Origin of the sequence: Nocardia tenerifensis NBRC 101015, from assembly GCF_000308715.1 — a bacterium.
GTDB lineage: Bacteria > Actinomycetota > Actinomycetes > Mycobacteriales > Mycobacteriaceae > Nocardia > Nocardia tenerifensis.
Window position 1 is genome coordinate 1 of the sequence record NZ_BAGH01000599.1, and the last position, 43,803, is coordinate 43,803.

The 43,803-nt window shown below is 68.6% G+C and carries 42 protein-coding genes and 1 pseudogene; 17 read left to right on the plus strand and 26 right to left on the minus strand.

All coding sequences use genetic code 11. The features are described 5' to 3' along the window. From ON39_RS40890 to ON39_RS46525, 8 genes and pseudogenes are all read right to left on the minus strand, one after another. A pseudogene (locus ON39_RS40890) lies at window positions 1-225 on the minus strand ((2Fe-2S)-binding protein); the annotation flags it as partial. Beyond that, window positions 222-647: a TIGR02611 family protein gene (locus tag ON39_RS40895; protein WP_040742300.1), complete on the minus strand. Its 426-nt coding sequence runs from the start codon at window positions 645-647 to the stop codon at window positions 222-224. The pseudogene ON39_RS40890 and the gene ON39_RS40895, both read right to left, overlap by 4 nt. Window positions 648-742: 95 nt before the next feature. Further along, on the minus strand, window positions 743-2,995 hold the full coding sequence (locus tag ON39_RS40900) for a SulP family inorganic anion transporter (RefSeq protein WP_040742301.1): 2,253 nt from the start codon (window positions 2,993-2,995) through the stop codon (window positions 743-745). 282 nt (window positions 2,996-3,277) lie between these two features. Next, on the minus strand, window positions 3,278-5,509 hold the full coding sequence (locus ON39_RS40905) for a solute carrier family 23 protein (protein ID WP_040742303.1): 2,232 nt from the start codon (window positions 5,507-5,509) through the stop codon (window positions 3,278-3,280). A 235-nt stretch (window positions 5,510-5,744) separates the two neighbouring features. Continuing rightward, complete coding sequence (locus ON39_RS40910) at window positions 5,745-6,821, minus strand: SDR family oxidoreductase (RefSeq protein ID WP_040742304.1); 1,077 nt, start codon at window positions 6,819-6,821, stop codon at window positions 5,745-5,747. After that, window positions 6,821-8,179 (minus strand): condensation domain-containing protein, encoded by a 1,359-nt coding sequence (locus ON39_RS40915; RefSeq protein ID WP_040742306.1) that lies wholly within the window; start codon window positions 8,177-8,179, stop codon window positions 6,821-6,823. Before ON39_RS40915 ends, ON39_RS40910 begins: the two co-directional genes overlap by 1 nt. Further along, window positions 8,179-9,405: a M20 family metallopeptidase gene (locus ON39_RS40920; RefSeq protein WP_255219339.1), complete on the minus strand. Its 1,227-nt coding sequence runs from the start codon at window positions 9,403-9,405 to the stop codon at window positions 8,179-8,181. The genes ON39_RS40915 and ON39_RS40920 overlap by 1 nt, the downstream gene beginning before the upstream one ends. Window position 9,406: 1 nt before the next feature. After that, the gene (locus tag ON39_RS46525; protein ID WP_051187754.1) at window positions 9,407-10,237 is read right to left on the minus strand and encodes a methyltransferase domain-containing protein; all 831 of its coding nucleotides are present in this window, start codon (window positions 10,235-10,237) and stop codon (window positions 9,407-9,409) included. Window positions 10,238-10,499: 262 nt separating this feature from the next. Between ON39_RS46525 and ON39_RS46530 the strand changes: the two genes are divergently transcribed. The 6 genes from ON39_RS46530 to ON39_RS40955 are packed head-to-tail and all read left to right on the plus strand — an operon-like array spanning window position 10,500 to window position 17,209. After that, window positions 10,500-11,651, plus strand: a complete 1,152-nt coding sequence (locus tag ON39_RS46530) for an iron-containing alcohol dehydrogenase (RefSeq protein WP_051187755.1) — start codon at window positions 10,500-10,502, stop codon at window positions 11,649-11,651. A gap of 33 nt (window positions 11,652-11,684) precedes the next feature. After that, the gene (locus ON39_RS40935; protein ID WP_040742310.1) at window positions 11,685-13,001 is read left to right on the plus strand and encodes a cupin domain-containing protein; all 1,317 of its coding nucleotides are present in this window, start codon (window positions 11,685-11,687) and stop codon (window positions 12,999-13,001) included. A 24-nt stretch (window positions 13,002-13,025) separates the two neighbouring features. Further along, window positions 13,026-14,036, plus strand: a complete 1,011-nt coding sequence (locus ON39_RS40940; RefSeq protein WP_040742311.1) for an NAD(P)-dependent oxidoreductase — start codon at window positions 13,026-13,028, stop codon at window positions 14,034-14,036. Window positions 14,037-14,052: 16 nt separating this feature from the next. Beyond that, a complete protein-coding gene (locus ON39_RS40945) occupies window positions 14,053-15,024 on the plus strand; it encodes an isocitrate lyase/phosphoenolpyruvate mutase family protein (RefSeq protein WP_246003195.1) in 972 nt (323 codons plus the stop codon). Beyond that, window positions 15,014-16,411, plus strand: coding sequence for an aldehyde dehydrogenase family protein (locus tag ON39_RS40950; protein WP_040742312.1), 1,398 nt, complete (start codon window positions 15,014-15,016; stop codon window positions 16,409-16,411). The genes ON39_RS40945 and ON39_RS40950 overlap by 11 nt, the downstream gene beginning before the upstream one ends. Before the next feature lie 9 nt (window positions 16,412-16,420). Beyond that, window positions 16,421-17,209 (plus strand): SDR family NAD(P)-dependent oxidoreductase, encoded by a 789-nt coding sequence (locus tag ON39_RS40955; RefSeq protein WP_040742313.1) that lies wholly within the window; start codon window positions 16,421-16,423, stop codon window positions 17,207-17,209. Here ON39_RS40955 and ON39_RS40960 read toward each other — a convergent pair. From ON39_RS40960 to ON39_RS41000, 9 genes are all read right to left on the minus strand, one after another. Then, on the minus strand, window positions 17,191-17,424 hold the full coding sequence (locus ON39_RS40960; RefSeq protein WP_083895005.1) for an acyl carrier protein: 234 nt from the start codon (window positions 17,422-17,424) through the stop codon (window positions 17,191-17,193). The genes ON39_RS40955 and ON39_RS40960 overlap by 19 nt on opposite strands. A gap of 3 nt (window positions 17,425-17,427) precedes the next feature. Further along, window positions 17,428-18,852 (minus strand): class I adenylate-forming enzyme family protein, encoded by a 1,425-nt coding sequence (locus tag ON39_RS40965; RefSeq protein WP_040742316.1) that lies wholly within the window; start codon window positions 18,850-18,852, stop codon window positions 17,428-17,430. Window positions 18,853-18,856: 4 nt separating this feature from the next. Continuing rightward, window positions 18,857-20,176: an aminotransferase class III-fold pyridoxal phosphate-dependent enzyme gene (locus ON39_RS40970; protein ID WP_040742318.1), complete on the minus strand. Its 1,320-nt coding sequence runs from the start codon at window positions 20,174-20,176 to the stop codon at window positions 18,857-18,859. A gap of 44 nt (window positions 20,177-20,220) precedes the next feature. Next, on the minus strand, window positions 20,221-20,973 hold the full coding sequence (locus ON39_RS40975; protein ID WP_040742319.1) for an ABC transporter permease: 753 nt from the start codon (window positions 20,971-20,973) through the stop codon (window positions 20,221-20,223). Continuing rightward, the gene (locus ON39_RS40980; RefSeq protein WP_063713469.1) at window positions 20,970-21,917 is read right to left on the minus strand and encodes an ABC transporter ATP-binding protein; all 948 of its coding nucleotides are present in this window, start codon (window positions 21,915-21,917) and stop codon (window positions 20,970-20,972) included. Before ON39_RS40980 ends, ON39_RS40975 begins: the two co-directional genes overlap by 4 nt. After that, on the minus strand, window positions 21,908-23,083 hold the full coding sequence (locus ON39_RS40985) for a serine hydrolase domain-containing protein (RefSeq protein WP_083895007.1): 1,176 nt from the start codon (window positions 23,081-23,083) through the stop codon (window positions 21,908-21,910). Before ON39_RS40985 ends, ON39_RS40980 begins: the two co-directional genes overlap by 10 nt. A 42-nt stretch (window positions 23,084-23,125) precedes the next feature. Further along, on the minus strand, window positions 23,126-23,965 hold the full coding sequence (gene panC, locus ON39_RS40990) for a pantoate--beta-alanine ligase (RefSeq protein WP_040742320.1): 840 nt from the start codon (window positions 23,963-23,965) through the stop codon (window positions 23,126-23,128). 136 nt (window positions 23,966-24,101) lie between these two features. Then, entirely contained in the window at window positions 24,102-25,106 is a 1,005-nt protein-coding gene (locus tag ON39_RS40995; protein WP_040742321.1) for a DUF6745 domain-containing protein, read from the minus strand. A 47-nt stretch (window positions 25,107-25,153) separates the two neighbouring features. Further along, entirely contained in the window at window positions 25,154-25,480 is a 327-nt protein-coding gene (locus ON39_RS41000) for a DUF8820 family protein (protein ID WP_040742323.1), read from the minus strand. 153 nt (window positions 25,481-25,633) lie between these two features. On the opposite strand from ON39_RS41000, the gene ON39_RS41005 reads away from it, so the two are divergent. Genes ON39_RS41005 through ON39_RS41025 form a run of 5 tightly spaced genes read left to right on the plus strand, consistent with a single transcriptional unit; the run spans window position 25,634 to window position 30,691 of the window. Beyond that, the gene (locus ON39_RS41005) at window positions 25,634-26,599 is read left to right on the plus strand and encodes an STM4015 family protein (RefSeq protein ID WP_040742325.1); all 966 of its coding nucleotides are present in this window, start codon (window positions 25,634-25,636) and stop codon (window positions 26,597-26,599) included. Next, window positions 26,592-27,698 (plus strand): STM4014 family protein, encoded by a 1,107-nt coding sequence (locus tag ON39_RS41010; protein ID WP_040742352.1) that lies wholly within the window; start codon window positions 26,592-26,594, stop codon window positions 27,696-27,698. Before ON39_RS41005 ends, ON39_RS41010 begins: the two co-directional genes overlap by 8 nt. After that, on the plus strand, window positions 27,685-28,506 hold the full coding sequence (locus ON39_RS41015) for an STM4013/SEN3800 family hydrolase (RefSeq protein ID WP_246003194.1): 822 nt from the start codon (window positions 27,685-27,687) through the stop codon (window positions 28,504-28,506). The genes ON39_RS41010 and ON39_RS41015 overlap by 14 nt, the downstream gene beginning before the upstream one ends. Continuing rightward, window positions 28,503-29,837: an STM4012 family radical SAM protein gene (locus tag ON39_RS41020; protein ID WP_040742328.1), complete on the plus strand. Its 1,335-nt coding sequence runs from the start codon at window positions 28,503-28,505 to the stop codon at window positions 29,835-29,837. The genes ON39_RS41015 and ON39_RS41020 overlap by 4 nt, the downstream gene beginning before the upstream one ends. Before the next feature lie 2 nt (window positions 29,838-29,839). Further along, the gene (locus tag ON39_RS41025) at window positions 29,840-30,691 is read left to right on the plus strand and encodes an STM4011 family radical SAM protein (RefSeq protein WP_040742329.1); all 852 of its coding nucleotides are present in this window, start codon (window positions 29,840-29,842) and stop codon (window positions 30,689-30,691) included. 63 nt (window positions 30,692-30,754) lie between these two features. Here the strand turns inward: ON39_RS41025 and ON39_RS41030 are convergent, their stop codons facing one another. From ON39_RS41030 to ON39_RS41055, 6 genes are all read right to left on the minus strand, one after another. Then, entirely contained in the window at window positions 30,755-31,630 is an 876-nt protein-coding gene (locus ON39_RS41030; protein ID WP_040742330.1) for a cyclopropane mycolic acid synthase family methyltransferase, read from the minus strand. Window positions 31,631-31,909: 279 nt separating this feature from the next. After that, the gene (locus tag ON39_RS41035) at window positions 31,910-32,650 is read right to left on the minus strand and encodes a class I SAM-dependent methyltransferase (RefSeq protein ID WP_040742331.1); all 741 of its coding nucleotides are present in this window, start codon (window positions 32,648-32,650) and stop codon (window positions 31,910-31,912) included. A 96-nt stretch (window positions 32,651-32,746) separates the two neighbouring features. Next, window positions 32,747-33,226, minus strand: a complete 480-nt coding sequence (locus tag ON39_RS41040; protein WP_040742333.1) for a DUF1772 domain-containing protein — start codon at window positions 33,224-33,226, stop codon at window positions 32,747-32,749. Between the two features lie 32 nt (window positions 33,227-33,258). Next, the gene (locus ON39_RS41045; protein ID WP_040742334.1) at window positions 33,259-33,663 is read right to left on the minus strand and encodes a hypothetical protein; all 405 of its coding nucleotides are present in this window, start codon (window positions 33,661-33,663) and stop codon (window positions 33,259-33,261) included. Between the two features lie 118 nt (window positions 33,664-33,781). Continuing rightward, the gene (locus ON39_RS41050) at window positions 33,782-34,594 is read right to left on the minus strand and encodes an AfsR/SARP family transcriptional regulator (protein WP_146251365.1); all 813 of its coding nucleotides are present in this window, start codon (window positions 34,592-34,594) and stop codon (window positions 33,782-33,784) included. 109 nt (window positions 34,595-34,703) lie between these two features. Beyond that, window positions 34,704-36,935, minus strand: coding sequence for an MMPL family transporter (locus ON39_RS41055; RefSeq protein WP_211336490.1), 2,232 nt, complete (start codon window positions 36,933-36,935; stop codon window positions 34,704-34,706). Window positions 36,936-37,078: 143 nt separating this feature from the next. On the opposite strand from ON39_RS41055, the gene ON39_RS46535 reads away from it, so the two are divergent. Continuing rightward, entirely contained in the window at window positions 37,079-37,780 is a 702-nt protein-coding gene (locus tag ON39_RS46535; protein WP_146251364.1) for a TetR/AcrR family transcriptional regulator, read from the plus strand. Here ON39_RS46535 and ON39_RS41065 read toward each other — a convergent pair. Then, window positions 37,777-38,253, minus strand: coding sequence for an allene oxide cyclase barrel-like domain-containing protein (locus tag ON39_RS41065; RefSeq protein ID WP_040742338.1), 477 nt, complete (start codon window positions 38,251-38,253; stop codon window positions 37,777-37,779). The two genes, ON39_RS46535 and ON39_RS41065, sit on opposite strands and share 4 nt — an antisense overlap. Before the next feature lie 177 nt (window positions 38,254-38,430). On the opposite strand from ON39_RS41065, the gene ON39_RS41070 reads away from it, so the two are divergent. The 3 genes from ON39_RS41070 to ON39_RS41080 are packed head-to-tail and all read left to right on the plus strand — an operon-like array spanning window position 38,431 to window position 40,340. Then, entirely contained in the window at window positions 38,431-38,868 is a 438-nt protein-coding gene (locus ON39_RS41070) for an ester cyclase (protein ID WP_051187760.1), read from the plus strand. Window positions 38,869-38,907: 39 nt separating this feature from the next. Then, window positions 38,908-39,426, plus strand: a complete 519-nt coding sequence (locus ON39_RS41075) for a DUF2505 domain-containing protein (protein WP_040742339.1) — start codon at window positions 38,908-38,910, stop codon at window positions 39,424-39,426. Beyond that, window positions 39,423-40,340, plus strand: a complete 918-nt coding sequence (locus ON39_RS41080) for an SDR family NAD(P)-dependent oxidoreductase (protein ID WP_040742340.1) — start codon at window positions 39,423-39,425, stop codon at window positions 40,338-40,340. The genes ON39_RS41075 and ON39_RS41080 overlap by 4 nt, the downstream gene beginning before the upstream one ends. A 99-nt stretch (window positions 40,341-40,439) precedes the next feature. On the opposite strand, the gene ubiG is transcribed toward ON39_RS41080, so the two are convergent. Together ubiG and ON39_RS41090 are read right to left on the minus strand one after the other, a co-directional pair. Beyond that, window positions 40,440-41,147 (minus strand): bifunctional 2-polyprenyl-6-hydroxyphenol methylase/3-demethylubiquinol 3-O-methyltransferase UbiG, encoded by a 708-nt coding sequence (gene ubiG / locus ON39_RS41085; protein ID WP_051187761.1) that lies wholly within the window; start codon window positions 41,145-41,147, stop codon window positions 40,440-40,442. A 28-nt stretch (window positions 41,148-41,175) separates the two neighbouring features. Continuing rightward, window positions 41,176-42,363 carry an FAD-dependent monooxygenase gene (locus ON39_RS41090; RefSeq protein WP_040742341.1) on the minus strand — a complete coding sequence of 396 codons (1,188 nt, stop codon included), beginning with the start codon at window positions 42,361-42,363 and terminating at the stop codon, window positions 41,176-41,178. 204 nt (window positions 42,364-42,567) lie between these two features. On the opposite strand from ON39_RS41090, the gene fabD reads away from it, so the two are divergent. Together fabD and ON39_RS41100 are read left to right on the plus strand one after the other, a co-directional pair. Next, a complete protein-coding gene (gene fabD, locus ON39_RS41095; RefSeq protein WP_083895009.1) occupies window positions 42,568-43,527 on the plus strand; it encodes an ACP S-malonyltransferase in 960 nt (319 codons plus the stop codon). A gap of 33 nt (window positions 43,528-43,560) precedes the next feature. Then, window positions 43,561-43,803 (plus strand): acyl carrier protein (locus tag ON39_RS41100; RefSeq protein ID WP_040742343.1); only part of this gene is annotated, 243 nt, incomplete at its 3' end.

Here is a 43,803-nt window from a genome sequence, read left to right on the forward strand (position 1 = left end):
GTCGGGCCGGACCTCGCAGTCGAAGCGATCCAGCACCGGCTCGGCGGCCCGCTCGCCGTGCGCGTAGGCCCGCGCGACCTGCTCGACCAGCGCGGAGGCGACCATGCACCACCACAGCGTGCCCGCGATGCGGGGCGAGGTCGTCCCCCACGAGCGACCCATCTCGGCAATGCGGGCCGCCAGCCAGTCCGGCCGCGTCAGCGTTCGCCCGGGAACCGTGTTCACCACTTCAGGGGACTGCGTAACCATTGCCACTCGACTCCGATCCAGCCGCCGACCATCCCGAACGTGCCCAATACCCACAGCGTCGCGACGACCAACGCGAACGTGATGGTCGCCGCGAACAAGCGCATGGCGGCGCCCCGAGCGGAGTACCACGCCATACCCTGCCGGTACTTGTCGCGCAGCCAGCCGAGTGCCCTTTTCGCCCAGGCGAATTCGGTGGCGAGGATGCCAAGTCCGGCGAATACGATCGCCCAGCCGGGTCCGGGGTAGGGAATCGCGAGGACTCCGACGGCCAGCACCGCGGTGCCCGCCAGCGCGACCCCGATCCGATAGGCGAGGTTCAGCGTAGGACGCGCGGCGACGCGGGCGCGGAAGGCGCGCCAACCCGTCTGCGTCGATCTTGTCTCCAGCTCGGCCGTCACCCTCTCCAGCGTACGAGACCGCCCGGTCGTCCTCCGGTCTCCGCCGCCGCGCCCGCCCGGGCCGGAGCGGCTCGGACGGGCGCGGCGCGGGGGGCTCAGACGAGCTCGGGTGTGACCCGGCGGCCCGTCTCGTCCTCGATGTCGGCCAGTCCGTCCTCGGTGATCTCGATGACGCGCGCGCTGGCGATGTCGAAGAACAGGCCCGACACCGTCACGCCGCGCTCGGCGACGGCCGCGCGCACCGCGGGGTGGCGCTGCAGGTTCTCCAGTTGCACGGCCACGTTCACCATGCTCAACTGGTCGACCTCGCCGAACCCGGCCCGCGCGGCGGCCACCGCGACCGGGTGCCCGCGCCGGACCCGGTCCACGCTCGGCCGGCCGTGCGCGAGCCACTTGTCGATCTCCGGACCCGCTTGGGCGCCTGAGTGCAAGGCCTTCATCGCGCCGCAGGACGAGTGGCCGCAGACCACGATGGAGCGGACGTTCAACTCCTCCAGCGCGAACACGAGCGCGGCGTCCACCGACGGGTCACCGACGGCGGGCACCAGGTTGCCCACATTGCGCACCGTGAACAGATCGCCCGGCCCGCTGTTGGTGATCATGTTCGGCACGATCCGGGAGTCCGCGCAGGTGAGGAAGAACGAGTCCGGATCCTGGCTGTCGCGCAGCCCGTCCAGGTGTGGCCGCACGACGTGCGCGTGGCTGCGGTGGTAGGCGGCGACGCCCGCCGCGATCGGGTCGTCGTGCTCGTCGCGGCGCCACGGGCCGAGGATGTCGGTCCACACCGCGCGCCCGAAGCTGCGCGATGGCGGGGCGTCCGTAGCGAAAGCCATGCGCGCGCTGCCGATCTCGACGAAATCGACGCTGCCGCCGCCGCTCTCCTGCTGACGCACCCAGTCCTCGATGGCCTCGAAGGCGGCGTGGTCGAGGAAGTCGACGGTCATCTCGACGGTGACGTCCGCGCCGGCGGGCACCTTCGCGAACTCCGCCGACAGCTTGGGCAGCGCGAGGAAGGTGCACGAGCCGTCGATGGTGATCATCCAGCGCTGCGAACCCGGGATCCGCTCGGCGCTGATGGCGACCCGCACGACCCGCCACAGCAGCAGCGCGAAGGCGAGCGCGAGGCCGATAAGCACGCCCTCCAGCAGATTCAGGAACACCACCGACGCCACGGTGACCGCGTACACCAGCAGATCACCGGTGCGCCGGGCCAGCCTGATGTGCGCGAGCTTCACCAGCTGCGTGCCGATCACGATCAGCAGACCTGCCAGCGCCGCCTTCGGAATCTGTTGCACCACACCGGCCAACGCCACCGAGAACACCAGGATCCAGACGCCGTGCAGCACCGCGGAGGCCCGGCTGCGCGCGCCCGCCTGCACATTGGTGGCACTGCGCACGATCACACCGGTGACCGGCAGGCCGCCCAACAGACCGGACAGCACGTTGGCCGAGCCCTGGCCGATCAGCTCGCGGTCGAAGTTGGTGCGCCGACCGGAGTGCATCTTGTCCACGGCCACCGCGGAGAGCAGGCTCTCCACGCTGGCGATCAAGGCGATGGTGAGGATCATGAGCACGACCGCCGACCAGTCGCCGCGCGGCAGCTCGGGCAGGCCGATCGCGTCGAACAGCGAGCCGTTCAACACGATTCGCTCGGCACCGGTCGGCAGCACCATGGCGAGCACGGTGGCCGCGAACACCGCGACCAGCGGACCCGGCACGGCACGCAGCCTGGCGGGCACGTACTTCCAGCCCAGCATGATGGCGATCACCACCGCGCCGAGAAATGCGTCGCCGCCGTGCAGCGACATCAGCTGCTCGGGGAGCTGGGTGATGTTCTTCCACGCGGAGCTGTGCGACGAACCGCCGAGCAGCACGTGCACCTGCTGCAGCGCGATGGTGATACCGATGCCGGCCAGCATCGCGTGCACGACCACCGGCGCGACGGCGAGCGCGGCCCGCGCGATCCGGCTGAGCCCGAACAGGATTTGCAGCACGCCGGCCGCGGCGGCGATGAAACAGGTTACCTTCCAACCGAATTGGTTGATGGACTCGGCGACGACGACGGTGAGGCCCGCGGCCGGGCCGCTGACCTGAAGAACGGAGCCGCCGAGCAGACCGGCGACGATACCGCCGACCACGGCGGCGATGAGACCGGCGGCGACGGGCGCGCCGGAGGCGAGGGCGATGCCGAGGGACAGCGGCAGCGCGACCAGGAAGACGACGATGGACGAGGGCACATCGTGCCGGAGGATCGATTGCAGACGATCGGACAGGGGTTCGGGACCAGGACCCCTGTCCGCCTGGACCGGCGGGGCAATCGGCGGGGCCAAATCGTTTTCGACAGCCATGACTATCTCCTTCGCCGAACTCGGCCGCGACGGCCGAGGTCGGTTGACGATCAACATGTCCAGCAAGGGGGCACACGACCGCGAACCGGCATCTCGCGGTGAAGCAGTTCTCGACGCATCAGTGGGCCGAGATGTAAACCGAAACAAGGCTATTAGTAAAGACTTAGCAAAGCCTGAGAATGATGCTAATAGCGCGTTAACTCCGCCGTACAGCCGCGATATGGCCTGCCTCACCACCAGCGCGACAGCACCGCGGCGCGGGCGCGCGGGCCGTCGCGGCGGTTAAACGGGCTCGGCGGCGACACGGCGGCCCTCGTCGTCGAACTCCGCGATGCCGTCCACGGTCACCTCGATCACCCGGGCGGTGGCGAGGTCGAAGAACAGCCCCGACACCGCGACGCCGCGCTCCTCGATCCCCTGCCGCACGGCCGGGTGCGCGTGCAGCCGCTCCAACTGCACCGCGACGTTCACCATGCCGAGCTGGTCGACCTCGCCGAAGCCGGCCAGCGCGGCGGCCTGGGCGACCGGGTGCCCGAGGCGGAAGCGGTCCAGGCTCGGGCGAGCGTGCGCCAGCCAGTCGCCCAAGCCGGAACCGGCGCGCACGTCGCGATGCAGCGCCTCCATCGCGCCGCAGCCGGAGTGTCCGCACACGACGACCGCGCGCACGTCCAGCCGCTCCAGCGCGTAGATCAGCGCGGCCTCGACCGAGACGTCGCTGCCCGCGGTGGGGACCAGATTGCCCACATTGCGCACGGTGAACAGGTCGCCGGGGCCGCTGTTGGTGATGACGTTGGGCACGATGCGGGCGTCCGCACAGGTGAGGAAGAACGAGTCGGCGTCCGGGCGGTGCCGCAGACCATCGAGGTGCGGGCGCATGAGGTGCGCGTGCCCGCGGTGGTAGGCGGCGATGCCCGCCGCGATCCGATCCTCGCGATTGCCGCTGCGCCGCCACGGTCCGATCGCCTGATCGATGACCTGCCTCGAGTGCCCGCGCTCGGGCGGGCCCGCCATCGCGCGGGCCATGCGCGCGCTGCCGATCTCCACGAATTCGACGGTGCCGCCGCAGGATTCGCGGTGCGCCGCCCACTCGGTGATGCGCTCGTAGGCGGCGTGGTCGAGGAAGTCGAGCGTCATCTCCACCGTCACGTCGACGCCGGCGGGCACCTTGGCCAGCTCCGCGGACAGCTTCGGCAGGGCGAGGAAGGTGCAGGTGCCGTCGATGGTCACCACCCAGCGGCGCGCGCTCGCCACCGGCTCGGCGACGATGGTCACCCGGACCACCCGCCACAGCAGCAGCGCGAAGGACAGCGCGAGCCCGATCACCATGCCCGCCAACAGATTCAGGAAAACCACGCTCAGCACCGTCGCCACGTACACGTAGAGGTCGCCGGTGCGCCGCGCGAGCCGGATGTGGGCCAGCTTCACCAGCTGCACGCCGATCAGGATGAGCAGCCCGGCCAGCGCCGCCTTCGGGATCTGCTGCACCAGCCCGGCCAGCGCCACCGCGAACAACAGCACCCAGACGCCGTGCAGCACGGTCGCCGCCCGGCTCTGCGCGCCGGCCTGCGCGTTGGTGATGCTGCGCACGATCACCGCCGCCACCGGCAGCCCGCCGAGCAGGCCCGACACCATGTTGGCCGAGCCCTGGCCGATCAGTTCACGGTCGAGCCCGGTCGAGTTGCCGGGGCGCAGCTTGTCCACGGCGACCGCGGAGAGCAGGGTCTCGACGCTGGCGATGAGCGCGATGGTCACCATGGTCATCGCGATCGCGGTCCAGCTGCCCGAGGGGACGGCGGGTAGCCCGATCGAGTCGAGCAGCGAGCCGTTGAGGACCAGCCGCTCCACGTGGGTCGGCAGCACCAGCGACAGCAGGGTGGCGACCACCACCGCGACCAGCGGCCCCGGCACGACCCGGATCTGGCGCGGCACGAACTTCCACGCGATCAGGATGACGATCACCACGACGCCGATGACCAGGTCACCGTGGTGCACCGAGCGCAGCTGGTGCGGCAGCTGGGTGAGGCTGTCGAACGACGAGCTCAGCGACGCGCCGCCGAGCAGCACGTGCACCTGCTGCAGTGCGATGATCACGCCGATGCCCGCCAGCAGCCCGTGCACGACCACCGGCGCGATGGCCAGCGCGCCGCGCGCGATGCGGCTGAGCCCGAACAGAATTTGCAGCACGCCGGCGCCGACGGTGATGAAACAGGTGGCGGCCCAGCCGAATTGGTGCACACTCTCGGCGACGACGACGGTGAGGCTGGCGGTCGGCCCGGTCACCTGCACCGCCGAGCCGCCGACCAGGCCGGCGACCACCCCGCCGACCACGGCCGCGATCAGACCGGCGGCGACCGGGGCGCCGGAGGCGACCGCGACTCCGAGGGAAAGCGGCAGTGCGACAAGGAAAACGACGATGGACGCGGGCAGATCATGACGGCCGATGGCGGCCAGGCGTTGCGATAGAGCGGGGTGGCGCGGCGACGTCCGTGGTGCGAGATCGGTGTCGGTGAGCATATTTCTCCTTCGCCGGGCGGCCCTGACCGCCTCGGTTCATCGGTGGAACATGTTCTGGCATCGAAGCGAGCGGCGGGCGTAGCTCAGCCGCTCCTAGAGCGGCGACCCGGGACGCGAAGGTCCGGCTAAATAGTAAAGACTTCGCAAAGTATATGGAAAGCTTTCAGGTGGAATCGGCCCGTCTGTCACCGAATTGTGATCCAGATCACCGAGTGGCGCAAGGCCTCGGGACTGCCTACTTCAGGTACCAGGCGACCAGCCGTTCCACCAGGCCGAGATCGCAGACCTCGTCGGGGACGCGCAGCGTCGCCTCCAGATTGCCGCGGTCGAACTCGATGCGGTCCAGCAGGTACTTTCCCGTGTACGCCATACGGGTCGCCACCGCACGATCCAGCGCGGTGAGCTGAGCGTCGTCCCAGTTCTCGGGGGTCACGGGGCGCAGCGTCATGCCGAGTCCAGCGCCGATCAGCCGGACGGTGTCGGGCGCGGGAACGCCTACTCGGTCGGTCAGATTGACGATGCGCGGCGGCTCGTCGACCTCGGCCAGCGCAAGCAGCCACTCCACGCAGGTGTCGATCGGCACGAGGTTGAGCGTGGCGCCCTCGGCGACCTGCACCGCCGCGTCGCCGCCGGGGAAGCGGTGCGCGACCCGCCGCATGTTCGTCATGAAGTTGTAGATGCCGAAATCCGAAGTGGTGTGGCCGGTTTTGGCCGAGCCGACCACCTGCCCGAGCCGGAACACCGAGCCGTCGACGCCGTGCTCGCGCACGAAGTCGCGGAAGACCAACTCGCCGCCGCGCTTGGTCGCCTCGTAGACCGTGCGGAAGCGGGTGTCGTCGGTGATGGGCAGCCAGGTCTCCGCGGTGGGCGCGTCCATGACGCCGCCGACATAGGCGGTGCTGATCAAGAAGAAGCGCGACCCGGGCCTGCTGTGTTCGACGAACAGTCGCAGCGCCCGCTCGGTCCCCCTGATGTTCACCTCCTCCAGCAGAGCGGGTCGGTTGGGTGAGAGATCGACCGCCGCGGCGAAGTGCCAGTAGTCGCAGGGCTCGGAGAAGATCGCGGCCGCCGTGAAATCGTCTATGCCCAAGCGCTCTTCGGTGAGTTCGCAGTCGAAGGTCTCGACGTCGGACATCGTCGCGGGCGGCTCCCCCTCGTTCAGCGTCGCCGCTTCGAGCGCCTCGAACACGCGGGTGCGCGCCCCTCTGGCCAGCGCTTTCACCCGGATGCCGCGCCTGCGCATCTCGCAGATGGTGTTGCTGGCGACGTATCCGTTGGCACCGTCCACGACCGCCACGCGCGCGTTGCCCATCAGATGCTCCACAGGTCGGCGGGCAGACGGCGGTCGACCAGCTTGCCGAGGGACAGGTCAGGGTCGCACGCGGCGTCGAGGCACAGCTGAACCACCGACGCGCACAGGGCGGCGGCCAGCTCGTCGTTCCATAGCCGTTGTGCCGCATTGAATGTCATGGCCATCGCCTCCCGCGTGCCCTTGATCGTGAGCAGGCCGTCGATCGGGAGCACGTTCCCCGTCGACGTCCGGTGCAGGGCGTAATCCGTTGCGACGCAGTCGGGTCCGAACAGCGTCGGGCCGGCGGACGCTTTGGGCACGTTCAGCATCTGCACCGGGAACAGGGCGCTGTGCGGATCGATCAGCGCGACAGACAGATCCGGGCAGACCTCGAGCACCTCGATGAACGGATACCACTGGAATCGGTAGGCGCTCAGGCAGCTCCGCTTGAACGCGGCGACGAGCTCCGCGAACGCCATTCGCGGCGTCCAGCGGAACCCGATCAGGAACGGGTTGAACAGCATCGCCACCGTCTGGTGATACCGCGGATCCCGGCGGCCGTGGCTGAAGGTCGGCATGAGATACGCCTCGCAGCCGCCGAGGTGACCGAGGAGGCAGCCGTATGCGGCGGCGAGCACCATGAACGGCGTCGCGCGCAGCTTGCCCGCCAAGCCTTGCACCGCAGCGCTTTCCGAGGACGTCAGGCCGCGATCGCTTCGAGAAGTCAGCGCCTGCCCGGCCTCCGCACCCGCTATCTGCAATACCTCGAGCGAGCCGATGTACTCCGGCCAGAAGGCGCGGGCCTCCTCCGCCGCCGGCGACTCCAGCGCGGCGAGTTCGTCGCGGACGATCTGCCGATAGTGCACGTCGAGCGGCGCGGGTTCGGGTTCGAGCCCGGCCGCCGCGCGATAGAACCGCCCCACATCGTGTTTGAGCACCTCGAGCGACCAGGCGTCGGCCACGCTGTGATGCACCGTCACCTGGAGCAGTCGCCGCTCGTCCGGCGCGTTCTCCAGCAGCAGCACGCGCACCAGCGGCGGGTGGGCGAGGTCGAAGGGTGCGTTGTTGTGCTCGACCAGCGTGTCCTCGGCCACATCCCAGGCTTCCGGCGCGACGGGCAGCACGGTCATCTCGGGTTCGCTCGCGGACCCGATGACCTGCTCGGCCATGCCGCGCCCGCGCACGACGCCGGTGCGCAGCGCCTCGTGCCGTTCGATGCCGCGCACCACGGCGTCGAACAGCCGACCCCGGTCGAGCGGGCCGTCGACGGCGAGCCGGAACGAGATGTTGAACGCCTCCGCCGCGCCGCCGGGGCGGATCGATTCCAGGAAATCCAGCATGTGCTGCCCGGGTGTCAACGGCAGCCGCGTCTCGGCCATCAGGATCTCGCGTGCAGAAACCGGTGTGCCGCAACGGCGTACGTGAGGGCGTAGCGCTTCAGGTCGTCCACCGCCACGAATTCGTCGGCCTTGTGCGCGATCCACTTCCCACCCGGCCCGTAGACCACGCTGGGGACCTCGCCGTAGTGGGTCAGGATGGTGCCGTCGGTGGTGCCGGGCACGCCGCCGAGGCTCGGCCGGGCGCCGTTGACGATTTCGTGCGCGTCGACCAGCGCGGTGACAAACGATGTGTCCGAGGCGGTTTCGACCCACGGGCGGTCGTCGATGACGGTGACGGACGAGCCGATGCCGCTCTCGCGCGTCGCGGTGTCGACGCACTGGCCGATGCGTTTGAGCAGCGTCTCGTGGTCGACGCCGGGCACGGTGCGGACATCCAGGTAGAGCGCGCTCGTGCCGGTGATGGTGTTCATCTGGTCCGGGGTGCCCGCGCGCACCACGGTCGGCGTGATCGAGGGAGCGCCGAGCGGCGGCCGGTCGCCGACCTCCCGGATCAGCGTGTGCTCGAGCGCCTCCAGCGCGAGCACCGTACGGGCCATGGCGGGCAACGTGTTCCGGCCCTGGAACGGCATCGCGCCGTGACTCATCACCCCGGTGAAGTCGACCCTGAGCCGGATCGCGCCCTTCGAGATCGGGCAGACCTCGTCGCCCTCCGGCTCGCAGCAGATGACGCCGTCGACGTCGCGGACGAACCCGTTGGCGACCGCGGCCTTGGCGCCCGTCATCATGCCCTCCTCGTCGGAGAGCAGCAACAGTCGGACGCGCCCGGGGAAGGGGCCGGACAGCTGCAAAGCCCTTGTCCCGTACAGCATTGCCGCCACTCCGGACTTCATGTCGGCGGCGCCGCGGCCGTAGAGCTTGCCGTCCCGGATCTCGCCGCCGAACGGGTCGACCGTCCACTGCTCGGGGTCGCCCTCGGCCACCACGTCCATGTGGCCCTCGAAGGCCAGCGTCGGGCCCGGCGCGCCGCCGCTCAGGGTGACCACGAGGTTCGGGCGGCCGTCGGCCTCGAAATACTCTGCCTCCCAGTCCCATTCCGCGAACTTCGCGCGGAGCAGGTCCGCGACGGCGCGCTCGCCTCGGCCCTCTTCGTGCGGGGTGTGGGTGCGCACGAGTTCGCGCGTGAACTCGATGAGTTCCTGCTCATCGATTCCGGCATCCAGCGAAGCGATGTCCACGGTGACCCCCATGGCGTCAAGTCTGTCCATGCTACGACGGCGTCGGTGTCCCCGTGCCGGATCCGGTGTCCCCGTGCGGGATCTGGCCGCTCCGGCGCGCCCTGATCCACGACATGGCTTGCCGCAGACCGGTGATCTCGCCGTCCTCCACGACGACGTTGGTGCCGAAGCCGTCGTCGTCGACGCGCCCGAGGGCCGCGAACCGCCGCCGCACCTCGGCCGCCTCCGCCGGCCCCGCGCCGCCGTCGTCGAGCCACTGATCCAGCGGCCGGAAACTGGTGGTCCGGCGGCACTCGACCATGTCGAGCCCGTTGCCCCGCAGCAGTTCGACGATCTGGTTCTCGCGAAGTGTTGTGGCGTGCCCGGGATCCCGGACGCGCTGGATCCGCTCGAACTCCTCGTGCGCCGCGCCGGACAGGCCCGTCACGTTGTCCGCGACGATGACGTGACCGAAAGGCCCGAGCACGCGCGCCATTTCGGCGACGACGAGGCCGGGGTGTTCGACCTGGTGCAGCGCGCGCGTGCACAGGACGAGATCGAATGCGCCGTCGGCGAACGGCAACTCCTCGGCCAGACCGACGACCAGCCGCACTCCGCTCACCTCGGCGCGGGCCTGCCGGAGCATGTCGATCGAGGAGTCGACGCCGACGATCGTCGCGCCGGCACCCGCTTTCGCCACCACCGCCGCCGCAGCCCCGGTGCCAGTCGCCATATCGAGGGCGCGCTCGAAATCCAGCGACCGGATCAGCTCGGCCAGCAGATCCGCCTGCAGCCGACGCGCCTGCCCGCCGGCGTACGACTGGGCAATCGCCCCGAATCTCACCTGGTTTCGGGAAACTTGCTCGCGGTAACCATCGGCCATCTGTCACACCTCGGCGCCGTGGGTGTTCGTGCGACCCCGGGAACCCAAGGGGTACGGCAAATCTGATATTCGCCGATATGCAACGGCCCTACGGTACCGTGGATTCACGCAAAAAGCCGCGTCCGTACACCGGGGGGACATCATCGGGATCGCCCGCTTCCCGGTCGACACATCGGCCGGTGACCGGTGCCCGGATGTTGCCGGCGTCCGTATCGAGGCCCCCTGCGGTAGTCACTGGTCTTTCGAGGGAGGCAGGTGGTCGATGGACGCCGCCGATGTTCCCGGCAGCTCCGTGCTGATGGACTCGCCTCGCACGATCGTCGGTGTGCGCGCGGCCGAGCTCGCGGCCGAGGTGGTGACCGGCGCGGCGGGCACGACGGCCCCGCGCGTACTCGTCACGGCCGGTAGCGGTTTCGCGCTGCGTAGCTGGTCCGCGCCGCTGCTGGCCGCGCTTGGCTCGTTTCCGCTGCACACCGTGGTCCAATCCGGCCTGCCCACACCGGAATCCGTGGCGCTGCTCGCCCACCAGGTGCGCGCGCACCGCGCCGACGTGGTCGTCACGATCGGCGGCGGCAGCGTCATGGACGCGGGCAAGGCCGCCGCGGCGCTGTCGGTCACGTCCGATCCCACCCCCGAATCGGTGGTGCGGATGTGCCGCGAAGGCGCGGGCGCACAGGGTGTTCCGCCGATCATCGCCCTGCCGACGACGCCGGGCACCGGCGCCGAGGCCACGCCGTTCGCCACGATCTGGCATCGGGATCGGGGGCGCAAGCTCTCCCTGCGCGGGTCCGCCCTGCTGCCCGCGACGGCCGTCCTCGACCCGGACCTGCTCGTCGGGCTGCCGGCGCCCCACCTCGTCAGCTGCCTGCTCGACACGCTCGCCCAGGGGTTGGAGGGCGCGTGGTCCATCCGCGCCGACGAGCGGTCCGAGTGGCTCGGCGCGACCGCGCTGGCGCTGCTCGCCGATCTGCTCGACCGGCCACACGACAACCTGGACGCGACGCAACGCCATGCCGCGCTGCTCGCCGGCCACCTCGCCGGGCGCGCCATCGCCATCGCGGGAACCACTGTGTGCCATGCGATGTCGTACTCGCTGACGCTGCGCCACGGCCTCAGCCACGGTCATGCCTGCGGGGTCACGCTGGCGGCCGTGCTGCGCTACAACGCGCTGGTAGACGACGACTGCACCGACCCGCGCGGCGCGCTGCGCGTGCGCGGCGCGATCGACAAAGCGGTACAGGCCACGGGCCTGGACGGCGTCGAGACCCTGGCGCGCAAGATCGAGGGGCTCGCGCGGTCGCCCGCGCTGCCGCCCGTCCCCGACATTCGCCGCGACGCGACCCGGATCGCCACCGAAGCACTCGCTTACGACCGCGCGGGCAACAACCCCGCCGCGTGGATGTGGCGGCCCTGACGCGGCTGCTGGCCCGGACCGCGGAGAGGGATTATGCGCGTTGACAATTACAAGGTCATGCACTGGCTCAACGCCAGAAAGCTGACGACCGGACAGGCCGCCGAGGCCGCAGGCCTGGACCACGCGCAGCTCGACAAGCTCATGGCGGGCGAGGACGAGTGGCCGGACGAGATCGCCCTCGCGGTCGCGCGGGCGCTGCTCCTCTCGCCCGAACAGCTTGTGGCGAGCGGTCGTTCGGAGCTGACCGCGCTCGTCCGCACCGCCCGGGAACTGCGCGACACCCGCCGCCCCATCCAGCGCGACGGCATCCACTTCTACAACTACTACACAATGGCCGCCCCGCAGGGCGCCGTCGCGCCGGTCATCCTGGACATCCTGTGTCCCGCGGATCGCCTGCCCGCCTTGAACAATGGGCATCTGGAGCCCGCGATCACCATCAATCTCGGCCCCGGCGACATCCACGGCCGCTGGGGCGCCGAGCTGAGCGAGGCGACCTGGCAGGTGATCGCGGCCAACTCCGGCGCGGACTCCTGGATCGTCGGCGACTCCTACGTCGAGCCGTCCTACTGCCCGCACACCTACTCGCTGGCCGGCGACGCCCCGGCCCGAATCGTCTCCTACACAGGGCAATCCTCGCTCGCCGGGCTCATGGAGGACGCCAACGACTGGTCCGATCCCGCGGCCGCGGCCATGCTCGACCGGCTCGACGACCACCTGACCCCGGACCGGGTGGCCGCACTGCTGCTCGCCCGCCGCGGGCACACGATCGAGTCGGCCGCGTCGGGAATGGGCGTGCCCGCAACGGATCTCGTCGCCGCGCTCGACCGGGGCGAGGTCGAACTCCTGCGCGCACTGGGGACGACGCTCGGCTTCGACTACCGGCTGCTGCTGCGGCCCGCGACCCGGCACGACGCGGTCGGCAAGACGTTCCAGGATGTCGACGGATGCCGCAGGGAGACAAGGGTTTTCCAGGGTTACCGGGTCGCCTCCATGGCCTCCGCCCCACACCTGCCCGACCTCACCGGCCTGTTCATGCGGGTAACCGGGGACGACGGCGCGAGCCTGTGCGAGCCCGCCGAGTCGCACTACCTCGTGACCTCGGGCACGCCGAGGCTGCACTGGACCGCCGCCGACGGCCGGGAGGAACACGCGGACCTCGAAGTCGACGCGTCGGCCTGGGTCGCACCCTTCGTGGCGCATCGGTGGTCCGGCGACGCCGCGCTGATCAAGCTCGGCTCCGGACGACACCTGGGCTACCTCGACCTGTACGAGCTGACCAATACCTACGCCGCGGCGTCCACCCTGCGGCGCGGCCGCCGGGACAGCCGCGGCTGGGGTTACGACTCCTGAGAACCGCGGGCAAGGGAGAACAGAGTGCGCGTCGTCTACACCGATCCCGCCTGGGCGTTGAACGAGCAGGGCCGACCGGATCCGGCCAGGGCCGATATCGAACGCACCGTCTTCGGCGACGGGATCGACCTGCGCCTCGGGCTGTTCGACGGCCGATATGTGGTGCAGGGCCCGGAGTTCCACGATCATGTGCGCGGCGCGGACGCCCTGGTGATCTATCGCTGCCAGGTCACCCCCGAACTGCTCGACGCCGTCGGGCCGAACTGCCGGGTGATCGCGCGCAGCGGGGTCGGCATCGACAATCTGAACGCGCCGCTGCTGGCCGGGACGGGCATCGTGGCGTTCAACGTGCCCGATTACTGCGTCGACGAGGTCAGCACGCACACCCTCGCCCTCCTGCTCGCGCTGGAGCGCAAGGTCTGCACCCAAAACCGGCTCGTCAAGATCGGCCGGTGGAACATCCACGCGGGCGGGGTGCCGCGGCGGGTGGCGACGTGCACCGCGGGCATCATCGGATTCGGCCGCATCGGCCGGGCGACCGCCCGGAAACTTCAGGCGTTCTACCGGAACATCATCGCCTACGACCCCTACGTGTCCGCCGATCTCATGGCCGGCTACGGCGTCACCGCCGTCGGCGACCTGACCGAGTTGTTCGCCGCGGCGGACTCGGTGGTGATCCACGCGGCACTCACCGAAGAGACCGACCGCCTCGTGGACGCCACCGCCCTGGCCGCGGTCCGGCCGGGCGCCCTGCTCGTCAACACCGCGCGGGGTCGGCTGGTCGATCCGGCCGCCGCGCTCGAGGCGCTGGAGGCGGGCCGGCTGGGCGGTTTCGCCTCGGACGTCTTCACGCCGGAGGACCCCAACGACGATCCGACGGCGCGAAAGCTGCTGCCCCGCGACGACGTGGTGGTGTCCGCGCACCGCGCGTTCCTGTCGGCGGAGTCCGAGCGCAGCTGCCGCCGCCGGATCGCCGAGGGCGTGGCGACCGTGCTGGCCGGCGGGCCGCCGCCCGCCGAGGGCCGAGTGACCTGATCGAGAGGCGATGCGCGTGAGCGAGAACTTCCCTGGGCGAACCGGCGCCACGGCCGGTCTGCGGCTGCGCGGGCTGCTCGCCGATCCGCAGCCGTCCTACCTGATGGGCGCCCACGACGGCCTCAGCGCCCGCATCGCGGCCGAGGCCGGATTCACCGGTGTGTGGGCGTCCGGCCTGTGCATGTCGACCGTGCTCGGCGCGCGGGACAGCGACGAGATCTCCTGGGCCGAACTGCTCGATCTCGTGGCGCGGATCGTCGAGGGCGGCGGCCTGCCGGTGCTCGTCGACGCCGACACCGGCTACGGCAACTTCAACACCGCGCGCCGGTTCGCCGCGCGCGCCGAGCGGATCGGCGCGGCGGGAATGTGCCTGGAGGACAAGGTCTTTCCCAAGATGAACTCCTACTTCGGCGACAGTCACCCGCTGGCGCCGGTCGGCGACATGTGCGCCAAGCTCGCGGCCTGCCGCGACCAGGTCGACGCCGAGTTCGTGCTGGTGGCCCGAACCGAGGCCCTGATCGCCGGAGCCGGTCTCGCCGAGGCGCTGCGCCGCGCCGAGGCGTACCGGCAGGCCGGGGCGGACGCCATCTTCATCCACTCGCGGCGTCGCACCGTCGACGAGATCGCCGAGTTCACCGCGGAGTGGGGCGCGCGGCTGCCGCTGGTGATCGCGCCGACGACCTACCACACGGTGCCGAGGGCGACCTTCGCCGAACTCGGTATCGCCGCGGTGATCTGGGCCAACCAGTCCATGCGCGCCGCGGTCGCCGCCATGCGGCAGGTCTGCCGGTCGCTACTGGCCGACGGCGCGGCCGCGGTCGAGCCCGGCATCGCCTCGCTGCGAGAACTGTTCGACCTAATGGGGTATCCGGAACTGGAGGCCGACGAGGCGCACTACACCGCGTTGGCGCAGAAGTGGTCCGACGCGAAACCCGTACGAGTGCAGTCACATTCGATGAGCGACGAGGACGTGAAACATGTTTCGTGACGGCGCGTTACAGCCCTCCTCCGACGACATCGCGGTGCGCAGCCCCTGGACCGGCGAGACCGTCGGCCGGGTCGCGCGCGACACCGCCGCGCAGTTGGACGAGGCCGTGCGGGGCGTCCGAGCCGCCTGGCGACCGCCACGGCCGGACCGGCGGGCGGCGATCCTGCACGCGGCCGCGCGCCTGATCCGCGAAAGATCGGACGCCCTGGCCGAATTGATCTCCCGCGAATCCGGCGTGTGCCTCGCCGAGACCCGCAAGGAGACCGAGCGGGCCGCCACCAACCTGGTCGTCGCGGCGGGCGAGGCCGAGCGCCTGCGCGGCGAGAACATCCCGGTGCCGGGCCATGATCGCCTGGCGCTCACCGTGTTCGAGCCGATCGGGATCGTCGCCGCGATCACGCCGTTCAACCGGCCGCTCAACCAGGTGGTCGTGAAGATCGCGCCCGCCGTCGCCGCGGGCTGCGCGGTCGTGCTCAAACCGTCGGAGAAGACGCCGCTCACCGCGCTCGCCTTCGCCGAGATCCTGCTCGAGGCCGGGCTGCCGCCGGAGCACCTGGTCGTCACCACCGGCGAACCCGGCGTCATCGGCGCCGCAATCGCCGGGCATCCGGAGATCGACATGGTCACCTTCACCGGCTCGGCGAGCACGGGACGCGCGGTGGCCAGGGCCGCCGCGGGCAAGAAGGTGCTGCTGGAGCTGGGCGGGAACGATCCGCTCATCGTGCTGCCCGACGCCGATCTCGCACTCGCGATGCAGCTGGTCGGGCAGGGCGCCTTCGCCACCGCGGGGCAGTCCTGCCGGGGGATCAAGCGCGTGATCGTCGTCGGCGACGTCGCCGACGAGCTGGTCGCCGGGGTGGTGGAGGCGGCGCGGGGCAAACGGGCCGGGGATCCGCTCGATCCGGCGACCGATGTCGGCCCGCTCATCAGCGAGGACGCCGCGGTCGTGGTGGAGCGGCGGATCGCAGGCGCGGTCGCCGCGAACGCGAAACTGCTGCACGGCGGCGATCGGCGCGGTCCGCTCATCACCCCCGCGGTGCTGGACCACGTCCCGGCGGACGCCGAGTTGGTGGTCGAGGAGACCTTCGGGCCCGTAGCGCCGGTCATCCGAGTGGCCGACACCGCGGAGGCGATCCGGGTCGCCAACGGGACGCGGTACGGGTTGCAGGCGGGCGTGGTCACCTCGAATGTGGCCGCCTTCACCAGTATTGCCGAGGCGCTGCGGGTCGGTGCCGTAAACCTCAATGCCGGACCGCATTTCGACTCACCGCACATTCCCTTCGGCGGCGTGAAGTCCAGCGGCTTAGGCCGCGAGGGCATCTCCTACTCGATCAGGGAGATGAGCACCGTCAAGACGGTCACGCTGCCGTACCCCTTCGCAGGTTAGGACGAACGAATGACCGTGTCGGACTCTGTCGACTATCGAGCCATGTTCCGGCTCGACGGGAAACGCGCCCTCGTGATCGGCGCGGGCAGCGGCATCGGCCGCGAATCGGCGCTCGCGCTCGGCGCGCTCGGGGCGCGGGTGACGTGCGCGGATATCGACCTCGCGAAGGCGGAGGAGACTGCGGGAGGATCCGGATCCGATTCCGCCGCAACGCTGTTGGATGTCCGGGATGCCGACGCCGTCGCCGCGGCCGCCGCGGCGCTGCCCGATCTCGACGTGCTCGTCTTCACCACCGGTCGCAACGTCCGCAAGCGTCTGTTCGACTACACCACCGCCGAGTTCGACGACGTGCTCGACCTGAACCTGCGCGGCGCCTTCCACATCATTCGCGCGTTCGGCGCCGGGATGGTCGCCCGGGGCGGCGGTTCGATCGTGGGCATGTCCTCGATCCGGTCGATCACCGTCGAGCCCGGGCAGGCCGTGTACGCGGCGTCGAAGGCGGCGCTGGTACAGCTGATCCGCGGCGCCGCGGCGGAATTCGGGCCCGCCGGGGTGCGGGTGAACGCGGTCGCGCCCGGCGTGGTGCGCACGCCGCTGACCGACCCGATCTTCGCGGTGCCGGAGTGGCAGGCCGCCTACGCGGCCAAGAGCGCGCTCGGCCGGTGGGCCCGGCCGAGCGAGATCGCCGGGGCGGTCGCGTTTTTGGCCTCCGACGCGTCCAGTTTCATCACCGGGTCGCTGCTGTGCGTCGACGGCGGCTGGACCGCCGTCGACGGCCGCTACGATCCGCCGCGCTGAGTCACCTCCCCCGCCGCGTCGTCGACGAAGGCGCCCATGTCGGGCGCCTCGAAGACGAGAGTCATCGGCAGCTCGACGCCGAACTCCGTGCGTAGCCCGGTCATCAGCTCGCCGGCGAGCAGCGAGTCACCGCCCAGCTCATAGAAGTTCGCGGTCGGTTCGGTGAAATCGGGGCCGCACACGCGCCCGACCACCGTCCAAATCCGTTCTCGCACGGATCAATCCCTTCGCCGCAGTTTGCCGGAGGCGGTCCGGCGCACGTCGGCCACGATGTCGATGATCCGCGGCGTCTGGGCCCGGGACAGCTCGGCCCGGCAGCCGCGCATCAGCTCGGCACGGACCTGCTCCGGATCCCCGTCGTACAGGCTGACCTCGGCATACACCACCTCTCCGAGCGCGGGGTCCGGCAGGGCGCGAATGCGGACGTCACGTACCGCACTGTGGCGCTCCAGAACCCGCTCGACGTCGCGCGGAAAGACCTTGACTCCACCGACGTTGATGGCGTCGTCCTTGCGTCCGATCAGGGACACGTAGCCTTCGGCGTCCATCCACGCGAGGTCGCCGACGCTGAAATGCCCTGCGGCCTCGGCCAATTCGGGCCCGACTCCGAGATACGCGGGCTGCGCGGCGTTTTCGTCGGTCATGAACAGCTCCCCCGCCGTCCCGGCCGGGACCTCACGCCGGCACTCGTCCAGGATGCGAGCCGAACAGTGGATCGGCCGACCCACCGAACCCGGGTGCTCGAGCCACTCGTCGCCGCGGATGCTCAGGGTGCCGATCCGTTCGACGCTGCCATACTCCTCATAGACCCTGGCCGGTTCGATCAGCTCCAGCCAACCGCGTTTCACCGGCTCCGGGCACCGCGAAGCGGTGTGCACGACCAGCTCCAGCGAGGAGAACCGGCGCCGGTCCATGCCGCTCGCGGTGAGGAGCGTGCCCATCTGCGCGGGCACGGTCCGCATGACCTGCACCCGCTCGGACTCGAGCAGCTCCAGGAACAGTTTCGGCGAGGCATTGCCCGGAATGACGATGCGGTGTCCGAGCGCCAGGCCGTGGTACAGCGCGCCGAAACCCGCGTGGTACAGGGGAAGTCCGACGATCTGCGTCTGGCCGTAGCCCAGGCCCCGCTCTTGTTCCGCGGGGCTCAACGGCCCGGATTCGGTGTAGGCCCACGGCCGGTTCCTGATGACGAGCTTGGAGATGCCGGTGGTGCCGCCGGACAGCGAGACCGATCTCGGAAGTCCGTCCGCCGGAATCGGAGTCGGGACCTCGCGCCGGTGCGCGGCGCTGAGCCCCAGGTCGTCCCCTTCGACGACCCACCCTCGCGAGTATCGGCCGGTGATATTGGACCGCACCGCGGCCGGCCACCGATGATCCACGGGAAGGACGGTGGCCCCGACCTCCCACAGCGCCAGCGTCGCCACCACGTGGCCGACGCCGGACGGGAGGGCGACCGCGACGACGTCGCCCGCGCGTAATCCGTTGCGCCGATAAACTTTCGCCCGCTCGCCCGACTCGGCCACCAGTGCGCTCCAGGTGATCTCGTCCGCGGCGGTGAAGCCGCGGACGGTGACGGCGGGTTCCTGCGGCCGGTCCGCGGCCGTCTTCGCGACGAGCTCGCAGACCGAAATGCTGTGCTTCATCTGTTTATCCGCTGCCGACCACGTATTCGTCGGCGACGCACAGTGTCTCGTCGAGCAGGGCCATTCCCTCGCGGATCTCCGCCTCATCGATGATCAGCGGCGGGGACACCACGATCATGTTCCAGTGGGTGAGCAGGTACAGGCCTTTCTGGAACGCCGCCGCGGTCAGCTTCGTCATCGGCTCGGCGGCCGCGCTGCCGGGGTTGAACGGGACCAGCGGTTGCTTGGTCGCGCGGTCGGTGACGAGTTCGATGCCCCAGAAGCATCCGCTGCCGCGGATATCGCCGATCGAGGGATGTCGTTCGGCCAGTTCGCGTAACGCGGCCTCGATCACGGCGCCGAGACGGTCGGCGCGTTCGACCAGTCGCTCCTTCTGATAGACCTGCAACGCGGCGACGGCGGCCGCGCAGGCCACCGGGTGTGCACTGTAGGTCAAGCCGTAGGGGAAGACCGAGTCCTGCAGCCACCCGGAGAGCCGGTCGCTCACGGCGACGGCGGCCAGCGGCAGGTAGCCGGCGGTCAAACCCTTTGCGCACGTGATGATGTCGGGCACCACGCCCCACCGGTCGCAGGCGAACCAGCTGCCGGTGCGGCCGAACCCGGTCATCACCTCGTCGCAGATCAGCATGATCCCGTGCTCGGTGCACACGTCGCGGATGGCCCGCAGATACCCGTCGGGCGGGACGATCACGCCGTTGATGCCGGTGATCGGCTCGACGATCACCGCCGCCACGTTCTCCGCGCCCTCGTACTGGAGCAGTTCGCGCAGGTGCGGCGCGCCCGAGCACACCGGGCACGGCGTGGGATGACCGGCGGGGCAGCGGTAGGTGTACGGGTCGAGCATGCGGACCACGCCCGGCACCCCCGGCTCCCCGACCCACCGGCGCGGCTCGCCGGTCAGCGTGAGCGCACCCGCCGAACTGCCGTGATACGAGCGGTAGCGGGCGATGACCTTGTCGCGGCCGGTGTACGCGCGCGCCAGACGGATCGCGGCCTCGTTCGCCTCGGTGCCGCTGCACGCGAAGAAGAACGAGTTGAGGTCGCCCGGGGTGATCTCGGCCAGCCGGTCGGCCAGCTCGTCGACGATCTCTACGTCCCATGGCCGCCCGAGGGTCGCCATGGTGGCCACCTGCTTCTGCACCGCCTCCTGGATCTCCGTGCGGCTGTGACCCAGGTTGGCGTTGACCAGTTGCGAACTGAAATCGAGATAGGACCGGCCCGCCGCGTCGAAGAAGCGGCAGCCCTCGCCGCCGACTATGCGCGGCGGCGGCTGGGTTCCCTGTCTCGACCAGGCCTGGATCACCCGGCCTCTAGCTTCTCCCATATGAGACACCTCCCGATTCCCTTGGCGCTGAGACGTTTACGTTCTCAGCGGATGGCGACGCGACGCCGGCTTCCCGGATCGAAGGTGAACGTCGCGACGATCGACAGAGCGCACGCCCATCCGGTGAGCACCGCGAGGTTCGGCGCGACGCTCGCCAATCCCCCGTGTTCGGCGAGCACGCGTTTCATGCCGTCCACTGCCCAGTACTGCGGGGTGAGCGGCGCGAGCGGGCGGTTCCACGCGGGCAGCAGCCGGACCGGCACCACCGCGCCGCCGACCGCGCCCATGCCGAGAACCACCAACTGGCAAAGGTTTTGCATCGCCGAGACGTTGCGGGTGAGCGCGATCAGCACGAGGCCGAGGGCGATGGCGGTCCACGCGATGATCAGGATGAGCACGGTGAGGGCGAGCAGCGATCCGTTGATCGTTCCGCCGAACAGCACCCGTCCGGTGCCGATCAACAGCGCCATCTGTGCCGCGGACAGCAGGAAGTACGGGATCGCGAGCTGGATCGCCATCACCCCCTTGGACAGGCCGCTGGTCTTCACGAGATTCCATGCGCCCGAAGCGTGTTCGCGGTAGTGCGCGGTGCCCATGAACATCATCACGTAGAAGCCGAACATGATCGTGAAGCCCGGCACGGTCTGGTTCGCGCCCGCGCCGCCGGTGAGGCCGGAGAACGCCTCGCTGAGCAAACCCTGCATCAGCAGCGGCGCGGCGAAGAGGAAGACGAACAGGGTGGGGTCCTGACGCCAGGTCGACAGCTCTTTCCGGACGAAGGCGCAGGTGATCGTCATCGCGCCGCCACGCGGGGCTCGATGACCTGGAGAAAGGCGTTCTCCAGGGAGATCGGGACCACTCGCACATCCTTGACAGGCAGCCGGCTCTCGTCGAGCAGCTCGAGGATCGTCGACAGGATCTCGGCCTTCTCCGCGCTCACCTGAATGCGTCTGCCGCGCAACGTGATTCCGCTGTCGGGCAGCGCCTCCGACAACAGGGTCGTGACGGCCGCAACCTCGTCGCTGACGATCTCGCAGTACGGGCTGGCGTATTGCGCCACAAAGCTTTTCACGTCGGACGTGACGATGAGCCGGCCCGTGTCGAGCACACCCACTCTGTCGCAGAGGATCTCGGCTTCCTCCAGGTGGTGGGTGGTGTAGAGGATGGTCGCGCCCTCGCCGCGCAGCTCGCGCAAGATGTGGTGGATGGCGTGCCTGGAGTCGATGTCGACGCCGGTGCTCGGCTCGTCGAGGACCATGAGCGGCGGGGCGTGCACAATGCCCATGCCGATCGAGAGCCTGCGGCGTTCACCGCCGGACAGGTTGGCGCCGCCCCGGTCGGCCACCGCGCTGAGCCCGAGCAGCTCCATCACCTCGCCCGCTCTGCGCCGGGCGGACGCACTCGACATGCCGCGCACGATCGCCGCGAAGCTCAGGTTCTGCCACACCGTCATCGCCAAGTAGACCGTATTGTCCTGCGGGACATAGCCGATGCGCTTGCGCACCCGCCGGCCGTGGCGTCGCACGTCGCTGCCGAACACCCGGATGCGGCCCGCGGTGGGCTTGACGAGTCCGCAGACGATATCGAGGGTCGTGGACTTGCCCGCGCCGTTGCGGCCGAGCAGTCCGAAGATCTCGCCGCGGCCGATGGACAGGTCGACGTCGTCCAGGGCCAGGACCTGGCCGTACTTCTTTCGCAAGCCTTCTACCTGGACGACCGGTTCGTCGGGTGTCACGTCCATGGAGCGGCCTGCTCCACGATCGAGCGGACGAGGTCGCGGTAGTGGACGGCGCGGCCATAGCACTGCGTCATCATGACCGCGCCGATTCCGCTGGGGATGTGGTAGAGGAAGCAGGTCGCGCCGCGGCCGAGCCAGCCGACGGTTCGCGCGTGCGGATCCAGGGCGGACCAGGCCGGATCGGTGCTCGGCACGTGCAGCCCGTATGAGAAGCCGTAGCCCTTGCCAGGGAGATAGTCGGGGCCGCTGCCGGCTAGCGGGCCGATTTGATCTATGAAGAGCGCGCGGCTGTTCGAGCCCAGGGCCGGTATCGACAACTGGCCGTCGCGGTCGGGGGTGATCGCGCACAGCAGAGTGGCGAAGTCGGCGGCGGTCGAGTAGCCGCCCGAGCCCGCCGACAGCCAGGCCGGCCGTTCCTGATGTGTCACAAGGTCTTTGGGCGTCGCGGGCGGGTCCATGGACGGCTGTGCGACGCGGTGCAGGTCCGCCGGACGAACGCTGAAACCGGTGTCGCGCAGGCCGAGTGGGCGGCAGACGCGCTGGTCGACGATCTCGTCGAGGGGGCGGCCGTCGGCCAGTTCCAGGATGCGACCGAGGACATCCAGGGCCATGCCGTACTCCCACACCGTTCCGGGATCGGCCGCGAGGGGCTGCTTCGCGAGGTTCCGCACGGCGTCGTCCAGGGTGTATGTCCCGGCGCGGTGTTCGTACTTCCGGATGCCGGCCTTTTCGTAGTACGGCTTGATGTTCGGCGAGGTGTGGTAGCCGCCGCCGATGCCCGCAGTCTGCCGCAGCAGGTCCTCGATCAGGAGCGGGCGTTTCGGCGGTCGCAGCGCGCCGTCCGATTCGACGCGGAGGCCGGCGAAGTACGGCAGCCACTCGGCGACCGGGTCATCCAGTCGCAGCTTGTCCTCCGCCATCATGCGCAAGGCCGCCAGCGCGACGAAGACCTTCGTCATGGAGTAGATGCGGAAGATCGCGTCATCCGGCATGGGCCGCGCGCCGTACGGGTCGAGCTTGCCGACGGCCTGCAGATCGATCAGCGATCCGTCCGCCGTGACCGCGATGACCGCTCCGGGCAGCCTGCGCGCCTCCACCTCGGCCGAAATGGCCGACAGCAGCTGCGTCATCATGTCCATCGTCGTCTCCCGCGCCCCCCGACGCCCCATTTGCGTATTCGTACTTCAGCGCCTGGTCGACGACGCCGAGGGTCAAACCTCCACGTTGTCGATCAGGCGGGTGGTACCCACCCGGACGGCCGCCACGAGCCGGTTGCCGCTCGTGGCCTCGGGCACCGGGTCGAGGGTTTCGCTGTCGACCAGTTCGAGGTATTCGACCCGGTGCACGCCCGCCTCGATCAATTGTCGGCGTCCGGCGGCGAGCACGGCGGCGACTTCGCCCGATTCGGTCCGTAGCTGTGTGGTGAGGTCCGTCAGGATGCGGAACAGGGACGCGGCGATGGGGCGTTCGGCGAGGGAGAGATAGGTGTTCCTGGACGAGAGGGCCAGGCCGTCGGCCTCGCGGACCGTCGGAACCGCCCGGACCTCCACCGGCAGCCCCAGGTCACGAACCATGGCCCGCATGACCACGAGCTGTTGGAAGTCCTTCTCCCCCAGGTAAACCGCGGTGGGGGCGAGCAGGATCAAGATCTTCGACATCTCGGTGGTGACGCCCGCGAAGTGGGTCGGGCGTCCCTGCCCGCACAGCACCGACGACAGGCGCGGCACCGCGACCGTGAGACCGAATCCGGGCGGGAACAGTTCCTCCGCCGTCGGCAGCCAGGCGATGTCGGCGCCCACCTTCTCGCACAGGCCTAAGTCTGTTTCCTCGTCGCGCGGGTAGGACTCGAAGTCCTCATTCGGCCCGAACTGCAGCGGATTGACGAATATGGACGCCACCACCACGTCGTCGCGCCTCTTCGCCTCCTGAATGAGCGCGAGGTGCCCATCGTGCAGCGCCCCCATGGTGGGCACATAGCCGATGCTCTTACCCAGCTCGCGAGATCGGGCCAGGGCTCGGCCCAGCTCCGCCGTACTCCGGACAATGATCATCGGCGTTGCTTCCCTCAGCGCTTCACGGTGCTCGGCGCGTCGGACGTGTGACACTCCGCGCTCGATTCCCACGGCGATCCTAACAAGCAGGGTGGCGCCGTGTTCTCGAATCCGGGCTACCGCGAAGGGCTTTCGGTCAGGTCTGCTGCACCGGCTCGTAGGTGTCCGCGCCGAGCCCGAAGGTCCACGCCACGCCCTCGCGAGCGGTCTGTGTCGTCGGTGGCACCCGTAGCCAGTAGGTGCGGTGGGTGCCGTCGGGTTCCGGCGTGGAGTTGACGACCTCGACCATCACCACGTCCTCGTCGCCGTCGAGCTCGATCCGCCACAGCACGCCGGTCTCGTCGCGATGGATCGGTTTCGCGCCGGATTCGTCGAGGTAGCGGTCGTAGCCGTAGTACTCGAGCATGACGCGGCGCAGTTCGGCGTTCTCCTCCTCGCGGATCCGCTCGGGCGTCAGCGACCGCAGGCTGTCGAGGAATTCCGCGCTGACGGACATGCCGCGCCACGCGTGCAGCGCGAAACCGTCGGTATACGCCAGGGCTGGGCCGTCGCCGCGGTCGAGACGGCCCGCCTCGTCGCGGTGCAGCTCGGTGGGGCGCTCGCTGAGGACGGCGACGTTCTCGTACGGCCACCACCAGCCCGCTTCCCGTGCCGCGGCGGCCAATCCGGCCAGCGGCGAGCCCGCGGCGGTGTCGAAGGCGCACAGCCACGCGGCGTCGTGCTGGCCGAGTACCGCGTCCAGCAGCAGAAGGCGAATCTGGGTGCGCTGTGCGGGTTCCTGGGCCTCGATGACGCCGTCGCGGATGCGCTCCACCACGGTCCGGGTCAGTTCCCATAGATCCGCGCCGGTGGACTGCCAGTGTTCGCTGAAGGCTCTCGACCCCAATTCGGCGTGGACACGGGCGCGTTCGGCCGCCCACGGACCGCTGCGCAGCGCTTCGCGCACACTGCCGCCGCGGTCTTCGAGGCTGCCGTCCGACAGCATCCGCACCGCCGTCAGCGGCGAACCGGCCCACACGATTCGCTCGGGCTCGCGAAGGCCCGCCGATCGGTAGGCCGAGCGCACTCCAGCCTCCGCCGCCGTTCGGTCGCCGGGGCCGATCTGCGCCGAAATCGCCCGCCACACATCACGTTCCGTCACGTTTTGCTCTCTCTGTGCTCGTTGGAGGTTTGCTGACACCGGGGCGCTCAGTCGGCGACGATCCGGACCGAACCCGGCACGTACTCCCGCTGGCGCACCACGCGGTACCAGCCCTTCGGCAGCGTGATGGCCGCGTGCTCCTCGTGGACGACGCGACCGCCCTCGGGCAGGTGCAGCAGCATCGGCCCGAACGCGCTCGTCTCGCGAATCAGCCTGCCGGGGCTCGGAACAGCGTGCGCGTGGCCGGTGACCTCGCCGAGCGCCAGGACCAACCGTCCGCGCGCGTCGCGGGGTTCCGAGGCCGCGTGCACGGCCGTCTCGGGCACCGCGCTCCGCGCCAACGGAACGATCAGGACGTCGCCTTGCCGATACATGATTTCTCCTCCCACCGCGGCCCCACATCGGTGCCGTGGCGAGGACGGTAGCGGTGGGCACCGACAAGTCCCGCCCGGTTCCCGGGTTGTCGGTGGGGCTTGGTAGAACTCACCTGATCATCATCGAGAACAGGCCGGAAGGTGCAGTGACGCATGACCGTTGGAGACCACTTGGCGGAGTTCGGCGGCTTGCCCGCGTTCGACTTCCCGGCCGATGACCCGGAGTTCTCGGGCAAGCTACCCGAGGCGGACTCGGTCGCCTGGCGCATCGGTGTCGACACCTACGAGACAGAGAAAACCTGGGCCGAGGCGTTCGAGCAGTTCCTCGAAGCCGTCGACAGCACCGCCGTGCGGGCGCTGATCGTGGGTAGCTGGGCCGAGATATACGAAACGGGGCCGGAGGAGATCTTCGACGCCTTGATCGCCGCCAAGGATCGGCTGCCCGCGATGCGCGCGCTGTTCGTCGGCGATGTCGTCGGGGAGCAGTGCGAGATCTCCTGGATCCATCAGGGCGAGGCGACGCTGCTGCTCGACGCCTTCCCCGAGCTGACCGAGTTCGGCGTGCGCGGCGGCGAGGAGCTGCGTTTTCCTGCGGTGCGACACGAGCGCCTGCGGAAGCTGACGGTGGAGACCGGCGGCATGCCCGCCGAGGTCGTGCGCGGCATCGCCGCCAGCGACCTGCCCGCGCTCACCCACCTCGACCTGTGGCTCGGCACGGCGGAGTACGGCGGCGACGCCGACATCGACGATCTCGCGCCCATCCTCGCCGGCACCCGGCTGCCGAGCCTGAAGCATCTGGGCTTGCGCAACAGCGAGATTCAGGACGACATCTGCGCCGCGCTGGCGTCGGCCCCGGTGGTGGTGCGCCTCGAGGTCCTCGACGTCTCCATGGGTGTGCTCACCGACGACGGCGTGGCGGCCCTGCTCACCGGCCAGCCGCTCAGCCATCTGACCTTTCTCGACCTGCATCACAACTACCTGTCCGACGCCATGCGTACTCGGCTGGCCGAAGCGCTCGAACCCGCCGGGGTGCGGCTGGACATGGATCCGGGCGACGCCGAGTCCGACGAGGATGAGGACGACGGCACCGTATGGCGTTTCGTCGCCGTCGGTGAGTGATTCTCGGCCGTCCACGCGTTGGGCGGTGGTCGGCAACGGCGAGAATCGCCGGGTCGGGTTGTTCGTCGCGGCGGCGCTGGCATCGGGCGCCGCCGCCCCGCGGGTCGTCGAGTGGCGCGACGTTCTCCGCGACGGTGGGCACGAGTTCGCCGGGGACGAGATCGTTCGACTCGACTCGCCCGGTGAGAACGCGGACGTGGACGAGTTGCTGCGCGGCGTGAAAGACCCGACCCGCGTGGAGGGTTCGGCGCGGTGGTACGTGCGGTTCCTCGACGCGGTCGGATCGCTGCGGGGCGGTATCCGGCTCGACGATCCGGCGGAGCTGGCCGTGCTGTTCGACAAGCGGCTGTGTCATGCCCGCCTCGATGCCGCGGCCGTGCCGGTGCCGCCCTCCCCCACCTCGGGTGCCGCCGTGCCGATAGCGGGCTGGTCCGATGTGCGAGAACGCTTGCGCGACATGCCGCGCGTCTTCGTGAAGCCCGCGCATGGGTCGTCCGCGTCCGGCATCTTGGCGCTCGAGTCGACCCGGTCCGGGCGATGGCGGGCGACCACTTCCGTGGAGGTCGCGCCCGGCGGCGGGCTGCACAACTCGCTCAGAATCCGTTGCTATACCAGCGAATCCGAGATCGCCGCGATCATAGATCGGCTCGCACCCGACGGGCTGCACATCGAGCAGTGGGTGCCCAAGGCGTCGCTGGCGGGCCGAACCGCCGACCTGCGGGTCCTCGTCGTCGCGGGGCGCGCCACCCACGCCGTGGTTCGCACCAGCCGCGCGCCGATGACCAACCTGCACCTAGGCGGCGCGCGTGGTGACCTCGCCGCCGTGCGCGCGGCGGCGGGTCGTCGCTGGCGCGAGGCGTTGGCCGTCTGTGAGCGGGCCGCCGCGTGCTTTCCCGGAACGCTGTGCGTCGGTGTGGATCTGCTGCCGTCCATCGGCTGGCGCCGGTTCACGGTCGGCGAGGTCAACGCGTTCGGCGATCTGCTCCCGCGCCTCACCGGGTTGGCGGAGGGGCCTGCGGCGGGCGTCGACACCTACACCGAGCAGATTCTCGCTACACCCGCATTCGTTTCACCGGAGGGAAGATATGCACCGGCCTGATATGAACGAGGTCGTCGGCCGCGATGATCTGTTGCTGCTCACCCTCGACACCCTCCGCTACGACGTCGCGGCCGAGCTCGCCGCCGCCGGCGAGCTGCCCAACCTGTCCGCCTGTCTTCCCGACGGCGAGTGGGAAAAGCGGCACGCCCCCGGCAATTTCACCTACGCCGCCCATCAGGCCATCTTCGCCGGATTCCTGCCGACGCCCGCGACGCCTGGGCCGCATCCGCGCCTGTTCGCCGCGCGCTTCGCCGGTAGCGAGACGACCGCGGACGGCACCTTCGTCTTCGACTCGCCGGATCTCGTTGGGGCACTGGCCGATCGCGGCTATCACACGGTATGCATCGGCGGCGTCGGCTTCTTCAACAAGCAGGGCGCGCTCGGCAACGTATTGCCCGGTCTGTTCGCGGAGAGTCACTGGGAGCCGGATTTCTCTGTGGCGTCGCCGCATTCGTTCGAGGCACAGGTCTCGCGTGCCGAGAAAGTGGTCGCCGAGCTGCCCGTCGAGCAACGACTCTTCCTGTTCCTCAACGCTTCCGCGCTCCACCAGCCCAACTGGTTCCATCTGCCCGGCGCCACCCGCGAAACCGGCGATAACCGCGAAACCCACGCCGCCGCATTGCGTTACATCGACCGACACGTAGGCCGCCTGTTCGACGCGATGCGCTCCCGTCGGCGCTGCTTCGCCATCGTCTGCTCCGACCACGGCACCGCCTACGGCGACGACGGCTACACCGGCCATCGACTCGGCCACGAATCCGTGTGGACCGTCCCCTACGGCCATTTCTTCTTGGAGTCCTCCGCATGATCGACACCGTCGCGCTACCCAGGCCGTACCAGAACTATGTCTACGCGTATCCGCACAAGACCGCCTACCGGCCGTTGGAACCCCGCCCCGCCCTCGCCGATCTGTGGGCAGGTCAAAGCCGCGAGGCCCTCTCGCTGTATCTGCACATCCCGTTCTGCGAAATACGGTGCGGCTTCTGCAATCTGTTCACCCGTGTCGGCGTGCCGGACGGGCTGACCGGTCGCTACCTCGACGCGCTCACCCGGCAGGCGCGCGACGTGCGCGCGGCGGTAGGCGAGTCTCTGCACTTCGCGAACGCGGCTTTCGGCGGCGGCACCCCCACGTATCTCGAGGCCGCCGAGCTGTCCCGGCTGTGCGACATCGCCGAGGTCCTCATGGGCGCCGACCTGCGGTCCATTCCCCTCTCGGTCGAGGCTTCGCCGAGCACCGCCACCGTCGATCGCCTCGCGGTGCTCGCCGAGCGCGGGACGACCCGGCTGAGCCTGGGCGTGCAGAGTTTTATCGATGAGGAGGCCCGCGCCGCCGTTCGGCCCCAGCGGCGCGCGGACGTCGAGGCGGCCCTCGCGCGCATCCGCGACACGAATATCCCCGTTCTCAATATCGACCTCATCTACGGCATCGACGGCCAGACCGAGTCGAGTTGGCGTTCATCGCTGGACGCCGCGCTCGCCTGGCGGCCGGAGGAGATCTACCTTTATCCCCTCTATGTGCGCCCGCTGACCGGGCTCGGCCGCCACGCCGATCCCGCCGTCGCCGACCTCGACTGGGACGAACAGCGGTTGCGGCGGTACACCGAGGGACGCGATCATTTGCTCGCCGAGGGCTATCGGCAGGTCTCCATGCGTATGTTCCGACGGCTCGACGCCCCGCCTCAGGGGCCGGACGATTACGCGTGCCAGACCGACGGCATGATCGGACTCGGCTGCGGCGCCCGTTCTTACACCTCTGGGCTGCACTACTCGTTCGACTATGCGGTCTCCCCGCGTGAAGTGCGCGCCATCATCGACAGCTTCACCGCCACAACCAATTTCAGCACCGCGGCGTATGGGCGAGTGATCGATGAGGACGAATCAAAACGCAGATACCTGCTCCAATCACTGTTGCAGGCAGAGGGTTTCGCGATCGCTGACTACCACCGCCAATTCCACACCGATCCCTGGCACGACTTTCCGATCCAGTTGCGCACCCTCGGCGACCGCGGCTGGCTGTCGGACACCGAACCCGACCACCTCCGTCTCACCCCCGCCGGGCTCGCCTACTCCGACGCGATCGGCCCCGAATTCTTCTCCCCCGCAGTGCACGCCGCGATGGCCGCCTACGAGCTGCGGTAACCATGGACCTCACCATCCTCTACCGCGGCCCGCTCGCCTCCTGCGACTACGACTGCCCCTACTGCCCTTTCGCGAAACGCAGAGACAGCACTGAGCAACTGCGCGCCGATCGCACTGCCCTGGAACGATTCACCGACTGGGCGCGGAAGCAGACCGATGACCGCCTGTCCATCCTCTTCACGCCATGGGGCGAAGGCCTCACCCGATCCTGGTACCGACGAGCCATGGTCGAGCTGTCCCACCTACCCCACGTCGACCGTGTAGCCATCCAAACCAACCTCAGCTGCCGCACCGACTGGCTATCCGAAGCCGACCCCGACACCCTCGCCCTCTGGTGCACCTACCACCCCGGCCAAACCCCCTACCAACGCTTTCTCGACAAGACCCACCGGCTGGCCGACTCCGGCATCCGCTTCAGCGTCGGAATAGTCGGCCTCCCAGAACATCTCGCCTCCGCCCAACGCCTCCGCACCGACCTCCCCCACCACATCTACCTCTGGGTCAACGCCGCCGAAGGCCACACCTACACCGACCACCAAGCCGCCGCCTGGACCGCCCTGGACCCCCTCTTCCCCTACAGCCGCCACCCCCACACCTCCGCCGGCCGACCCTGCCGAACCGGCTCCTCCGTCATCTCCGTAGACGGCGAAGGCACCGTCCGCCGCTGCCACTTCGTCCCCACCCCACTAGGCAACCTCTACGACAACACCTACCGCCCCGCCCTGATCCCCCGCCCGTGCCCCCTCACCCACTGCGACTGCCATATCGGCTACGTCCATCTCGAAACCCTCCCCCTCTACGACGTCTTCGCCGGCGGAGTCCTCGAACGCATCCCCGCGGATATGCCGTCCTAGCCGTTGGGCCCGAACCACCGAGGTTTTGGGGGCGCAACGCGTCGAATTAACGCTGGGCTCAGGCTATTTCACGCAGGTGAACTGCATCACGTCGATCAGTCCGGAGCGGAAGCGGTCGGCGCACCCGGTGAGGTAGCGAATGTAGGTGTCATACGTCGCTTCTCCGCACAGCTCGATCGCTTCGGGTCGCCGCTGCCGAAGCGCTTGCGCCCAATGATCGAGAGTTCGCGCATAGTGGGGCTGCAACGCGTGCACGCGTGTCACGTCGAACCCGGCCGCCTGCGCGAATTGGGTGACCCCGCCGAAAGCATCACTGTCGGGGAAGGGCAGACACCCGCCGGGAAAGATCACCTTCCGGATGAACTTCAAGAACTCGACGTCGTCCCGAGTGTAGGAGATACCACGGTCGTGCAGCTGACCCTGGGTGTACATCACGATGGTGTGCAACAACATTCGTCCGTCTTCGGGAAGCGCCGCGTAGGCGAAGTCGAAGAATTCCGCATAGCGTTCTTTGCGGAAGTGTTCGAACGCGCCGATGCTGACGATGCGGTCGACTCGACCATCGAACTCTTCCCAGCCCTGCAACCGAACCTCGGCGTGCCGTGGGCCCGGCTGCCGCTCCAGCAGCGTACTGGCGTACTCGTGCTGATTGCGGCTCAAGGTCAGCCCGATGACGTCGACGTCATGGCGCTGCCGCGCGCGCATCATCGTCGCGCCCCATCCGCAGCCGATATCGAGCAAGGTCATCCCCGGCAACAGATCCAATTTGCCCAGTGCCAGATCGATCTTGGCGAGCTGAGCCTGTTCGAGGTCGTAATCGTCCCGCTCGAAATACGCACAGCTATACGTTCGCGTCGGGTCCAGGAACAGTGCGAAGAAATCGTCGGATAAATCGTAGTGCGACTGGACATCTGAATAAAAGGGCGTGTGCCGACTCATCTGCTACCTTCCGTGGCGCTGTGGTGGATGGAACCGACCTACCCGGCCATCTGCACGGGGCATAACACGACACTGAAAACCAGAAGAACGAGCTGGTGACTCATCGAACCGGAGATGTCCGGCGACGCAGTATAAACACACCTCCCACCTCACCGACGCCGCCACGTCGCAACGACCCGCGCCTCCCCACCCAGTGCGACTACCACGCCTGAAAACCCGCTACGGCGTCTTCGCAGGACGCATCCGCTCAGGCACCGCTGTGCCCTGATCGCGCGATACTCAGTCGAGCCGGGCTTCGACAAGCAGAAACAGCGGCCGCTGAAACCGAACACCCCACTGCGGATCGTCCCGCAACTGCTCCGGACTCGGCCGCGGCTCCCGAATCCCCGTGATCACAAACCCTGCCGCAGTGATCATCCCGATGTACTCCTCCAGCGAGTACAACTTCTGCACCGAAGCAGCGGGCGACACCTTGCCCGCCACCTCGAAGTGCTGCTCCACAATCCGCCCCGCGAAATACTCCGCCACCGCGACTTGTCCGGACGATCGTTCGGCTCGCGCACCGTAGAAGCAGGGATGCTGCCCGAGAACGACCAGTCGCCCCCGAGGCCGCAACAGCCGCGCGAACTCGCGATAACGCTGCCCCGCATTCCGCAACCCGTGCGGAAGCCGGTTCACCACAACAAGATCCACGCTGCCCGCCGGCAACGGTATCTCCGCGACATCAGCATGAATGAAGCGGCACCGCGGTGAGCCCGCCCTCGAGGCGGAATCAACGAACGCCCGGCACGTATCCACCCCGACAACACTTCCCGCCCCGAGCTCGGTCAACCTACGAGCCAGATACCCCTCCCCACACCCTGCATCCAGCACATCCAACCCGGTGACCGACCCGATAGCATCCAACAGCGCAGGATCAGTGATCTGTGTCTGATACGGATCTACTCCCGCCCGAACCATCGAAATCCAATACTCGGCATTGATCTCGTATGCCCGCGTGATCGGCTCATCACCAAGCATGTCGACCCTCTTCCTCGCGACAGGACAACCTCCGAACCGGTACGACGCGCGCTGAGTATGCGCCCTGAGACCGAGGGGGCGCACGGACTGCGAGATTCAGTGGGCGTCGGCCAAGGCGAGGCACAGGGTGAGCAGGGCGACGGTTTGCAGGCCCGCTCGGGCGGTGATCACGCTGTCCCAGCGCTGCTGCAATGCGCGGGGGTCGATGCCGGCGGAGGCCCCAGCACCGACCGCGGCGGTCAACCGCTTGTTGATCGGCGCACTGACCCGAACATAGATCACCATCCAAATAGCCAGCGCGGCAAAGGCGATCGCGGACAGCAGGGCGACGCGCTGCTGCCCGTCGATGAGGGCGGCGACGGTGGCGAGTGCCGAGGCGACCCACCCGATCGCGCCCGGAACGGGCATTCGCTTGTCCGCGATGCCATGCATGGTGCCCATCACCTCCAGCACAGTCTCGTCACTGACCTTGCTCAGCGTCGGCCGTAATACCATGGCGCAGAACACATCTGTGCCATACACCACGGCGCTGCCGAGGATGGAGAGGGTCAGCAATCCCTCGGTGGCGTTGCCCATAGCCGGCTCCCTTCTTTGTCGCGAATCAGGTTTCACTCGTCGAGCAGCGCACCGACCAGAATTCCGCCGAGCAATCCCGACGCGGTGAGCAGCTCCCACGTATCCAGCGGCCCGGCTCTGCCGGTGATACGCCTTTTGTTCACGGTCACGGACGAGTCGATGAGTTCGAGACCGACCGCCAGGATGAACCAGTGCCGGACGGGGTGGCCTCGATGCAGCGACCACAGTGTTCCGGCGCCGAGCACCAGATCGCGCATCCCGAAGGCGCGCGACGGCAACGACGATGCTTTCTCGTCGTACTCGCCGGACCACGAGCGCACCGCCTGTGCGGGATTCAGCAGCATCCCGGCGCCGATCGCGACGCGGGCACACCCCTGCATCCACGCCACCGCGCGGACGGCGGACTGCCGTCGTCGTCCGAAGTACTGATTCTTCATGAATCCGCCTATCTGCCAAAGTTTTACGCGTATATTTCCGTCGAACGAGCTCGCGCGAAAAGGATCTCGCGCCACACCGGTCAGGAACCTTGACGCGAACTCGAGCGCGGCGGCGTGCTCATAGTTCGTCCGCCAGGAGGGCTCGGTGGATCTCGCGGAGTCGCGGCCCCGGCTCCGCGCCCATGGTCTCGACGATGCGCCCACGAGCCGTTGCGTAGAGTTCGAGTGCCTCGATGGTGCGCCCCGTCTGCATGAGGGCGTGCAACAATTTCTCGATCAACAGTTCCGCGTGTGGGTTGTTGGCCATCTCCCTGCGCAGTTCGGTGATCACGATCGCCGAGTTGTTCAGCATGATCTCCGTCTCGGCCCACTCCGCCATGGTGTCGAGCCGTTCGCGATCCAGCCATTCACGGATGCGTCCCGCCCAGCCTCCGGTGATGTTCGCGATAGGCGTGCTGTCCCAGAGATCGAGCGCCGACCGTTGCAGGCGCGCACACTCCCAGGGATCGACGCTCGCCCGTGCGCTGTTCCTGAGTTGGTAGAACCGGTGGAGATCGATACATTCCGGCGCGATATCCAACAGATAGCCGCCGTTGCGCCGGTCGATCCTCGGAATGGCGTGTTGACGGCGGCCCGCATCGACACTCTCGAGAATCCGACGGAGCCGGGTGATGTAGGTATACACGACATTTCGGACATCGGTCGGCGGTGTCTCGTCCCACACTCGCTCCACGAGGGTGTCGAAACCTATTGCGGTATTCGGCTCCAGGAGCAGCGGTAGCAGGATGGCCCGCTGCTTCGGTGGACCGAGATTGATTGGTGCGTCAGCAACATAAAGCTCCAACGATCCGAGGATCTGAAATTTCACGCTAGCCCCCGTAGAGATATGGCCCCCCGGCCTCCCCGATGCCGCCGGCTGCGGCACGACCACGGCCGCTAGCGATTTTAACACTGATAGACACCGGAGGCGAGGAGAAATCCTCGCCTACCGGCGCAGAGCATATCTGAGATCCGTTGTCCAGCTAAAGATTTCACGGGCATTACGAGCGGTGCAGCGGCTGGGCGACCGCGTCCTCGGCCACGGAATCCGCATCGGCGCGGTCGTCCGGCGGACTGGAGACCGACTCCCTGATTCCGATCCGCGCATGCAGACGGCGGAGGAAACGCGGTGCGTACCAGGCGTGATCACCGAGCCACCGGAAGGTCACGGGCACGAGTAGCCCACGCATGATGGTCGCGTCCACCACGACGGCCAGCCCGGCGGCGATACCGAAGAACTTGGCGAAACTGACCGGGCTCAGCGCGAAGGCGAAGAAGCTGATGGCGATCAAAGCCGCAGCGGCACTGATGATCCGGCCGGTCCGTCCGAGCCCCTCGACGACTGCCTCGTCGGTCGGCGTGCCCGCGTCGTGCAGTTCCTTGATTCGGCTGATCAGGAAGACTTCGTAGTCCATCGACAGGCCGAAGGCGATGCAGAGCAGCAGCACCGGCATGGACAGGTCCAGCGGCCGCGGGGTGAACGAGAGCAGGCCGGCGCCGTGGCCCTCCTGGAAGACGAGGATCATCACGCCGAAGATCGCGGACAACCCGATCGCGTTGAGCAGCAGGGCACGCAGCGGCTGGATGACGCTGCCGGTGAAGAGGAACAGCACCACGAAACTGGTGATGATCACCAGCGCGAGCGCCCAGGGTATGCGTGAGCTGATCGCGTCCTTGGTGTCGATGAGGGTGGCGGTGGGGCCGCCGACCAGGAACGCGGCGCCCTCCGGCGTCGGCACGGCGCGCACCGCGTGGACGAGGTCCTGCGCCGCGGTCGACTCGGCTCGGATCTCCGGGACGGGTGAGATCACGACCTGCTGAACTCCCGGCGCGTCCAGCCGCCGCGGGCTCGGCCCCGCGGCCTGACCGTTGACGTACAGCCCGGCCGGGCTCGCCACCCGGCTGACATCGGGCAGCGTGGACAGCTTTTGCGCGTACGCGCCGAGCGCCTCGGCCCGCACCGGGGCGGCGGTGACCGCGTTGATCGTCGCGGTGCTGTCGCCGTCGAAATCGGTGCGCAGGATCTCGTGTGCCACTCGGCTGTTCGCCGAAGCAGGCAGGGATCGATCATCGACGGTGGCGAACTCGATGCGCAGCAGCGGTATGGCCGCGACGAACAGCACGATCAGCACCGGCAGCGCCGTACGCAGCGGATGCCGCATCACCGCGGCGGCGAGCCTTCCCCAGGTGCGGGATTCCTGGGTCCGGCTTCGGCCGAGGAACGGCAGTCGGACGGCGTCGATCCGTGGCCCGAGCACGGCCAGCAGCGCGGGCAGGAGAACGACGCCGGTCGCCGCGGTGATGACGGTGACGCCGATGCCGGCCATCGCGAGCGACCGTAGGAACGTGGAGGGGAATACGAGGACCGCGGCCAGCGCGGCGGCGACCGTACCGGCACTGAACACGATGGTCCGGCCCGCCGTCTCGACCGTCTTGACAACGGCTTCGGCCGTACCGAGACCATGCGCCAGCTCCTCGCGGAAGCGGCTGACCGTCAGCAGCGCGTAATCGATGGCCAACCCGAGGGCCATCGCGGTGGTCAGGTTCGTGGCGAACAGGCTCACCGGCGTCAGGTTCGCGAGCAGTGATAGTTCGGCGAAGGTTCCCGCGATCGCCAGGATCGCGATGAGCAGGGGCAGAACGGCCGAGACCAGGCTCCCGAAAATCACCACCAGGAGCACCAAAGTCACTGGGAGGGCGATGGATTCGGCGAGTACCAGCCCTTTCATCACACTCGTGTTGATGTCGTTGTTGACCGCGAGCGGTCCCGCGGCACGCAGGCCGACCGCGTCCCCGGCTTTGCCGAAGTCCTGATCGATGATGGCCGCCGCGGTCTTACCGCTCTCGGTCTCCGTTCCGCTCACGTGGGCGGAGATCAGGGCGAACCGACCGTCGTGCGATTTCATCGCCGGCGCCCCGCTGGCCCAGTACGACGCCACATTGCCGACGTCGGATCGCGCGGTCATGGCCTCGGTGACGCGTGCGGCGGCCGCGCCCACGGCCGGGTCGTCGACACTGCCCGACACGGCCTCGACGAGCACGAGCAGATTCGGATTGCCGTCCAGCTTCTGGTCGATGAGCTGCTGTGCGTGCGTGGATTCGGCGTTGTCCGGCGCGAACCCGCCGCTCTCCAGCTTGCCGAACGCGCCGCCGGCCAGCGCCATGGCCGCGATCGCGAGCACCGCCGAGATCGTCAGCACGAGGCGTGTGCGCCGGACGATGAATGTAGCCAACTGAGTGAACATCTTCAGACCCTTGCCATGTCGCCGCTCATTGCACCCGGACGGACTGAGAAGTATTTAACAATGACCGAACTTCTATCACTGGTAAATAGTAAACCGCCGTCAGTATCCTGTTGTCAACGGAAGGAGTGGCCTTGAAGCGGGACGACGACGTCGACACCAGCCCGAGTGCCCGGCGACGGGAACGGGAACGAGAGGAGATGCGGGACCGATTGCTGCGGACCGCACGGAGCATCGCGGCCGAGCAAGGCTGGTCCGCGGTGACGATCCGGCGCATCGCGGATCGCATCGAATACACGTCCCCGGTCATCTACCACTACTTTTCCAGTAAGGACGCGCTGGTGGCCGAGGTGATGTGCGCGGGCTTCCGGGAGATCGCCGACCGTATCGCCGACGCCGCGCAGGGTTCGGCCGACACCAGACTGATCGCGGTCGGCGCGGCGTTCTGGGACTTCGCCTTCGCCGCGCCCGAGCTCTATCAGGCGATGAACGGGCAGGCGGGGGTGTCGTTCGCCGCGGACGACATGCCCGAGGAGGTCGAACACAGCTTCCGCATCTTCCTCGGCGTGCTGGAATCCATTGCGGCCGAGCGTGGATCGCGATTGGCCGATCCGGTCGGGGCGGTGAATACGGTGTGGGCCTATCTCCATGGTTTCGTCTCACTGACCATGAGCGGACGCGCGGTGGGCGACGTCGAGCAGGGGAAGCAGCTGATGCTCGCGTCGCTGGCCCCGCTGTTCGACGCCCAGCTACGCCCGGCCGCCGCGTCCGCGCGCACGTCGAGGGCCGGCGCCCGACGGCGTGCCGCGGCGGCCGAGGTGATCCGCGAGCGTTAGTTGACGAAGGTGAAATCCGAAGTGGCGGTGACTATCTGGGAGCGCGAGTCGTCGGTCCGCGGCGCCTGGGCCACCCAGTACCTGGTGCCGAACCGCCCGGCGAACGGCCCGCTGCCGCCGGTGACGGCGAGCGTGATCGGCACTCCCCGGTAGGCGGTCGTCATGTCGATGACTCCGAAGCTGCGCAGGGTGCCGCCGTGAAAGGTCATGGTGTCGTCACAGAACGAGTAGAGGTCGCCGCTGCCGGGATCCTGGAAGAACACCTGGCAGTAGCCCACTGTCCGGCCGACGACCGGGCCGTCGGGTTCGTCGTGAATGGTGTAGGAGTAGCTGCCGACCATACCGGTGATCTCCAGCGACACCATCGTCTCGTACACCCGCACCTCGCGCTCGGCGGGGTCGGCCTCGGCGACGGTCGCCGGGACGAGCACGAGCACGGCGGACGCGAGCAACGCGGTTTTGATACTTCGCACGGTGATCTCCTCGGTTCGGCGCCGTCCGAACGGCGACGCCGTCCCGATCGCTACTTTCTCCGGCCGAACTGGGCGACACGCTCGAGGGGTGCTCGAGTCAAGGCGTGCTCGAGCTTTCCGCCAACCCCGCGGTGTGATCGTCATAGGCACCACATCCACCGGCAGTCAGGAGATTCGATGTCCGAGGCGGACAAGGCGATCGTGCGCCGCGTCTTCGACGAGATGGCGACCCAGGGCAACCTCGATATCGCCTATGCGATCTACTCCCCCAGATACATCGATCATCAACCGTTTCCGGGCGCGCCGGACAAGGGGCCGGAAGGTGCGCACACCTCCATCGGCCTGATGCGGACCGTATGCCCCGATCTGGTCGTCACCACTCACGAGATGAGTGCCCACGACGGGTTGGTGGCCTGCCACAACACCTGGGCGGGAACGCATCTCGGCGAGGTGCTCAATATTCCACCGACCGGACAGCCGGTCAGCTTCAATGCGCTGGTGGTCTTCCGAGTCGACCAAGGGCTGATCGCCGAGCGGTGGTCGATCGGATTCGATCAGAACATGCGTCGTGCGCTCGGGCTCACGTTCAAGTGGAGTTCGCCGCGCGTCAGCTGACGTCCCCGCACGTTCGCAGGTAACTCGAAGGGAGTCACCATGTCACGCAATATCATTCGCACCTCGCAGCACCCGTATCCGGCCGCCGACATCTACCGGGCACTCACCGCTCGCGAGTATTGGCGCGACCGCGTCGCCGCACTGGACGGCGCCGGCGCGGACCTGACATCGTTCGAGTTCGACGGTACGGCGACCAAGGTCTCGATCTCGAAGCCCGCGCCGGCCGGACGATTGCCGGGCAAACTGGCCGACCTCATTCCGTCGTCGGTCCGCTTGGAAGTCAATGAATCATGGGGGCCGTTCGTCGAGGACACCGCCCACGGCACGATGCGGGCCGATGTCGTCGGCACACCGATCTCGCTGTCGGCGGCCCTGGTCCTTCGCGGCGCCGATGCCGCGAGTTCGACGATGGCGTTCGAGGGGCAGGTCGAGGTGCGTATTCCGATGCTCGGCAGGGCCGTCGAGTCCGGTATCGCGGGCGACGTCGGCAAGGAGATGGCCGCGATCGCCGAATTCACCTCGTCGTGGGTCGCGTCGAACAGACAGCGCGAACGGTGAACGATCCTTTCCTGATCACCGGGGCCACTTCAGGTTTGGGCCTGGCCACCGCGAAAAGTCTGGCGCACCAGGGCGTTCCGACGCTGCTCGGTTGCCGTGACACCCATCGGGCCGTGCGCGCGAAGCAGGCGATCCTGGCCGAGGTTCCCGATGCCTCGCTGGACACGATCCCACTCGACCTGGCGTCGATCGACTCGGTGCGGGAGGCGACGGCACGGATCACCGCGCGGGAGACACGGCTCGCCGGAATCATCTGCAACGCGGGCGTGCAGATCGTCAGCGGGGTCGAGACCTCCGCCGACGGATACGAGATGACCTTCGCGACAAATCATCTCGGCCATTTTCAACTGGTCACCGAGTTGGTCGATCGGCTCGGCCCGGGTGCGCGGATCATCGTGGTGTCCAGCGATGTGCATCAGGGACCGGGTAAGTCGGGCGGCTTCCCCGCGCCACAGTGGGCGCCGCCCGCGGAACTGGCCGACCCCGCGGTTCAGCGGCAACGCGCGTCGAGCCGGGACGGTCGCGTTCGTTACGCGACGTCCAAGCTGGCCAATGTGTATTTCGCCTATGAGTTGGCCGATCGCCTCCGGCCGCTCGGCATCACGGTCACTGCTTTCGATCCGGGGCTGATCCCCGAGACCGGTCTGTCCCGGAACTACCCGACGCCGCTGCGTCAGGGATATCGATTGATGGCACCGTTGATCCGGTGGCTGGTGCCGGTGGCCCGGCCGCTGCACCGATCGGCGGGCGACCTGGCGTGGCTGGCGACGGCGCCCGAGCTCGCGCAGACCACGCGCCGCTATTTCACCGGTCGAGACGAACTGCCCAGCGCCGCGGAATCCTACGATCGCGAACGCGCCGGCGAGCTGTGGGAAGTCTCCGAGCGGCTGGTCCGCCGGGCCCGGCCCGCGTAACTCCGGGCCGGCCCGCAGAATTCGGCCGCTGACGTCTCCGGCCGGGACCGATCTGACGTCGCCATCCCGCGACGGCACCGATCTCGGCCGGAGACGTACTCAGTTCTTCCTCGCGGCGCTCAGGTAAGTGGCGGATGTGTCCCAGGTTCGCCGCATGACCAGGCTGCCGTCTTTACGCTGTCCCAGGATCGTCAGACCTCGCATCTTGTCGAGCGGGGTCAGCTCCGCGTCCCGCAGGTACCGGCGCATCTCGGCGGGCTTGATGAAGTCGGCATGAGTGTGCGCGCCCTTCGGGACGATCTTCAGCACGTACTCCGGCATCCAGATCATCGTGAGACGCGCGAGAAAAGTGCGATTGATGGTGTCGTACAGGAAGATTCCGCCGGGAGCGAGCACCCGAGCGATCTCGCGCACCGTCCGTGCCGGATCCGCCACGTGCTCTAGCACGTCGACGCAGGTGACGATGTCGAACGCGGCGTCGGGGTGCGGCAGCCTTTCTCCGCTGCCGACCTGGTAGTCGATCCACAGCTTTTGCTGCTCAGCGTGCGCGCGGGCAGCGTCGATCAGTCGCGGGGCCGGGTCGACGCCGCTGACCGAGGCGCCGCGCGCGGCCAGGTATTCGGTGGTGAAGCCACCGCCGCACCCCACGTCGAGTACTTTCTTGCCCTTCCAGGTATCGATGAACCTGTCGAAGTACTCGAACCGTGGTTTCTGGAACGAGGCGAGGCCTTTCATCACGGAGTCGTCGTGCCACCAACTGTCGGCGAAGGCCGCGAAGAAATGGTCGTCGATCGAGTGCTCGGTCATGTGTTTCCTGTCCGTAGATGGTCGGAGTTCACTTCGTCGCCGGCGATGGGGACCATCGCGTCGCGTAGGAGATCTGGTCGCGTTCCGCGGCGCGGAAGGCCATTCGCCGCCACGCCCGCCGCATGGCGGCCGCACGCAGCCGGATGAGCAGCGGATGCTCCACCGCGCCCATGCGCCCGATCAGCCAGGCGGTGCGCTGCATCGCCGCGGTGCGGCGGCGGCGTTGTGCTTCGTAGGTGCGCAGCGCGCGCGGTAGATCCGCGGCTTCGGCGAGTGTTTCGGCGAGGATCGCCGCATCCTCGAGCGCCTGACAGGCGCCCTGGCCGATATTGAAGGTGATGGGGTGCGCGGCGTCGCCGAGCAGCGTGACCCGTCCTGTGCCCCAGCGCCGATCCGGCGGCCGATCGATGACGTCACTGCGGATGATCGCGCTTTCCGGGGTAGCGGCGAGGATATCGCCGACCGGTGCCACCCAGTCCTGATGTCGCTGTGCGAGAAGTGTTGCCGCACTGCCGTTGTCGCGCCCTCCGGGCGGGCCGTTGGCCACGCTCATCCAGTGCACGACACCGGGCGCGACGTCGTAGTAGGTGAATCGGGTACCCGGACCGAACAGCGCGTGAAACGTGCCCGGTGGAATCAGTTCATGGTGCATCCTGGCCTTACCGCGCCAGGCGATGTACCCGTTGTATCGAGGCGGGGTGTCGCCCAGCAGTTGAGCGCGCACGGCACTGTGGATGCCGTCGGCGCCGATCAGTAGATCGCCGGTGATCGACCCGCCGTCGGCCAGCCGCACCGTCACGCCGGCCTCGTCCTGGGTGAAGCCGACGACGCGGGCGCCCGTGCGGACGACGTCTCCGTCCAGCGCGGCACCGAGCACGCCGTGGAGCACCGAGCGCTCCACGGCGATGGTCGGGCGACCGTACTTCTCGGTGAAGCCGCCGACATCCCAGGCGCCGTACAGCTCGCCGCGGTGTGAGCCGAAGCGGCAGATGTCTTGTCTCGGCGCGATTTTCAGGACCTCGTCGGCCACGCCGAGATGATCGAGCACCAGGGTCCCGTTGGTCCAGATGTGCAGTCCGGCGCCGCCGTCACGCAGCGACTCCGAGCGTTCGAAGACGACCGGATGGAATCCGCTGCGCTGCAGAGCGAGTGCCGCTGCCAGGCCGCCGATTCCGCCGCCGGCGATGAGCACCCGCGTGCCTCGCGTACTTGTCATGCTGCCTCCCGACACTGTGTGGCTCGTTCGCGACCAGCGTCGCGGCGCTTTCTGGCCGGGCGCCTCGAGTATGTCTCGAGGCACGCCGAAACCGGTTGATCTCCCAGTGATCTGCAAGCCATTCGGCCAGCGCGCGGTCCAGCGTCCGGCACAGCCCGGCCATGCATGCTCATAGCGCTAATCAGCAAACGAGGAGAAGAATCGATGGCAATCCGACTAGACGGAGCCGTTCTGGCCATGTTTCCCGGTCAGGGTTCGCAACGTCGTGGCATGGCCGCCGCGCTGTGCGCCGACCATCCCGAAGCCGCCGCCGTCTTCGCGACCGCCGACGCGACACTCGGCCTGCCGATCACCGAGCTGTGCACCACGGGCGACGAGGCCGATCTGCGTCGCACCGAGCTGACCCAGCCCGCTGTGGTCGCCACCAGTCTCGCGATATGGAATGTGCTGCAGGCCAACGATTTCGAGCCGGACATGGTCGCCGGCCACAGCCTCGGCGAGTTCGCGGCCCTCGCCGCGGCGGGTGTGCTCACCTACGAGCAGGCTCTGCGCCTGGTGGCCAGGCGCGGGGAGCTCATGGCGGAAGTGGCGCAGCGCGTTCCTGGCGCGATGCTGGCGGTGATCGGCCTGAGCGCCGAAACCGTCGAGCAGTTGTGCGACCGTGTCGTCGGCGCGGACGTCGCGAACTACAACGAACCCGAGCAAACCGTCGTATCCGGCACGGTGACCGCCCTGGCCGAGATCGAACGCACGGCCGGCGAGGCGGGCGCGCACAAATGCGTGTGGCTCGAGGTCGGCGCGCCGTTCCACTCGTCGCTGATGGACGCGATCGCGGCCGAGTTCGGCGCGGAACTGGACCGTCATCGCTTCGCCGATCCCCGGCTGCCGGTGCTCAGCTCGGTGACCGCCGCCCCGGTGCGCACCGGCGCCGAAGCCGAGCAGCTGCTGCGGCGCCAGCTCAGCGGCGGCGTGCAGTGGGTCGCCGTGGTGCGCACCGCGATCGCCGAAGGCTGCACGACGCTGCTCGAGGTCGGGCCGGGGCGCGCACTCACCGGATTCGCCAAACGCATCGCCCCGGAGCTGGCCGTCTTCGGCACCGGCACCACCAAATCACTGGACGCCGTGGTCGCGGCCCTCGCCACGAGCCGAAGCACGGCCGCCTGAACCCATTCGCACCACCGATCGAAGAGGAAACCGATGACCGAAATCACCGAAGCCACAATCGAATCCGTCGCCGCCGCGCTCGGGCTGGACGACGACGAAGTCACCGTCGAGTCCACGTTGATCGATGAGCTGGGCGCCGAGTCCATCGATCTGCTCGACATCCTGTTCCGGATCGAGCGCAAAACCGGCGTCAAGGTGCAGGCCGCCGACATCGGCGACGCCATCCAAGGCGGCATCCCCGACGACGAGTTCGGTGACGAGAACGAGATCGTGAGC

What these genes read in the sequence shown, in the direction of transcription:
- ON39_RS40900 (WP_040742301.1), bottom strand. Translation starts at nt 2,995, where the DNA reads ATGGCTGTCGAAAACGATTTGGCCCCGCCGATTGCCCCGCCGGTCCAG.
- ON39_RS40905 (WP_040742303.1), bottom strand. Translation starts at nt 5,509, where the DNA reads ATGCTCACCGACACCGATCTCGCACCACGGACGTCGCCGCGCCACCCC.
- ON39_RS40910 (WP_040742304.1), bottom strand. Translation starts at nt 6,821, where the DNA reads ATGGGCAACGCGCGCGTGGCGGTCGTGGACGGTGCCAACGGATACGTC.
- ON39_RS40915 (WP_040742306.1), bottom strand. Translation starts at nt 8,179, where the DNA reads ATGGCCGAGACGCGGCTGCCGTTGACACCCGGGCAGCACATGCTGGAT.
- ON39_RS40920 (WP_255219339.1), bottom strand. Translation starts at nt 9,405, where the DNA reads ATGGACAGACTTGACGCCATGGGGGTCACCGTGGACATCGCTTCGCTG.
- ON39_RS46525 (WP_051187754.1), bottom strand. Translation starts at nt 10,237, where the DNA reads ATGGCCGATGGTTACCGCGAGCAAGTTTCCCGAAACCAGGTGAGATTC.
- ON39_RS46530 (WP_051187755.1), top strand. Translation starts at nt 10,500, where the DNA reads ATGGACGCCGCCGATGTTCCCGGCAGCTCCGTGCTGATGGACTCGCCT.
- ON39_RS40935 (WP_040742310.1), top strand. Translation starts at nt 11,685, where the DNA reads ATGCGCGTTGACAATTACAAGGTCATGCACTGGCTCAACGCCAGAAAG.
- ON39_RS40950 (WP_040742312.1), top strand. Translation starts at nt 15,014, where the DNA reads ATGTTTCGTGACGGCGCGTTACAGCCCTCCTCCGACGACATCGCGGTG.
- ON39_RS40955 (WP_040742313.1), top strand. Translation starts at nt 16,421, where the DNA reads ATGACCGTGTCGGACTCTGTCGACTATCGAGCCATGTTCCGGCTCGAC.
- ON39_RS40965 (WP_040742316.1), bottom strand. Translation starts at nt 18,852, where the DNA reads ATGAAGCACAGCATTTCGGTCTGCGAGCTCGTCGCGAAGACGGCCGCG.
- ON39_RS40970 (WP_040742318.1), bottom strand. Translation starts at nt 20,176, where the DNA reads ATGGGAGAAGCTAGAGGCCGGGTGATCCAGGCCTGGTCGAGACAGGGA.
- ON39_RS40975 (WP_040742319.1), bottom strand. Translation starts at nt 20,973, where the DNA reads ATGACGATCACCTGCGCCTTCGTCCGGAAAGAGCTGTCGACCTGGCGT.
- ON39_RS40980 (WP_063713469.1), bottom strand. Translation starts at nt 21,917, where the DNA reads ATGGACGTGACACCCGACGAACCGGTCGTCCAGGTAGAAGGCTTGCGA.
- ON39_RS40985 (WP_083895007.1), bottom strand. Translation starts at nt 23,083, where the DNA reads ATGGGGCGTCGGGGGGCGCGGGAGACGACGATGGACATGATGACGCAG.
- panC (WP_040742320.1), bottom strand. Translation starts at nt 23,965, where the DNA reads ATGATCATTGTCCGGAGTACGGCGGAGCTGGGCCGAGCCCTGGCCCGA.
- ON39_RS41000 (WP_040742323.1), bottom strand. Translation starts at nt 25,480, where the DNA reads ATGTATCGGCAAGGCGACGTCCTGATCGTTCCGTTGGCGCGGAGCGCG.
- ON39_RS41005 (WP_040742325.1), top strand. Translation starts at nt 25,634, where the DNA reads ATGACCGTTGGAGACCACTTGGCGGAGTTCGGCGGCTTGCCCGCGTTC.
- ON39_RS41015 (WP_246003194.1), top strand. Translation starts at nt 27,685, where the DNA reads ATGCACCGGCCTGATATGAACGAGGTCGTCGGCCGCGATGATCTGTTG.
- ON39_RS41020 (WP_040742328.1), top strand. Translation starts at nt 28,503, where the DNA reads ATGATCGACACCGTCGCGCTACCCAGGCCGTACCAGAACTATGTCTAC.
- ON39_RS41025 (WP_040742329.1), top strand. Translation starts at nt 29,840, where the DNA reads ATGGACCTCACCATCCTCTACCGCGGCCCGCTCGCCTCCTGCGACTAC.
- ON39_RS41030 (WP_040742330.1), bottom strand. Translation starts at nt 31,630, where the DNA reads ATGAGTCGGCACACGCCCTTTTATTCAGATGTCCAGTCGCACTACGAT.
- ON39_RS41035 (WP_040742331.1), bottom strand. Translation starts at nt 32,650, where the DNA reads ATGCTTGGTGATGAGCCGATCACGCGGGCATACGAGATCAATGCCGAG.
- ON39_RS41040 (WP_040742333.1), bottom strand. Translation starts at nt 33,226, where the DNA reads ATGGGCAACGCCACCGAGGGATTGCTGACCCTCTCCATCCTCGGCAGC.
- ON39_RS41045 (WP_040742334.1), bottom strand. Translation starts at nt 33,663, where the DNA reads ATGAAGAATCAGTACTTCGGACGACGACGGCAGTCCGCCGTCCGCGCG.
- ON39_RS41070 (WP_051187760.1), top strand. Translation starts at nt 38,431, where the DNA reads ATGTCCGAGGCGGACAAGGCGATCGTGCGCCGCGTCTTCGACGAGATG.
- ON39_RS41075 (WP_040742339.1), top strand. Translation starts at nt 38,908, where the DNA reads ATGTCACGCAATATCATTCGCACCTCGCAGCACCCGTATCCGGCCGCC.
- ubiG (WP_051187761.1), bottom strand. Translation starts at nt 41,147, where the DNA reads ATGACCGAGCACTCGATCGACGACCATTTCTTCGCGGCCTTCGCCGAC.
- ON39_RS41090 (WP_040742341.1), bottom strand. Translation starts at nt 42,363, where the DNA reads ATGACAAGTACGCGAGGCACGCGGGTGCTCATCGCCGGCGGCGGAATC.
- fabD (WP_083895009.1), top strand. Translation starts at nt 42,568, where the DNA reads ATGGCAATCCGACTAGACGGAGCCGTTCTGGCCATGTTTCCCGGTCAG.